The 56644-nt window shown below is 61.8% G+C and carries 52 protein-coding genes and 1 tRNA gene (1 of these 53 cut by a window edge); 24 read left to right on the forward strand and 29 right to left on the reverse strand.

What is annotated here, in order from left to right; genetic code table 11:
- The 10 genes from rsmB to LMG28727_RS18130 form a co-directional block, all read left to right on the forward strand.
- Positions 1-68 carry the end of a 16S rRNA (cytosine(967)-C(5))-methyltransferase RsmB gene (gene rsmB, locus LMG28727_RS18085; RefSeq protein ID WP_201643659.1) on the forward strand. Its footprint begins 1372 nt before the window's first position, so 68 of the gene's 1440 nt are visible here — the last part of the coding sequence; its start codon lies off the left edge, out of view; the stop codon is at positions 66-68.
- Complete coding sequence (locus LMG28727_RS18090) at positions 65-664, forward strand: DUF4390 domain-containing protein (RefSeq protein WP_201643660.1); 600 nt, start codon at positions 65-67, stop codon at positions 662-664. The genes rsmB and LMG28727_RS18090 overlap by 4 nt, the downstream gene beginning before the upstream one ends.
- Entirely contained in the window at positions 654-3074 is a 2421-nt protein-coding gene (locus LMG28727_RS18095; RefSeq protein ID WP_201643661.1) for a sensor histidine kinase, read from the forward strand. The genes LMG28727_RS18090 and LMG28727_RS18095 overlap by 11 nt, the downstream gene beginning before the upstream one ends.
- Entirely contained in the window at positions 3075-3764 is a 690-nt protein-coding gene (gene esaR / locus LMG28727_RS18100; RefSeq protein WP_201643662.1) for a response regulator transcription factor EsaR, read from the forward strand.
- A 96-nt stretch (positions 3765-3860) separates the two neighbouring features.
- Positions 3861-3936 (forward strand) — tRNA-Phe (locus LMG28727_RS18105).
- Positions 3937-4328: 392 nt separating this feature from the next.
- Complete coding sequence (queC, locus tag LMG28727_RS18110) at positions 4329-5063, forward strand: 7-cyano-7-deazaguanine synthase QueC (RefSeq protein WP_201643663.1); 735 nt, start codon at positions 4329-4331, stop codon at positions 5061-5063.
- 119 nt (positions 5064-5182) lie between these two features.
- Entirely contained in the window at positions 5183-5815 is a 633-nt protein-coding gene (gene queE, locus LMG28727_RS18115; protein WP_201643664.1) for a 7-carboxy-7-deazaguanine synthase, read from the forward strand.
- A 6-nt stretch (positions 5816-5821) separates the two neighbouring features.
- Positions 5822-6268 carry a 6-carboxytetrahydropterin synthase QueD gene (queD, locus tag LMG28727_RS18120; RefSeq protein WP_201643665.1) on the forward strand — a complete coding sequence of 149 codons (447 nt, stop codon included), beginning with the start codon at positions 5822-5824 and terminating at the stop codon, positions 6266-6268.
- Positions 6269-6479: 211 nt separating this feature from the next.
- On the forward strand, positions 6480-7262 hold the full coding sequence (locus tag LMG28727_RS18125; protein WP_201643666.1) for an HpcH/HpaI aldolase family protein: 783 nt from the start codon (positions 6480-6482) through the stop codon (positions 7260-7262).
- Positions 7259-7972: a tetratricopeptide repeat protein gene (locus tag LMG28727_RS18130; protein ID WP_201643667.1), complete on the forward strand. Its 714-nt coding sequence runs from the start codon at positions 7259-7261 to the stop codon at positions 7970-7972. Before LMG28727_RS18125 ends, LMG28727_RS18130 begins: the two co-directional genes overlap by 4 nt.
- A 78-nt stretch (positions 7973-8050) precedes the next feature.
- Here the strand turns inward: LMG28727_RS18130 and rodA are convergent, their stop codons facing one another.
- The 5 genes from rodA to LMG28727_RS18155 all read right to left on the reverse strand — a co-directional run bounded on the left by rodA (position 8051) and on the right by LMG28727_RS18155 (position 14495).
- Entirely contained in the window at positions 8051-9199 is a 1149-nt protein-coding gene (gene rodA / locus LMG28727_RS18135; protein WP_201643668.1) for a rod shape-determining protein RodA, read from the reverse strand.
- Between the two features lie 10 nt (positions 9200-9209).
- Entirely contained in the window at positions 9210-11522 is a 2313-nt protein-coding gene (mrdA, locus tag LMG28727_RS18140) for a penicillin-binding protein 2 (RefSeq protein ID WP_201643669.1), read from the reverse strand.
- 154 nt (positions 11523-11676) lie between these two features.
- Positions 11677-12189: a rod shape-determining protein MreD gene (gene mreD / locus LMG28727_RS18145; protein WP_201643670.1), complete on the reverse strand. Its 513-nt coding sequence runs from the start codon at positions 12187-12189 to the stop codon at positions 11677-11679.
- Positions 12186-13298: a rod shape-determining protein MreC gene (gene mreC / locus LMG28727_RS18150; RefSeq protein ID WP_201643671.1), complete on the reverse strand. Its 1113-nt coding sequence runs from the start codon at positions 13296-13298 to the stop codon at positions 12186-12188. Before mreC ends, mreD begins: the two co-directional genes overlap by 4 nt.
- Before the next feature lie 153 nt (positions 13299-13451).
- Positions 13452-14495 (reverse strand): rod shape-determining protein, encoded by a 1044-nt coding sequence (locus tag LMG28727_RS18155; RefSeq protein ID WP_004189550.1) that lies wholly within the window; start codon positions 14493-14495, stop codon positions 13452-13454.
- 379 nt (positions 14496-14874) lie between these two features.
- Here LMG28727_RS18155 and gatC point away from each other — a divergent pair, with 379 nt between their 5' ends.
- The 5 genes from gatC (at position 14875) to LMG28727_RS18180 (ending at position 20199) form a co-directional block, all read left to right on the forward strand.
- On the forward strand, positions 14875-15174 hold the full coding sequence (gene gatC, locus LMG28727_RS18160; RefSeq protein WP_074762686.1) for an Asp-tRNA(Asn)/Glu-tRNA(Gln) amidotransferase subunit GatC: 300 nt from the start codon (positions 14875-14877) through the stop codon (positions 15172-15174).
- A gap of 203 nt (positions 15175-15377) precedes the next feature.
- Positions 15378-16865, forward strand: coding sequence for an Asp-tRNA(Asn)/Glu-tRNA(Gln) amidotransferase subunit GatA (gene gatA, locus LMG28727_RS18165; RefSeq protein ID WP_201643672.1), 1488 nt, complete (start codon positions 15378-15380; stop codon positions 16863-16865).
- A 5-nt stretch (positions 16866-16870) separates the two neighbouring features.
- Positions 16871-18346 carry an Asp-tRNA(Asn)/Glu-tRNA(Gln) amidotransferase subunit GatB gene (gene gatB, locus LMG28727_RS18170; RefSeq protein ID WP_201643673.1) on the forward strand — a complete coding sequence of 492 codons (1476 nt, stop codon included), beginning with the start codon at positions 16871-16873 and terminating at the stop codon, positions 18344-18346.
- A 186-nt stretch (positions 18347-18532) separates the two neighbouring features.
- Positions 18533-19372, forward strand: a complete 840-nt coding sequence (locus LMG28727_RS18175) for a PPK2 family polyphosphate kinase (protein WP_201643674.1) — start codon at positions 18533-18535, stop codon at positions 19370-19372.
- Positions 19373-19419: 47 nt separating this feature from the next.
- Positions 19420-20199: an exodeoxyribonuclease III gene (locus tag LMG28727_RS18180; protein WP_201643675.1), complete on the forward strand. Its 780-nt coding sequence runs from the start codon at positions 19420-19422 to the stop codon at positions 20197-20199.
- Between the two features lie 27 nt (positions 20200-20226).
- On the opposite strand, the gene LMG28727_RS18185 is transcribed toward LMG28727_RS18180, so the two are convergent.
- The 7 genes from LMG28727_RS18185 to argB form a co-directional block, all read right to left on the reverse strand.
- Positions 20227-21480, reverse strand: a complete 1254-nt coding sequence (locus tag LMG28727_RS18185) for a M48 family metallopeptidase (RefSeq protein WP_201643747.1) — start codon at positions 21478-21480, stop codon at positions 20227-20229.
- A 14-nt stretch (positions 21481-21494) separates the two neighbouring features.
- Entirely contained in the window at positions 21495-22889 is a 1395-nt protein-coding gene (locus LMG28727_RS18190; protein WP_201643676.1) for an AmpG family muropeptide MFS transporter, read from the reverse strand.
- 14 nt (positions 22890-22903) lie between these two features.
- Complete coding sequence (metW, locus tag LMG28727_RS18195) at positions 22904-23512, reverse strand: methionine biosynthesis protein MetW (RefSeq protein WP_201643677.1); 609 nt, start codon at positions 23510-23512, stop codon at positions 22904-22906.
- Entirely contained in the window at positions 23509-24654 is a 1146-nt protein-coding gene (gene metX, locus LMG28727_RS18200) for a homoserine O-succinyltransferase MetX (RefSeq protein WP_201643678.1), read from the reverse strand. The genes metW and metX overlap by 4 nt, the downstream gene beginning before the upstream one ends.
- 296 nt (positions 24655-24950) lie before the next feature.
- Entirely contained in the window at positions 24951-25643 is a 693-nt protein-coding gene (slmA, locus tag LMG28727_RS18205) for a nucleoid occlusion factor SlmA (protein ID WP_201643679.1), read from the reverse strand.
- Positions 25610-26413: an HAD-IA family hydrolase gene (locus LMG28727_RS18210; RefSeq protein ID WP_201643680.1), complete on the reverse strand. Its 804-nt coding sequence runs from the start codon at positions 26411-26413 to the stop codon at positions 25610-25612. Before LMG28727_RS18210 ends, slmA begins: the two co-directional genes overlap by 34 nt.
- 259 nt (positions 26414-26672) lie before the next feature.
- Complete coding sequence (argB, locus tag LMG28727_RS18215; protein WP_007179687.1) at positions 26673-27572, reverse strand: acetylglutamate kinase; 900 nt, start codon at positions 27570-27572, stop codon at positions 26673-26675.
- Positions 27573-27836: 264 nt separating this feature from the next.
- Between argB and LMG28727_RS18220 the strand changes: the two genes are divergently transcribed.
- On the forward strand, positions 27837-28064 hold the full coding sequence (locus LMG28727_RS18220) for a cysteine-rich CWC family protein (protein ID WP_201643681.1): 228 nt from the start codon (positions 27837-27839) through the stop codon (positions 28062-28064).
- Between the two features lie 51 nt (positions 28065-28115).
- Here LMG28727_RS18220 and LMG28727_RS18225 read toward each other — a convergent pair whose 3' ends face one another.
- Complete coding sequence (locus tag LMG28727_RS18225; protein ID WP_201643682.1) at positions 28116-29753, reverse strand: tetratricopeptide repeat protein; 1638 nt, start codon at positions 29751-29753, stop codon at positions 28116-28118.
- A gap of 123 nt (positions 29754-29876) precedes the next feature.
- Here LMG28727_RS18225 and LMG28727_RS18230 point away from each other — a divergent pair, with 123 nt between their 5' ends.
- Positions 29877-31187 (forward strand): ATP-binding protein, encoded by a 1311-nt coding sequence (locus LMG28727_RS18230; protein ID WP_201643683.1) that lies wholly within the window; start codon positions 29877-29879, stop codon positions 31185-31187.
- On the forward strand, positions 31184-31726 hold the full coding sequence (locus LMG28727_RS18235; protein WP_201643684.1) for a response regulator transcription factor: 543 nt from the start codon (positions 31184-31186) through the stop codon (positions 31724-31726). The genes LMG28727_RS18230 and LMG28727_RS18235 overlap by 4 nt, the downstream gene beginning before the upstream one ends.
- A gap of 140 nt (positions 31727-31866) precedes the next feature.
- Here the strand turns inward: LMG28727_RS18235 and hslU are convergent, their stop codons facing one another.
- From hslU to LMG28727_RS18280, 9 genes are all read right to left on the reverse strand, one after another.
- The gene (hslU, locus tag LMG28727_RS18240; RefSeq protein WP_201643685.1) at positions 31867-33213 is read right to left on the reverse strand and encodes an ATP-dependent protease ATPase subunit HslU; all 1347 of its coding nucleotides are present in this window, start codon (positions 33211-33213) and stop codon (positions 31867-31869) included.
- 9 nt (positions 33214-33222) lie between these two features.
- The gene (gene hslV, locus LMG28727_RS18245) at positions 33223-33759 is read right to left on the reverse strand and encodes an ATP-dependent protease subunit HslV (RefSeq protein ID WP_201643686.1); all 537 of its coding nucleotides are present in this window, start codon (positions 33757-33759) and stop codon (positions 33223-33225) included.
- A 467-nt stretch (positions 33760-34226) separates the two neighbouring features.
- Positions 34227-34646, reverse strand: a complete 420-nt coding sequence (gene dksA, locus LMG28727_RS18250) for an RNA polymerase-binding protein DksA (protein WP_012431412.1) — start codon at positions 34644-34646, stop codon at positions 34227-34229.
- Positions 34647-35388: 742 nt separating this feature from the next.
- Positions 35389-36501 carry a CobW family GTP-binding protein gene (locus LMG28727_RS18255; protein ID WP_201643687.1) on the reverse strand — a complete coding sequence of 371 codons (1113 nt, stop codon included), beginning with the start codon at positions 36499-36501 and terminating at the stop codon, positions 35389-35391.
- Positions 36502-36693: 192 nt separating this feature from the next.
- Entirely contained in the window at positions 36694-37896 is a 1203-nt protein-coding gene (locus tag LMG28727_RS18260) for a class I SAM-dependent rRNA methyltransferase (protein WP_201643688.1), read from the reverse strand.
- A gap of 111 nt (positions 37897-38007) precedes the next feature.
- Entirely contained in the window at positions 38008-38931 is a 924-nt protein-coding gene (gene xerC / locus LMG28727_RS18265; RefSeq protein ID WP_201643689.1) for a tyrosine recombinase XerC, read from the reverse strand.
- A 38-nt stretch (positions 38932-38969) separates the two neighbouring features.
- A complete protein-coding gene (locus tag LMG28727_RS18270; protein WP_201643690.1) occupies positions 38970-39692 on the reverse strand; it encodes a DUF484 family protein in 723 nt (240 codons plus the stop codon).
- Positions 39693-39831: 139 nt separating this feature from the next.
- Positions 39832-40695 carry a diaminopimelate epimerase gene (gene dapF / locus LMG28727_RS18275; protein ID WP_201643691.1) on the reverse strand — a complete coding sequence of 288 codons (864 nt, stop codon included), beginning with the start codon at positions 40693-40695 and terminating at the stop codon, positions 39832-39834.
- 135 nt (positions 40696-40830) lie between these two features.
- The gene (locus LMG28727_RS18280; RefSeq protein ID WP_201643692.1) at positions 40831-41715 is read right to left on the reverse strand and encodes a lipid A biosynthesis lauroyl acyltransferase; all 885 of its coding nucleotides are present in this window, start codon (positions 41713-41715) and stop codon (positions 40831-40833) included.
- A 287-nt stretch (positions 41716-42002) separates the two neighbouring features.
- Between LMG28727_RS18280 and metK the strand changes: the two genes are divergently transcribed.
- The gene (gene metK / locus LMG28727_RS18285; RefSeq protein ID WP_201643693.1) at positions 42003-43193 is read left to right on the forward strand and encodes a methionine adenosyltransferase; all 1191 of its coding nucleotides are present in this window, start codon (positions 42003-42005) and stop codon (positions 43191-43193) included.
- Between the two features lie 271 nt (positions 43194-43464).
- Here metK and LMG28727_RS18290 read toward each other — a convergent pair whose 3' ends face one another.
- A complete protein-coding gene (locus LMG28727_RS18290; RefSeq protein ID WP_201643694.1) occupies positions 43465-43833 on the reverse strand; it encodes a hypothetical protein in 369 nt (122 codons plus the stop codon).
- Here LMG28727_RS18290 and LMG28727_RS18295 point away from each other — a divergent pair.
- Together LMG28727_RS18295 and LMG28727_RS18300 are read left to right on the forward strand one after the other, a co-directional pair.
- A complete protein-coding gene (locus LMG28727_RS18295; protein ID WP_201643695.1) occupies positions 43832-44203 on the forward strand; it encodes a hypothetical protein in 372 nt (123 codons plus the stop codon). The genes LMG28727_RS18290 and LMG28727_RS18295 overlap by 2 nt on opposite strands.
- Positions 44204-44305: 102 nt before the next feature.
- On the forward strand, positions 44306-45067 hold the full coding sequence (locus LMG28727_RS18300; RefSeq protein WP_201643696.1) for a phytanoyl-CoA dioxygenase family protein: 762 nt from the start codon (positions 44306-44308) through the stop codon (positions 45065-45067).
- Positions 45068-45157: 90 nt separating this feature from the next.
- On the opposite strand, the gene LMG28727_RS18305 is transcribed toward LMG28727_RS18300, so the two are convergent.
- Positions 45158-45364, reverse strand: coding sequence for a DUF3185 family protein (locus LMG28727_RS18305; protein ID WP_201643697.1), 207 nt, complete (start codon positions 45362-45364; stop codon positions 45158-45160).
- Positions 45365-45592: 228 nt separating this feature from the next.
- Between LMG28727_RS18305 and mgrA the strand changes: the two genes are divergently transcribed.
- The gene (gene mgrA / locus LMG28727_RS18310; RefSeq protein WP_201643698.1) at positions 45593-46636 is read left to right on the forward strand and encodes an L-glyceraldehyde 3-phosphate reductase; all 1044 of its coding nucleotides are present in this window, start codon (positions 45593-45595) and stop codon (positions 46634-46636) included.
- A gap of 68 nt (positions 46637-46704) precedes the next feature.
- On the opposite strand, the gene LMG28727_RS18315 is transcribed toward mgrA, so the two are convergent.
- The 5 genes from LMG28727_RS18315 to LMG28727_RS18335 form a co-directional block, all read right to left on the reverse strand.
- The gene (locus LMG28727_RS18315) at positions 46705-46890 is read right to left on the reverse strand and encodes a hypothetical protein (protein WP_201643699.1); all 186 of its coding nucleotides are present in this window, start codon (positions 46888-46890) and stop codon (positions 46705-46707) included.
- Positions 46891-47170: 280 nt separating this feature from the next.
- Positions 47171-48460 (reverse strand): MFS transporter, encoded by a 1290-nt coding sequence (locus LMG28727_RS18320; protein ID WP_201643700.1) that lies wholly within the window; start codon positions 48458-48460, stop codon positions 47171-47173.
- A gap of 316 nt (positions 48461-48776) precedes the next feature.
- Positions 48777-50330, reverse strand: a complete 1554-nt coding sequence (locus LMG28727_RS18325; protein WP_201643701.1) for an efflux transporter outer membrane subunit — start codon at positions 50328-50330, stop codon at positions 48777-48779.
- Positions 50327-51568 (reverse strand): efflux RND transporter periplasmic adaptor subunit, encoded by a 1242-nt coding sequence (locus tag LMG28727_RS18330; protein WP_201643702.1) that lies wholly within the window; start codon positions 51566-51568, stop codon positions 50327-50329. The genes LMG28727_RS18325 and LMG28727_RS18330 overlap by 4 nt, the downstream gene beginning before the upstream one ends.
- Positions 51569-51698: 130 nt before the next feature.
- Positions 51699-54881, reverse strand: coding sequence for an efflux RND transporter permease subunit (locus LMG28727_RS18335; RefSeq protein ID WP_201643703.1), 3183 nt, complete (start codon positions 54879-54881; stop codon positions 51699-51701).
- A gap of 394 nt (positions 54882-55275) precedes the next feature.
- Between LMG28727_RS18335 and LMG28727_RS18340 the strand changes: the two genes are divergently transcribed.
- Entirely contained in the window at positions 55276-55488 is a 213-nt protein-coding gene (locus LMG28727_RS18340) for a hypothetical protein (protein ID WP_132376376.1), read from the forward strand.
- 121 nt (positions 55489-55609) lie between these two features.
- Positions 55610-56638, forward strand: coding sequence for a serine/threonine protein kinase (locus LMG28727_RS18345; protein ID WP_201643704.1), 1029 nt, complete (start codon positions 55610-55612; stop codon positions 56636-56638).
- The last annotated feature ends 6 nt before the right edge of the window (positions 56639-56644 follow it).

A 56644-nucleotide genomic window follows, 5' to 3' on the forward strand; every position in this document is an offset into this window, starting at 1 on the left:
CTGAAGCCAGCACCGGTGCGAACTCAGACCACGACGGATTTTTCTACGCGCGCTTTCAGAAACGGTGACCATCAAACGCTTCTTCCCGCTTCGGCTCGCTGCCGTTCTCTGGATTGCGCTGGCCGTATGGCTAGCAGCACCGGGCGCGGCGCATGCCGACTCGATCGCGGTGCAGCGGGCGTCGTTGCAGGCTGACAGCACCGGCTGGAGTCTCGACGCGCGTTTCGACTTCGACCTGAACAGCAATCTCGAAGACGCGGTCAACAAAGGCATTCCGCTTTACTTCACGACCGACTTCGAACTGAGCCGGCCGCGCTGGTACTGGTTCGACGAGCAACCGGTGAGCGTGTCGCAAAGCATTCGCCTGTCGTTCCAGCCGTTGACGCGAGAGTATCGCGTGTCGAGTGTGTCGTCAGGCGGTTTGCAGCTTGGCTTCAGCACACTCAAAGACGCACTCGCGGTGATCAAGCATGTGACGTCATGGCATGTGATCGACCGCAATCAGGTGCAGCCCGGCGAGACCTACACCGCGTCGGTGCGCATGCAACTCGACATCGCGCTGATGCCCAAGCCGTTCCAGATCGACGCGGTGAACAATCGCGACTGGAACCTCGCTTCCGAATGGAAGCGCTTCACCTTCACGGCGACCGAACGTGCTAAATAAAGTGCGCTCATCCACTACCAGCGTCAGCAGCCTCGTTGTGCGGGTGCTGGTGTCGACGGTCGCGGTCACGGCGGTGTTGCTGCTCGTGCTGCTCGCTGCCGCCAGCGCCAATACCGAATTTTTCGACCGCTATTACCAGTGGCTCTATGCAGCCAACGTCGCGGTCGCGATGATCTTCCTGCTGGTCGTAGTGACGCTTGTCGTCATCATCATTGCGCGATTGCGCAAGGGCAAGTTCGGCACACGACTCCTGGCGAAGCTTGCGTTCTTCATGGCACTGGTCGGCGTGGTGCCGGGCGGCATCATCTATATCGTCTCGTATCAGTTCGTGTCGCGCAGTATCGAATCGTGGTTCGACGTGAACGTCGAAACCGCGCTGACGTCGGGCCTGAATCTCGGTCGCGGTATGCTCGACGCGTCGCTGTCCGATTTGCAAACCAAAGGCCGGCTGATGTCGGAACAGCTCGCGAGCGCGGACGCTGCGGGCACCACGCTCACGCTATTGCGCTTGCGCGATCAGTTTGGCGTGCAGGACGCGACCATCGTCGAGCCCACCCGCAGCATGTCGGGCGCGACGCCGGACATGCACGTGGTCGCGCAGGCCTCGGGCAATTACGCGACGCTCATCCCGAACGACCTGCCCACGCCGATGATGATCGATCAGGCGCGCGGTCGCGGCTATGCGGCGATTGAAGGAGAAGTGGACGGCGATCCCAACGCGCACGGCGGCAAGGGCGCGTTGCGTTTGCGGATCGTGCAGCGCATTCCCGACTCGAACGCCTCGCTATTGCAGCCCGCCGAACGCTTCCTGCAACTCACGCAGCCGGTGTCGCCGTCGCTCGCGCGCAATGCCGACGCGGTTCAGCGCGCGTATCGCGAGTATCAGGAGAAGGCGCTGGGCCGCACGGGTCTGCGCAAGATGTACATCGGCACGTTGACGCTCGCGCTGTTCCTGGCCACCTTCATCGCGATGATGCTGGCGCTCGCGCTCGGCAATCAGCTTGCCCGGCCGTTGTTCCTGCTTGCACAGGGCACCAAGGAAATTACCGAGGGCGACTACACGCCGAAACGCGAGATCAAATCGCGCGACGAACTGGGCTTTCTCACGCAGTCGTTCAACGCAATGACGCGGCAGTTGTCCGAAGCGCGTGCGGCGGTCGAGAACAATCGCATCGCGCTCGAGCACTCGAAGGCCTACCTCGAAAGTATTCTCGCGAATCTGACCGCGGGCGTGTTCGTGTTCGACCGGCAGTTCAGGCTCACCACCGCGAACCGCGGCGCCGAGCGGATTTTCCGTCAGCCGTTTCAGACGGTGCTGGGTTCGTCGCTCGATCAGATTGGCGTGTTGAGCGAATTCGGCGGCATGGTGCGTAAAGCGTTTGCCGATCGTGAAGCGGCGAGTGGCGACGGTCACGACGATCGTGGCCATTGGCAACAGCAGTTCTCGATCGGGGTGCCGGGAGAAACTGAACCGCTTACGTTGCTCGTGCGCGGCGCGCGCCTCGTGTCCGCCACCGACCGCGATGCGGAAGACATGCAGACCTCGGGCTATGTCGTGGTGTTCGACGATATCTCCGACGTGATCTCCGCGCAGCGTTCAATTGCATGGGGCGAAGTCGCGCGGCGGCTCGCGCACGAGATCAAGAATCCGCTCACGCCGATCCAGCTCTCCGCTGAACGCTTGCAGATGAAACTCGCCGACAAGCTCTCGCCCACCGACGCCGACTTCTTGAAGCGTGGCGCGACCACGATCGTGAACCAGGTCGCCGCGATGAAGCAGATGGTCGACAATTTCCGTGATTACGCGCGCACGCCTCCGGCTGTTCTCGCGCATCTGCAACTGAACGACCTGGTCAGCGAAGTGCTCACGTTGTACGGTATCGAAGAAGGCAAGGGCGCGATTCAGGTGGAGCTTGCAGCATTGCCGGCCATTCGTGGCGACGCGACGCAATTGCGTCAGGTGATTCACAACCTGCTGCAAAATGCGCAGGATGCAGTGGCCGAGGTCGGGCATCCGCGTGTATTGCTCGAGACCAGGACAGTAGAATACGGTGACCCCGACGCCGAAGGCAAAGTCCGCGTCGCGGTGCGTCTGACAGTGTCGGATAACGGACCAGGGTTCCCCGCGCGCATCCTCACGCGCGCGTTCGAACCTTACGTGACGACCAAGGCCAAAGGTACGGGCCTGGGACTTGCGATGGTCAAGAAAATCGTCGACGAGCATGGCGCGCGCATCGACGTTCGCAATCGCCTGAAGGCCGGCGACGTGATCGAAGGCGCGCAAATATCGATTCTCTTCCTTCAACTGGCAGACGATGCAGCGGCGCCTGGTTCATCGGGGCCGCGTCCGGCGCACGTCAGTGCGTCGCAGGGAAAGACAAAAGCAACAGTGCAGACAAGGGCAGCGTAAATGGCAACCATCCTGGTGGTAGATGATGAAATGGGCATCCGGGAATTGCTCTCGGAGATCCTGAGCGACGAAGGGCATGTCGTGGAGGCCGCTGAAAATGCGCAGGAAGCGCGCGACTTCCGTTTGCGTCAGGCACCGGACCTGGTGCTGCTCGACATCTGGATGCCCGACACCGACGGCGTGACCTTGCTCAAGGAGTGGGCCGCGCAGGGGCAATTGACCATGCCGGTGATCATGATGTCCGGGCACGCAACAATCGACACGGCGGTCGAAGCGACCAAGATCGGCGCACTCAATTTCCTCGAGAAGCCGATCGCGCTGCAGAAGCTGCTGAAGGCGGTCGAGCAGGGTCTCGCGCGCGGCAATGCGGCAACGGCTCCGGGTGGTGCGACAGCGAAGCCGGTGATGCCGGTGAGTTCGTCGGCGGTGGCATCGGCGGCTGCGTTGCCGATGTTGTCCACCGACGGCATGGGCAGTGGCGCGTTGGCTGCGCAAACCGCATCGATCTCGTTTGATATCCCGCTGCGCGATGCACGTGACGCGTTCGAGCGTGCGTACTTCGAATATCACCTCGCGCGTGAGAACGGCAGCATGACGCGCGTCGCGGAGAAGACCGGGCTTGAGCGGACTCACCTGTACCGCAAGCTCAAGCAACTCGGCGTCGATCTCGGCAAGAACAAGGGGGAGTAAAGCTCGCACGTCGCGTGCGACACCCTCGTCGAAAGATTTTTTTGGGAAGAGGGCTTGTCAGACCGCCGACCCCTTGTTATGATTTCGTTCTTCGTTGGCCCGGTAGCTCAGTTGGTAGAGCAGCGGATTGAAAATCCGCGTGTCGTTGGTTCGATTCCGACCCAGGCCACCAGGATTCAGCCCCAGGAAATCGCAAGATTCCTGGGGCTTTTCCTTTTCTGATCGGGTATTACGGGCAAGCCTTGCTTCGGCTTGTGAGCCCGGTGCGACAGGGGCATGCTCGGCGGTATTCGGCATCGCGTGATAAAATCGCGCCAGTTCAAGGACTTGCACGCGAGCGTGCCGCCTGATCGGCGATTGAGCGCGGCGCAGCATGCGCCGCCACCCGCCCCGAACCCTTCGCCCGACGATTAACGGTATAAGCGCCCAGCGACTCTGCATGCGGAAGGCGCGGCCTATACTGCTTTGGGCCGGCAGCAGTGCCGGCACGCGTCGCGCCGCGTTGCTTGCATGGCGCACCTCGCGCAGCGCGACGTGGCACTTCATCATTCACGGAGTTTCACGGTGATCCGCAACGACGCTAAACGTAGCGCTCTGGTGCTGTTTTCCGGCGGCCAGGATTCCGCCACGTGCCTCGCCTGGGCGCTCGAACGTTATGAGACGGTTGAAACGCTCGGCTTCGATTATGGCCAGCGGCATCGCGTCGAACTCGAATGTCGCGAAGGTTTTCGTCAGGCTGTGACACGCGCATTTCCGGCGTGGGCCGATCGCCTCGGTGAAGATCACATGATCGATCTGTCGGTGCTTGGTTCGATCAGCGATACGGCAATGACACGTGAGATCGAGATCCAGGCAACGGCCAATGGTTTGCCGAACACGTTCGTGCCGGGCCGCAATCTGATGTTCATGACCATCGCGGCCGCCATCGCTTTCCGGCGTGGTTTGCAGGTGCTGGTCGGCGGAATGTGCGAGACGGATTTTTCGGGCTATCCCGATTGCCGCGACGACACAATGAAGGCGTTGCAAGTCGCGCTGAATCTCGGCATGGACACACGCTTCCTGCTCGAAACGCCGCTCATGTGGCTCGACAAAGCCGATACATGGCGTCTCGCGCACGAGCTGGGCGGTGACGAACTGGTTGAATTGGTGCGCGTCGAGACGCATACGTGCTACGTCGGCGAACGCGCGGAATTGCATTCATGGGGCTTCGGCTGTGGCGAGTGTCCCGCGTGCCGTTTGCGCAAGCGCGGTTATGAAGCGTACCTGGCGGGTGAGAAGGTGACCGAGTCGCCGCTCTGACAGGTGGCGGGCTGAACCGCGCAGCACCGTGGCGGCACGACGGTGCAACGCGGCGCAACACGCTTCAACGACGTTTCGGCACAGGCAAAAATTTTCAGGAACACAAGGCAGAAAGCAGCATGACTTACGCGGTCAAGGAAATCTTCTACACGTTGCAGGGCGAGGGCGCGAATGCCGGGCGTCCGGCCGTATTCTGCCGCTTCGCCGGCTGCAATCTGTGGTCGGGTCGCGAAGAAGATCGTGCCGAGGCCGTATGCCGCTTCTGCGATACCGACTTTGTCGGCACCGACGGTGAGAACGGCGGCAAGTACCGCACCGCTGAAGATCTGGTCGCGATGATCGCGTCGCAATGGCCGGAAGGCGAGGGCGAGCGGTTCGTCGTTTGCACAGGCGGTGAGCCGATGCTTCAGATCGATCAGCCGCTGGTCGACGCGCTGCATGCCGCAGGCTTTGAAATCGCCATTGAAACGAACGGCTCGCTGCCAGTGCTCGACACGATCGACTGGATCTGCGTGAGCCCGAAGGCCGACGCGCCGCTCGTGGTCACCAAAGGCAATGAACTGAAGGTCGTGATTCCGCAGGACAACCAGCGTTTGTCCGAGTATGCGAAGCTCGACTTCGAGTATTTCCTCGTCCAGCCGATGGACGGCCCGTCGCGCGACATCAATACGAAGCTCGCGATCGACTGGTGCAAACGCCATCCGCAATGGCGCCTGTCGATGCAGACCCACAAGTATCTGAACATTCCCTGATTTGCCGTGCTGACGATTACCCGAAAACTCGAATTCGACGCGGGCCACCGCATCCCCGATCACCGCAGCCAGTGCCGTAATCTGCACGGCCATCGCTATGTGCTCGAAATCACGCTGCAAGGCGATCTGGTCGACACCGAAGGTGCGCCCGATCGCGGCATGGTGATGGACTTCGCCGACGTGAAGTCGCTCGCCAACGAGCATCTGGTCGACAAGTGGGATCACGCATTCCTTGTCTACGAAGGCGACGCGCAGGTGCGTGGCTTTCTGGAGACCATGGCCGGTCACAAAACGGTCGTGCTGGACCGCATTCCGACGGTGGAAAATCTTGCCGCTGTCGCATTCAATATTCTCGCGAGCGTGTACGACGCGCACTATGGCGTGAACATGCGTTTGCAGAAACTGCGTCTGTACGAGACGCCGAATTGCTGGGCCGACGTAGTCCGCGATTGAATTCTGGGTCGGCGCAACGACCCAACCCCCGCGTTATTGTCACGGTATGATCGCTTCGATAACCAACGGAGCGAGACATGCCGGTCACCGCATTGCATAGCAGCAGGCAGCCGGGCCATCAGCGCCCTCGTCGTTGCCTGGCCTGTCAGGTCAGCCAGTTTTCCCGCATCTCATCAGGCGCCGCGCCCGCTACTCATCAAGGAGCGCGCCGATGAGCACCTTCACCAATCCCCTCAAGCAACGTCTGACGGAAAAAGATCCGCTGTTCGGCCTGTGGCTGTCGCTCGGTAGCGACGCTGCGGCCGAAGCGCTCGCACATGCCGGTTTCGACTGGCTGCTGATCGACATGGAGCATGCGCCGAACGATAGCGTCGACGTTGCATCGCAATTGCGCGCGATCGCCGCCGCGCATCTGCCGAGCGAGCCCGTGGTGCGGGTGCCCGCCAGCGAAGGCTGGCTGGTCAAGCGCGTGCTGGATGCCGGCGCGCGCACGCTGATGTTCCCCAACATCGAATCCGCCGACGAAGCCGCCCAGGCAGTGCGTCTCACGCAATACCCAACCGCCGACGCCCGCGACGGTCAGCGCGGCGTCGCGGGCGTGGTGCGCGCATCGGGCTACGGCATGCGGCGCGACTACGTGCAGACGGCCAACGCGCAGATCGCGACGATCGTGCAGATCGAGTCGGCGCGCGGCTTGCAGGAGGTCGAGAAGATCGCGGCCACGCCGGGTGTCGATTGCCTGTTCGTCGGGCCAGCCGATCTCGCTGCGAGCCTCGGCCATCTCGGCGACTCGAAGCATGCCGACGTGCAGGCGGCGATGGCTCGCATTGTCAGCGCTGCGGATAAGGCCGGTATCGCCACCGGCATTTTTGCGATGGACGTCGCGAGTGCGAAGCAGCATCGCGACGCCGGTTTCCGTTTTATTGCTCTGGCCGCCGACGTCATGTGGATGTTGCGCGCAACCCGCCAGGCATTGCAGGAGGTGAGGTCATGAAGGGGAAGGTGCAGGGCGTCGCGGTGCGTCTGACGGTCGTGACAGCGTTGCTGGCCGGTGCAGCAGTGAATGTGTCGGTGTATGCGCAGGACCGGGTCGCGAAATCGAACGATCCGCAGACGCAAAGCGCGGTCGCCGACTACAACGCCGGCAATCTGGGCGCGGCGCTGACCGAGTTCCGCCAGGCCGCGGAGCGCGGCAGCCGGCTCGCCGAATTCAATTACGCGATGATGCTGCTCAACGGCGAAGGCACCGCCGCGAATGTCGAGGAAGGCAAGAAGTGGCTGCGCAAGGCCGCCGATGCCAACATGTCGCACGCTCAATATGTGTACGGCAAGATGTATGACGATGGTGAGTTCGTCGGTCGCGATCCGGCGGAGGCGCACCGTTGGTTTCTGAAAGCCGCGGAGCAGGGACATGTGCAGGCGGAATTGGCGCTGGCTAACCAGTTCCTCGACGGCCGCGGCACCGAACGCAACAACCAGCAGGCGTTCGTCTGGTACAAAAAGGCGGCGCAAGGCGGCGATATGACCGCGCAATACGTGACAGGCTCGTTCTACGAGCGTGGCGGCGATGGGGTGGACAAGAATCTGAACGTGGCGCGCGCGTATTACGCGGCTGCGGCGGCGCAGGGCGATCCGGCGGCGCGGTTGAAGTACCAACAACTCAGCGCGCAGTTGCGGGATCAGAAGGAAGTGAAGCCGCAGTAAATAAAAAGGGGCGCTCCTGATAAATGGAGCGCCCCTTTGAGCATTGAATGATCCGTCGATTTTTCGAGAGCCGCGGGGCTAACTCTGCATCAACCGCTTCTGGCGCGCGACGCTCATGATCAACCCGATGGCGACGCCTAGCGTAGTGAGCGCAGTGCCGCCGTAACTCATGAACGGCAACGGCACACCGACCACCGGCAAGATCCCGCTCACCATGCCGATGTTGACGAACGCGTAGGTGAAGAACGCCATGGTCAGCGATCCGGCCAATAATCGCCCGAACAACGTCGCGCCATTGGCTGCGATGTACAGGCCGCGCGCGATCAGCAGCATGTATAGCGTGAGCAGCACGACCCCGCCGGCCAGACCGAACTCCTCGGAGAACACCGCGAAAATAAAGTCAGTGTGCTTCTCCGGGATGAACTCCAGATGCGCCTGCGTGCCCTTCAACCAGCCCTTGCCAAGCGGACCACCCGAGCCGATTGCGATCACCGCCTGGATTGTGTGGAAGCCCTTGCCGAGCGGATCGGAAGTCGGATCGAGCAGCGTACAGATCCGGTGCTTCTGATAGTCGTGCATCAGCGGCCATTGCACTTCGGGCTGGCAGATCTTGTCCTGGAACGTCGCGATCGCGGCCACGGCGATCACGCACGCAACCAGCACCGGCACGATCAGCTTGAAACTCAAACCCGCGAAGTAAATCACGAAGAGGCCGGCCGCGAACACCAGCACGGCGGTGCCCAGATCGGGCTGCTTCGCGATCAACGCGACCGGCACGATGAGGATCACGAAGCCGACCAGGTAGTCGTACCAACGCATCACGCCTTCGCGGCGCTGGTAGTACCAGGCGAGCATCAGCGGTGTGGCGATCTTCAGGATTTCCGACGGCTGGATCACCACGCCGACATTGATCCAGCGCTTGGCGCCTTTTCGCGTCAGTCCAAATGCCGCGACCGCGATTAATAACGCGATCCCGAACGTATAAAGCGGGACCGCGAAGCGCATCAGCGTAGTGGGTGGAACATTGGCGAGCGCCCACATCAGCACGAACGTCAGCAGGATATTGCGCAACTGGTCTTCCACGCGGCCTGGCACGTCCAGACTCGCGCTGTACAGCGTGACAATGCCAACGCACAGCAGCAGAAACACCACCAGTGCGAGCGGACGGTCGAAGCCCGCGAACATCTTCTTGATGCGGTCGATCCAGGCGCGCTTGTCGAATTGCATGCCTTTCTCCTTACTCGTCGATGCCGCCGGAAACCGGCTGGCGTGGCGACGCGGTCTGAACGTCGTCATCCCGTGACGGCGCGGTCGCGGTCGGCGCGGGCTCGCTAGCCGGACGGGGTTTATGCGGTGCGCCGGATTGACGCGACGCGGATTTTTTTGCAGCGGCAGAGGTGGACGCAGCCACCGGTGCGGAAGCACTCTCGAGCGCACTGGATGCCGCCGACGGTGCCGAAGCCGCATTCGCCGACGAAGCCGCAGCAGCGGAGGCCGCAGCTGCCGCTGAAGCCGCGCCAGGGATCGGCAACGCGGTGAAACCTGCCGCAACCTTGACCGGCTGCGCTTCCTGCGGTGCCGGCGCATCGCCGACTTCAGGCGCGGACGCATCCTGAGTCGCCGATGCCGCTGCTGCAACAGCCGCCGCCTCGGCGCCTGGTTTGCGCTTGTCGACGAGGTAGTAGTCGAGCACCTTCCGCGCGATCGGGCCTGCCGATTCCGCGCCCCAGCCGCCGTTTTCGACGATCAGCGCGATGGCGATTTTCGGGTTATCCACAGGGGCGAAGGCAGTAAAGAGCGCATGGTCGCGCAAATGCTCGGCGATTGCGTGACCCTTGTAGTTCGCGCCTTGCAACGAGTAGACCTGCGCCGTCCCCGTCTTGCCGGCCGCCTGGTACTGCGCGCCGATAAACAGTTTGGACGCCGTGCCGTTCGTCACCACGCCTTCCATCGCGCGCTTGATGATGTCGATGTCCGACTGCCTGACGTCGATCTTGTCGCTGGGCGCACGCACGACTGCGCGGGTGTCTTTGGTGATCGGATTTTCGATATCGCGCACGAGGTGCGGCTTCATCACGACGCCGTTGTTGGCAAGCGTTGCCACAGCGTGCGCGAGCTGCAGAATCGTGAACGAGTTGTATCCCTGACCAATACCCAGGCTGATCGTTTCGCCTTCATACCAACGTTGCTGTTCAGGACGACGGTAGGCTTTGCGCTTCCAGTCCGTCGACGGCAGGATGCCCTTCGCCTCGCCGGCAATGTCGATGCCGGTAATCTGGCCGAAGCCCCATGGCTTCATGAAGTTGGCGATGTTGTTGACGCCGAGATCGTGCGCGAGCATGTAGAAATACGTGTCATTCGACACGACGATCGCGCGGTTCATATCGACCCAGCCTTGGCCCGAGCGTACGTCGTTGCGGAACGTGTGGCCGCCGAACGTATAGAAACCCGGATCCTGGAAGCCCCAACCCGGCGTGCGTTTATGCAGCGTCAGCGCGGCGAGCGCCATGAACGGCTTGTAGGTCGAACCCGGCGGATAGGTGCCGTGCAGCGGACGGTTTAGCAGCGGATGGTCGGGCGAGTTATTGAGGTCGTCCCAGGTCTGCTGATCGATGCCGTCGACGAACGAATTCGGATCGAAGCTCGGCGCCGACACGAACGCGAGCACGTCACCAGTCGAGGGTTCGATCGCGACCAGCGCGCCACGACGGCCCGCGAAGGCCTGCTCGGCAACCTGCTGCAAGCCGATATCGAGCGACAGCACGAGGTTGTTGCCCGGGGTTGCCTGCGTGCGCGACAACGTGCGTACCGGGCGGCCGCCAGCGGTCACTTCGACTTCCTCGAAACCGGTCTGGCCGTGCAGTTCCGTTTCGTAACTTTGCTCGACGCCGATCTTGCCGATGTAGTCGGTGCCCTTGTAGTTGTTTGCGTCCAGACGCGGATCGTAGTGGTCCGGGTCGCTGTCGTTCTGGTCGCTGGCGTCGTCGATACGATCCTGATCGCGCTGCGAAATCCGCCCGATGTAGCCGATCACGTGCGCCGCGGTCGGCCCAAGCGGATATTGGCGGAACAGTCGCGCGCGCACTTCGACGCCGGGGAAACGGAAGCGCTGCGCGGTGAAGCGCGCGACTTCGTCGTCGGTCAGGCGGGTGCGGATCGGCAGGCTTTCGAAGTTCTTCGAATCTTCCTGCAGCTTCTTGAAACGGCGGCGGTCGCGCGCGTCGATCGACACGACCGTGGCCAGATTGTCGATCACGTTTTCGAGCGAGTCATTCAGCTTCGACGGCGTGATTTCGAGCGTGTAGGCCGAATAGTTCTTGGCCAGCACCACCCCGTTACGGTCGGTGATGATGCCGCGGTTCGGCACGATCGGCGCGACGGAAATGCGGTTTTCGTCGGCCTGCAGCGAGTATTTGCTGTAGTGCCAGACCTGCAGGAACAGGAAACGGAAGCCGATCAGCCCGAAGCAGACGAACACGAACAGGCCCGCCGCCGCGACGCGCAGGCGGAATTTCGAGAGCTGTTGCTGGGTGTCCTTGAATTCGGTCATGCGATTCTGCAAAAGGCCGGACGACGGCCATCATGAGTGTGCGCCCAATCCGGCCGGAACCGGGAGGCATGAACTGCGAAGCGCGTCGGGCGGGCCGGCAAGGCGGGTTCCATTCGAGCGAACGAGTGGAACGGCCAGCGGGCCCGATGCGGGATCAAATTGGCCGTGTGTCGTCCGGATCGGCCGGGCGGCGTTGCGGCATCAACAACAGCACGCTGGTGATCGGCCACAGCGCGGCTTCGACGAATCCGTCGATCAGGTAACCCCAGCCTGGAAACGCCGCACCCGTCAGCAGACGGATCACGAACGGCACTAACTGTGCGACGACTAGAAGCGGCATGACCGCGAAGGTCTGCACGCCGAGCGACATCCACAATACGCGACGGTGGATCGTAATTGCGCCATACGACAACAACGTATACGCCAGCGCATGCTCGCCGAGCAGGCTGGCGTTGTGCACATCCATCAGCAAACCGAGGAAAAACGCGATCCCCATGCCGACTTTGCGCGGCTGATGCACGTTCCAGAACAGCAGCACGACGGCCACGAAATCCGGCACGCCGACGAGGCGTCCCCACGGCATCAGGTTCAGCAGGAACGCCGCGGCGAGGCTGAACGAAATGAAGTACGGATTGACCGGCTGCAGAATGTATTGCGGACGGTTCATGGGTTAGCCCCCGGCGTGGCTTGCGGCTTCGGGTTCTTCTGCGCAGCCGGTTTCTTTTCGGCGGCGGCGGCTTTTTTCTCCGCGGCGGCCGGCTTGGCCGGAGTCTTTTCGGTGGGCTTGGCCGGCGCGGGTTTTTCGCCTGGTGCTTTTTCACCGGGCTTCGCGGCGGATTTATCGGCCGCTGCGGTTTTGCTGTCCGCTGGTTTGCTGCCCTTCTTTTTTGCGTCTTTCGCGGTCGTGGCGGCGTCGGGTTCGTCGGCGGGACGGGGCGGCACGTTGTTGACGTAATGCAGCACCAGCAGCTCACGTGCGCCGCGCACTGGCGCGATGGGCAGACAGATCACACGCGCGAACGCGGTGTCGGCCTGCTTGTCGACGCGCACTACCCTGGCGACCGGCAGACCTGGCGGATACACGCCGTCGAGTCCGCTCGTGACGAGCTCATCGCCGGTTTGAACGTCTGCGCTGATCGGCACGAAGCGCAGATCGAGCGTATCGCCCTTCGGCGTACCGTAAATCACGCTGCGCAAACCGGTGCGCACGATTTGCACCGGCACGGCTTGATCTTTGTCCGTCAGCAGCGTCACTTCGGCTTGCAGCGGGAATACGCGTGTGACCTGACCGATTACGCCGTCTTCGTTGACGACCGGCGATCCGTTCTGGATGCCTTGCTGCGCACCCCGTCCGATCACCACCTTCTGCGTGAACGGATCGCGCGTGTCGTACTGGATTTCCGCGGGCAGCGATTCCGTGGTCGAGCGCTGCGACAATTGCAGCAGCGCGCGCAAATGGGCGTTTTCGGCGGCAAGCTCGGCGGCCGTATTGGCCTGCTGCGAAAGCTGTAGATCTTTGGTATGCAGCTTTTCGTTTTCGCTGCGCAGCGTGGCGCTGGTCACAGCCAGATCGGCGGCGCCCATAAAGATGTCGCGCGGCACGAGAGCTGCACGTTGCAACGGATAGAGACCCGCGCCGAGCACGCCGCGAACGATTTCGAGCGTTTGGAAACGTGCATCGGAGACTAGCAGCGCCACCGCCAGCACGACGAAAAAAATCAGTCGGGCGAGTGCGGATGGGCCTTGCTTGAACAGGGGCGGCGGACTGTATTCCATGGTCGGCGCCGGGGGCGTGAGCAGTGGGGTGAGACGGCGGCGCGCGAGGGACGCGCGTTCAGTGCACGGAGGCTGGTTGGCCCAGCCAATGGCAGGCCGGCCCACGTGGGGCCGTCTGCCAGATCCGCGCTACTGACATGGAGACGAGCTCGCTTACTCGTACGAGAAGATGCTACCCAGCTTGTCCATGCGTTCGAGCGCCATGCCCGAACCGCGTACGACGCAGGTCAGCGGGTCTTCGGCGACGAGCACCGGCAGGCCGGTTTCTTCGGCGAGCAGGCGGTCGAGATCGCGCAGCAGTGCGCCACCGCCGGTGAGCATCATGCCGCGTTCGGCGATGTCCGCGCCGAGTTCCGGCGGCGTTTGTTCCAGCGCGATCTTGACCGACGACACGATCTGATTCAGCGGATCGGTAAGGGCTTCAAGAATTTCGTTGCTGGAGATCGTGAAGCTGCGCGGAATACCTTCCGACAGATTGCGGCCCTTCACTTCCATTTCCTTGACTTCGGAACCCGGGAAGGCGGAGCCGATTTCCTTCTTGATGGCTTCGGCGGTTTGCTCGCCGATCAGCATGCCGTAGTTGCGGCGGATGTAGTTGACGATAGCTTCGTCGAACTTGTCGCCACCGACGCGCACCGAGCCCTTGTACACGATACCGCCGAGCGAGATCACGCCGACTTCGGTCGTGCCGCCGCCAATGTCCACAACCATCGAGCCAGTTGCTTCCGACACCGGCAAACCAGCGCCAATTGCAGCCGCCATCGGTTCTTCAATCAGATAGACCTGCGAAGCGCCTGCACCGTGGGCCGCTTCTTTGATGGCACGGCGTTCGACCTGGGTCGAACCGCACGGCACGCAGATGATGATGCGCGGCGACGGCGAGAACATACGCGATTCGTGAGCCGTCTTGATGAACTGCTTGATCATCTGTTCGGTGACGGTGAAGTCGGCGATCACGCCGTCTTTCATCGGGCGGATTGCCTCGATGTTGCCCGGCACCTTGCCAAGCATCTGCTTGGCTTCCTTACCGACTGCCTGGATAGTTTTCTTGCCGTTGGGACCGCCTTCCTGGCGGATCGAAACCACTGACGGCTCGTCGAGTACGATGCCTTTGCCACGCATGTAGATGAGCGTGTTGGCGGTGCCGAGGTCAATCGCCAGATCGTTGGAGAAGTAGCTGCGAAGAAAACCGAACATTCAAAATCCTGTCTCGCTGGGGGCCGGGCCTCGCAACGTATGCGTAGGGTGGCAGCGGAAAATTAACAGTTTCAACCGGGCGGACACTGCGCCACTGGCACTTGAAACTGCAGGGGAGTCTACCGGAGGCCGTTGCAAAGCCAAGTCGGAAAATTCCGAACTATCTTTGGGAATTGTTCAGAAAGGACTTGGTAAGTCGGTCCGGGTTTGGGTCGAACGCGTAATGATACCTTATAATTTTGGATGATTTAAAGGAAACGGATGGCACTTTTTGCCCCCGCTGACCCCTTTTTCCAAGTTGTTCCATTACGTCGTAACTTCCTGTCGCAGCGCGGTTTTTTTCGTGTTGCGGCGGTCCACCACAATTTCCGGTGACTGCATGGCTCTGACCCTGACCGATGTCAAACGCATCGCGCATCTCGCACGGCTCGAACTGGCCGACGCCGACGCTGAACACACGCGTGCCCAGCTCAACGATTTTTTCGGGCTCGTCGAGCAGATGCAGGCGGTCGATACCACTGGCATCGCCCCGCTTGCCCATCCGATCGAGCAGATCGAAGACGTCGCGCTGCGTCTGCGTAACGACGCCGTGACCGAAACGGTCGAACGCGAAGCCTTCCAGCGCCCGGCGCCGGCCGTACAAGACGGCCTGTACCTCGTGCCGAAGGTGATCGAGTAAGACCCGCGCATCGAGATCGGCGCGGCTCGCGAGTGAACCAGTGCCATGCTTTCGACGCAACGTCGTCTGAAAACGTGATGCCCTCCGTAAAGGACGCTCGCATGTCCGTCGTCTCCGGCTTCCTCGGCTCGGCTTGCCGGCGGGCAGCCGAACGCCTCCACGGCAGCGTCAACACGCTGTCGCGCTTTCCAGGATAAAACGCAATGCATGAAAAAAGTCTGACTGAACTGCGCGCCGCATTGGCGGCCAAGGAACTGTCCGCAGTCGAACTGGCGCAGCATTACCTCAAGCGGATCGACGCGGCGAATAGCCTGAACGCGTTCATCCAGGTCGATCCCGAACTGACGCTCGCGCAGGCCAAAGCCGCCGACGCGCTGCTGCACACGGGCCACGCGGGCCCGCTGGTCGGCCTGCCGATCGCGCACAAAGACGTGTTCGTGACCAAAGGCTGGCGCTCCACGGCCGGCTCGAAGATGTTGTCGAACTACGAAAGTCCGTTCGACGCCACCGTGGTCGCGCGTCTGCAGAACGCAGGCATGGTGTGCGTAGGCAAGACCAATATGGACGAGTTCGCGATGGGCTCGTCCAACGAGAATTCGTACTTCGGTCCCGTGCAGAATCCGTGGGACATCAAAGCGGTGCCGGGCGGTTCGTCGGGCGGCTCGGCGGCGGCTGTGGCCGCGCGTCTCGCGCCCGCTGCGACCGGCACGGACACTGGCGGCTCGATCCGGCAACCGGCGTCGTTCTCGGGCATCACCGGGATCAAGCCGACGTATGGCCGCGTGTCGCGTTACGGGATGATCGCGTTCGCGTCGTCGCTGGATCAGGGCGGCCCGATGGCACAAAGCGCCGCCGACTGCGCGACGCTGCTCAACGCAATGGCCGGCTTCGACGAACGCGATTCCACCAGCCTCGTGCGCGACGACGAAGACTACACGCGCTACATCGGTCAATCGTGGAAAGAAGGCGACGCTGGCAAGCCGCTCGCCGGTTTGCGCATTGGCCTGCCGAAAGAGTATTTCGGCGCCGGTCTCGCCGACGACGTCCGTGCGTCGATCGACACAGCCTTGAAGCAATACGAAGCGCTAGGCGCCACGCTGGTCGACGTCTCGCTGCCAAAAACCGAACTGTCGATTCCGGTCTATTACGTGATCGCCCCGGCCGAAGCCTCGTCGAACCTGTCGCGTTTCGATGGCGTGCGCTTCGGCCATCGCGCCGCTGAATATCGCGATCTGCTCGACATGTACAAGAAGTCGCGCGCCGAAGGGTTCGGCCCGGAAGTGAAGCGCCGCATCATGGTCGGCGCGTACGTGCTGTCGCACGGCTATTACGACGCGTACTACCTGCAGGCGCAGAAAATCCGCCGCATCATCGCGCAGGATTTCCAGGAAGCGTTCAAGCAGTGCGACGTGATCATGGGACCGGTCGCGCCGTCGGTGGCGTGGGACCTCGGCGCGAAGGGCGACGATCCGGTGCAGATGTATCTGGCCGACATCTACACGCTGTCGGTGAGCCTCGCTGGTTTGCCGGGCATGAGCGTACCGTGCGGTTTCGGCGCGGGCGCGAATGCGCAGCGTCCGGTGGGTCTGCAGATTATCGGCAACTATTTCAATGAAGCCCGGATGCTGCAGGTGGCCGACGCGTTCCAGCGCGCGACCGACTGGCACCGCCAAGCACCGGCAGGAGTGTGAGCACCATGGCAACACAATGGGAAGTCGTGATCGGTCTCGAGACCCACGCGCAACTGTCGACTCAATCGAAAATTTTCTCCGGTGCCGCCACGCAATTCGGCGCCGCGCCGAACACGCAGGCCTGTCCGGTCGATCTGGCGTTGCCGGGCACCTTGCCGGTGATGAACCGCGGCGCCGTTGAACGCGCGATCGAGTTCGGTCTCGCCATCGGCGCAACGGTCGCACCGCGCAGCATCTTCGCGCGCAAGAATTATTTCTACCCCGATCTGCCGAAGGGCTACCAGATCAGCCAGTACGAAATTCCGGTTGTGCAGGGCGGCCAGGTGACCATTCAGGTCCCGGCCAACGAAAAGGCGGGCAAGGAAGCGTACGAAAAGGTCGTCAACCTGACGCGCGCCCACCTCGAAGAAGACGCGGGCAAGTCGCTGCACGAAGACTTCGCGGGCATGACGGGCATCGACCTGAATCGCGCGGGCACGCCACTGCTCGAAATCGTCACCGAGCCGGAAATGCGCAGCGCGGCCGAAGCGGTCGCGTACGCGAAGACGCTGCATACGCTCGTCACGTGGCTCGGCATCTGCGACGGCAACATGCAGGAAGGCTCGTTCCGTTGCGACGCGAACGTGTCGGTGCGTCCGGTCGGTCAGGCTGAGTTCGGCACGCGTGCCGAGATCAAGAACCTGAACTCGTTCCGCTTCCTCGAAGAAGCGATCCAGTACGAAGTGCGTCGTCAGATCGAACTGATCGAAGACGGCGGCACGGTGGTGCAGGAAACGCGTCTGTACGATCCGGACAAGCGCGAAACGCGCTCGATGCGCAGCAAGGAAGACGCGCACGATTACCGCTATTTCCCCGATCCCGATCTGATGCCGCTCGTGATCGACGCGGCGTGGATCGAGCGCGTGAAGAGCGGGATGACCGAATTGCCGGTGGCGATTCAACAGCGTTTCGTGACGCAATACGGCCTGACGCCGTACGACGCGAACGTGCTGACGTCGAGCAAGGCAATGGCCGCGTACTACGAAGCGGTAGTCGTCAAGGTGGGTCCGGCGAACGCGAAGGTCGCGGCTAACTGGCTGATGGGCGAAGTGTCGTCTCAACTGAATCGCGAAGGACTGGACATCGCCGATAGCCCGGTGTCGTCCGCGCAACTCGCGTTGCTGTTGCAGCGCATTGCCGACGGCACGATCTCGAACAAGATTGCCAAGGAAATTTTCGTCGCGATCTGGGAAGAGAAGGCCGCCGACGAAGCCGCCGCTGACCGCATCATCGAAGCGAAGGGTCTCAAGCAGATTTCGGATACCGGCGCGCTCGAAGCGATCATCGACGAAGTGCTCGCCGCGAACCAGAAGTCGGTCGAGGAATTCCGCGCAGGCAAGGAAAAGGCGTTCAACGCGCTGATCGGCCAGGCGATGAAGGCGACCAAGGGCAAGGCCAATCCGGCGCAGGTGAATGAACTGCTGAAGAAGAAGCTGTCCTGAGCGTGACGGGAAGAAGTACGGTTCAGGCGCTTTGACCGTCAAGTCAAAGCGGCTGAACAACTGCAATACAGTAATACAGTAAGCAAGGCGGGCTGTTGCCGGAAACGAAAGTGGGGCAACGGCCCGTTTCATTTTGCGGGCCTATGTTTGCGCTCGCGCAAAAAACGCAGATCACGGAGTGTGTGGATGGCGAAGCAACCCGAACTCGACGATTTCCGCGTGCCGTATTTCGACGACGGCAAGAAAAACACCAAATTCTCGCTCGACGCTTTCGACCCCTCGGCGAAGCCATTTTCGACCGGCTCGAAAGATTCGGACCGCTCGCGTTTGTCTGAGATCGGTGCGCAACTCGATAATCTGCAAGAACGTCTGCATGCGCAGCGCAAGCGTCGCGTGTTGCTGGTGTTGCAGGGCATGGACACGAGCGGCAAGGACGGCACGATCCGCGCGGTGTTTCACGAAGTCGATCCGCTCGGTTTGCGCATCGTGCCGTTCAAGGCGCCGACGCCCGTCGAACTCGCGCATGACTTTCTGTGGCGCGTGCACTCGCAGGCGCCCGCCGCGGGCGAGCTGACCATCTTCAACCGTAGCCACTACGAAGATCTGCTGGTGCCGACCGTGGTCGGCGAACTCGACGCGAAAGCGTTCGAACAACGCTGTTGCCATATCCGCCAGTTCGAAGAAATGCTGGCATATAGCGGCACGACCATCATCAAGTGCATGCTGCACATTTCGAAAGACGAGCAGCGCTCGCGTTTGCAGTCGCGTATCGACGATCCGACCAAGCACTGGAAATTCGACGTGTCCGATCTCGACGCGCGCAAGCAGTGGGACAAATATCAGGCGGCGTATCGCGACGCGCTGGCCGCGACGTCGACGGATTACGCGCCGTGGTACGTGATTCCCGCCGACTCGAAAACGCATCGCAACGTGATGATCGCCGAGTTGCTGCTGCGCGAGCTCGAAGGAATGAAGCTCGAATATCCGCCTGCGAAAGAATCGCTGAAGGGCATCAAGGTCGAGTGACCGCGGCGCCCTTCGCTATAGAAACGAATCGAACATAAAGGAACGACATGTTGCGTGTGATTACCGCCAACCTGAACGGCATCCGCTCAGCGGCAAAGAAAGGCTTTTTTGACTGGTTCGGCGAACAGAAAGCGGACGTGCTGTGCGTGCAGGAAATCAAATGCTCGCAAGACGATATGACGCCGGAATTCATGGCGCCGCACGATTTCACCGGCTATTTCCAGCACGCGGTGAAGAAGGGCTATAGCGGCGCGGGCGTGTACACGCGTCACGAACCCGATGAAGTGATCATCGGTTTCGGCAGCGAGGAGTTCGATCCGGAAGGGCGTTATGTCGAACTGCGTTTCGGCAAGCTGTCGGTGATTTCGGTGTATGTGCCGTCGGGGTCGAGCGGCGAAGAGCGTCAGCAGGCCAAGTTCCGTTTCATGGACGAGTTCATGCCGCATCTGACCGAACTCGCGAAGGAACGCGAAGTGATCGTGTGCGGCGACGTGAACATCGTCCACAAGGAAATCGACATCAAGAACTGGAAGAGCAACCAGAAGAATTCGGGTTGCCTGCCGGAAGAGCGCGCGTGGCTCGACACGCTGTTCGACGACGTCGGTTATGTCGACGTATTCCGCACGCTCGACCAGCGGCCGGAGCAGTACACGTGGTGGAGCAATCGCGGTCAGGCGTACGCGAAGAACGTGGGGTGGCGGATCGATTATCAGATCGCGACGCCGGGAATCGCGAGCAAGGCGAAGCGCACCGACGTGTTCCGCGATATCAAGTTTAGCGACCACGCGCCGCTGACCGTCGACTACGACCACAAGGTCAAGAAGTAAGTAACTCGCGGCCCGCGTCGCCGGATTTCAGTCGCGGGCCGTCTTGCGGCGTGGGCGGCCCATGCCGGCGTAGTCCGGCAACGCGTCCACCGATTTTCCGATCGCCTTCGCGTACAGCGGCAGCATATCCGGCAAGCGCTTGATGATGTCCGCGCGCCGCGCCGGTGTGTACGGATGCACGTAGATGAAGCCCCGGTCGCGATCGCCGCGCGTGGCGTCGGCGAGCTTGTCCCACAGCGTGACGGCGGCGCGCGGATCGAAGCCGGCGCGCGAAGCGATGTCGCTGCCGATCACGTCGGCTTCCGTCTCGTCCGTATTCTCGTATTTCATTTCCAGCAATCGCGAGCCGATGCCTAACGGCGCGGCGCCGAGATCGGCGAGTCCGAACAGTTGCGGGATCGTGCCCGACGAATCGAGCTGGCTCGCCTGAAGCTGGCCGAGTCGCTCGCGCGCATGCTCGCGCAGCGCATGCGCGATTTCGTGGCCGATCAGCATGCCGAGTTCGTTATCGTTCAGATGCACGCGATCGAGCAGCCCGCTATAGACCACGATCTTGCCGCCCGGCAGACAGTACATGCGGATATCGGTGGAGCGCACAACCGCCACATCCCACTTCCAGGTTTTAGCGCGCTCGTTCCATTTCAGCGAGTAAGGGATCATCTTGTCGACGATCGAGCGGATCCGGACGACGTGTGCGTCGGTGTCGCCGTACAGGCTTTTCGCGTGCTCGGCGCCGTAGGTGATCTGGCTGAATTCCTCGGCGGCCTGAGCCTCGAGTACCGGCGATGGAATCAGGTTGCGAAACACCATGTAACCGCCGTAACGCAGCTGCGTGTTCGGGGTGGTGTACGGCGGCGGAGACGCGGGCGCGTTCGCTGCGGCGGCCGACGCCGACGCTGAGGTTGCCGCTGGCGTTCTGGCCGTGACTGGCGCTAGCGGAGCTTGCGAGGCGGACGTCGGTGTGGCGGCAGGCGTGCTGCCAGGCGTCGTCGTGCTGGCAGGGCTGGCGCTGCTGTTCACAGCCGACGTCGCGTTTTCAGCGCTTGCTGCAATCGCCGCCGACTTGGCGCTCGGCGCGGCTGCCGCGCCGGTCGTCGTCGCAGCAGCCGATGACGGCGCGCTCGCATTGGCGGGCGGCATGGCCGTCGCGTAAGCGTTCAACGGCATGGAGGTCGTCGCCACGCTTGCGCCGCCAAGCGCCCAACCCGCATATAGCGCCGCCCGGCTGACCTTGAGCCGCAGCCGGGTCGTTCGAGTCGCGCGCGAGTGCGCTGCCCGCATTGCGTTCAGCGCCTTCACGACTGGGTTCTCCACGGCGCGATACGCAACAGCAGCAGCATGCCTGGCACCGCCAGCGCGGTACACACGATGAAGTACTCGAACCAGCCGATCTGCGCGACCACGTAGCCGCTCGCCGCCGATGCCAAAGTGCGCGGCACCGAAGCAAGACTGGTGAAGAGCGCGAACTGGGTGGCCGTATAGCGCGGATCGGTGGTGCTGGCGATATAGGCGGTGAACGCCGCCATCGTCAGACCCGTCGCGAAGGTTTCTAAACCGTACACCAGCGCCAGCGCAACCGAGCGCGGTTCGAGTTGCACGGCCCAATCGACGCCGAACAACGCGAGCAGTCTGCTTGTCCCCTGACTGATCCACACCGCGATGTCGTAAATCACTGCGAGACCGGGCGACGCGGGGCCAAGATGCGCGAGCCACGCGAAGCCGAGGGTCGACACCATTTGCAGCACGCCGAAAATCCACAGCCCCTTGCCGATGCCGATTTTCATCAGCCAGATTCCGCCGACAATCCCGCCCGCGAGACTCGCGCCAAAAGCAGTGGTCTTGGCAATCACGCCGATCTGCGTGCGAGAGAAACCGATGTCGAGGAAAAACGACGTGGACAGCGTCGTCGCCATCGTATCGCCGAGCTTGTACAGGAAGATGAACCCGAGCACGAACAACGCGCCGCGCCAGCCATCACGCTGAATGAATTCGCGAAACGGCAGAACGATCGCGTCGCGCAGATTTTTGGGCGGCTTGCCGTGCACTTCAGGTTCGCTGACCACGAGCGTCATGATCATGCCCGGCAGCATGAACGCAGCCGTCACGATGAAGACGGTGGTCCACGGCAAATGGTCGGACAGAATCAGCGCGAGTGAACCAGGCACCAGCGCCGCGATCTTGTACGCGTTCACGTGCACCGCGTTGCCCAAGCCCTGCTGCGTATCGCTGAGCAACTCACGCCGATAGGCGTCGATCACGATGTCCTGGCTAGCACCAAAAAACGCAACCAGCGCGGTCAAAGCCGCGACCGTCCAGATCGAATCGCGCGGCGAAACGAAGCCTAATGCCGCAATCGCGCCCGCCACGAGAATCTGCGTGACCAGCATCCAGCCGCGCCGTCTGCCCGGACGCCAGCCAGGGAAGCGCGGCACGTACCGGTCCATCAGCGGGGCCCAGACGAATTTCCACGTGTACGGGAATTGAATCAGCGCAAAGAGGCCGATTTCCTTCAGATTGACGCCTTCGGAGCGTAGCCACGCCTGCACCAGATAGACGAGCGTGAACAGCGGCAATCCCGACGTAAAGCCGAGAAAGACGCAGATCAGCATGCGCGTATTCAAAAACGCGCGCCAGCCGGGATGTTCTTCGTGAGCGGTAAGTGCAGGCGCCTCTTGCGGCGGGTTCGACATGTGGTTTGCTTGCGTTAGCTTTTCTTGACGCGATAGACCGCAAGACTACCACGCCAGTTCACGCCCCATCGCACCACCTGACCATCGTGCAGCACGACCCGGTCGAGAATTTCGATGCCGACTTCGGGCGCAAGCGCTTCGAAATCTTCAATCGTCAGAACCCGTACGTTCGGCGTGTTGTGCCACTGGAAAGGCAGCGATTTCGACACCGGCATGCGGCCTCGCAACACCGAAAGCCGATGCGCCCAATAACCGAAATTCGGAAACGACACGATGCATTCCTTGCCCACCCGCACCGTCTCGCGCAGGATCGCGGCGGTCTGATGAATGGTTTGCAGCGTCTGCGACAGAACCGCGAAATCGAAGCTGCCGTCTTCGAATAGACGCAGCCCGTCTTCCAGATTCTGCTGGATCACGTTGACGCCGTTTTGCGTCGACGCCAGCACGCCCGCGTCGTTGATTTCGATGCCGTAGCCCTGCACGTCCAGTTCTTCGGTCAGCAGCGACAGCAGCGAGCCGTCGCCGCAGCCGAGATCCAGCACGGTGGCGCGCGGTTCGACCCAGCGGGCGATCGCGCGAAAGTCCGGGCGTAGCGCCAGGTAATCGAGTGCTCGCTGGTTCATGCGTTCACCTCGTTCGAAATACGTTCGTAGTAGGCGCGCATCAGGTTGTGATAGCGCGCGTCGTCGAGCAGGAAGGCGTCGTGGCCGTGCGGCGCGTCGATTTCCGCGTAGGTGACCGTGCGTTTGTGGTCGAGCAGCGCCTTCACCAGTTCGCGCGAACGGGCCGGCGCGAAACGCCAGTCGGTGGTGAAGCTGGCGATCAGGTATTTCGCCGTGGTGTGCGCGACCGCCTTGGTCAGGTCACCTTCGAAGTCTTTGGCCGGATCGAAATAATCGAGCGCGCGGGTGATCAGCAGATACGTGTTCGCATCGAAGTAGTCGGCGAACTTGTCGCCCTGGTAGCGCAGGTACGACTCCACTTCGAACTCGACGTCGAAGTTGAAGTTGTACTTGTCCAGCGCGCCTTCTGCACGACGCAACGAACGGCCGAATTTCTCTGCCATGTCGTCGTCGGACAGATAGGTGATGTGGCCGATCATTCGTGCGACGCGCAAGCCGCGCTTCGGCTTCACGTTATGCGCGTAGTAGTTGCCGCCGTGGAAGTCCGGGTCCGACAGGATCGCCGAGCGCGCGACCTCGTTGAACGCGATGTTCTGCGCCGACAGCTTTGGCGTGGACGCGACCACGATGCAATGCGCAACGCGCTCCGGATACATCATGCTCCACGCGAGCGCCTGCATGCCGCCGAGGCTGCCGCCCATCACCGCCGCGAAGCGCGTGATGCCGAACTCATCGGCGACGCGGGCCTGCGCGTTGACCCAGTCTTCGACCGTGACGACCGGAAAGGTCGCGCCATACGGGACGCCGGTTGCGGGATTGATACTCATCGGCCCGGTCGAACCGAAGCACGAGCCGAGGTTGTTCACGCCGATCACGAAGAACTTGTCGGTGTCGAGCGGCTTGCCGGGGCCGACCATGTTGTCCCACCAGCCGACGTCCTTCGGATTGTCTGTGTACACGCCCGCCACGTGATGCGACGCGTTGAGCGCGTGGCACACCAGCACGGCATTACTGCGTGCAGCGTTGAGCGTGCCGTAGGTTTCGACCATCAGGTCGTAACCGGCCAGCGAGCTGCCGTTCTGCAACTGCAGCGGCTCGGAAAAATGCATTTTTTGGGGAGCGACGATACCGATCGATTCCATTCATTCCGCCATTTAACAAAAACAGGGCGGCTAGATGGCGTCGGCGAGGCACGGAGAAAAGACTGTGTGCGCGGCTGACGACCTCTTTAGCCGCATTTATAGTGAATCGCGGGAGGTTTCCCACGATTCGCGCGCCCGCAATCGAGTCAGCAAATCGGCGCGTAATCAGGTATTCAGGGTGTTGCACAGAGCGGCGCCATGTATTTCGGGCACCGCAGTCAGGCGCAAAGTATAGCGGAAAATCTCACGCGACAGCGTCGTGGGCGCCATGGCTGGCACGCTGCATGCCGCGCGGACTACTGAAGAATCAGCAGCAGTTGTGCGTCGGCATGCTCGGCGGGCAGACGGACGAAACCGCTGCGCACATAGCGATGCCAGCGTCCGATGATGTAGCTCAGAAGCAGGCTCGCGCGGATCGCGGGATCGTAGCCGGCGGGGAGTGGAACGGCTGAATTGTCGACGCCGCTTGCTGCTTCGTTGGCTTCCATCTGCGCAAGCCGCAAGCACTGCTTTAGCGATGCCTCGACCCGTTCCAGCATCTGATTGACGCGCTCGGTGAGCCGCTCATGTTCGCCGACCAGCGCCTCGCAAGTCAGCACGCGCGTCATGCCGGGATTCTTGGCGGGGAAATTCAATAGCATCAACGCGATGGCGCGGGCTTGCAGCACGCCACTACTTTCTTTACCCGCGATCTGGTTGATCAGACCGAACAGCGTTTGCTCGATGAATTCGATCAGCCCTTCGAACATCTGCGCCTTGCTGGCGAAATGACGGTACAGCGCGGCTTCTGACACGCCGAGCCGCGCGGCGAGCGCCGCCGTGGTGATCTTTTCGGTTTTCGGCACTTCCAGCATTGCGGCGAGCGTTTGCAGAATATGCACCCGACGCTCGCCCGGCTTCATACGCGGCGCACGCGGAGCTGCCGATACCGCGTGCGGTGTGGGTTCGTGTTCGGTTAAGGCTTCGTCAGGTTTGTCGATCGGCTGCATGGCTGTCGTCCCGGCTGCTGTCCCTTCCATCGAACCGAGCGGGTGCCCAGTCGAAGCGATTTTAACGAACGAATGGTCCGGTCGACATAGTGCGGACGGCCGGTGCCCGGCAGGCGCGTCGGAATGCCGTCCGCATGCGGTTTGCGTGGCAGATGGCCGGTGATCCACACGGTACGGATGCCCAGACGCCGGTAGTTTTTCAGGTGCGAGCGCGTGTCTTCGACGAGGATCACGTCTTTCAGCGACACGTGCGCGTCGCGCATGGTCTTGCGCAACATGGCGTGATCGGGCTTGGCTCGCCAGAAGTGGCGGTCGCGCATGTGCTCGATGGCGATCACCTGTTCAAACAGGCGTTCGATCCGCAGTTCGGCGAGCACCGCGCGCGCGTACTTTTCCGGCGCATTGGTCAGCACGATCTTACGACCCGGCAGCGCGGCGACGAGGCGCGCGACACCCCGTTCGTGGCGGATCATCGCGCCGAGATCGGGGAAGGTGTGCACGACTTTCAGGAAGTCTTCGCCGTCGAGCGGATGGTGACGCGTCAGACCGAGCAGCGCCGCGCCATAGCGCTGCGTGTAACCGCTGCGCAGGCGGTTGGCTTCGTCGATATCGACTTGCAGCGTGTCGATGATGTACTGCGTCATTCCCTTATTGATGGCCGGGAAGATTGCGTGCGAAGCGCGGTGCAGCGTGTTGTCGAGGTCGAACAGCCAGACCGGACTGCCACCGGCGATATGCGGACGGCGGCGGCGGGAAGTCGGAGTGCGCATGATGGAGAACGTGGTTCAGACGTGAGCAGTCGCTTCGCGCAGCGAACGTGACAGGTTCGGTGAGCGGGCGGCGATGAAAGAGGGGGAAGTGCGCCGATACGCGGCGAGAGCGCAGGGCGGCGATTGCGCGGGCTGAATGTCGAGTACATAGCGCACAGGAAGCACTGGGTGCACCTGGCGTAAGACGTAGCAGCGCAACCGCATGGCACACACGACACGCCTTTGCGACGTGCCCCGTGTGCCAGGTTTGATGCAGGAATCAATGCGAGCGGATCATCGTGCCGAACGGCTGTTCGGTGAGAATTTCCAGCAGCACCGAGTGCTCGATACGGCCGTCGATGATGTGCACCGAGCGCACGCCGCTCTTGGCGGCATCTAGTGCCGACGAGATTTTCGGCAGCATGCCGCCGGAGATCGTGCCGTCGGCGAACAGACCGTCGATTTCGCGTGCCGACAGATCGGTCAGCAGATTGCCTTCCTTGTCCATCACGCCGGGGATGTTGGTCATCATCACGAGCTTTTCGGCGTTCAGCACGACCGCCAGCTTGCCCGCGACCAGATCCGCGTTGATGTTGTACGACAGACCGTCTTCACCGAAACCGATTGGCGAGATGACCGGGATGAACGCGTCGTCTTGCAGCGCCTTCACGACCGCCGGGTTGATCGCCTCGACTTCGCCGACCTGGCCGATGTCGACGTACTGGCCCGGGTTGTCGCGATCCGGCATCAGCATCTTGCGCGCGTGGATCAGGCCGCCGTCCTTGCCGGTCAGGCCGACTGCGTGGCCGCCGAAGTGGTTGATCAGCGTGACGATGTCCTGCTGCACTTCGCCGCCGAGCACCCATTCGACGACTTCCATCGTCTCTTCGTCGGTGACGCGCATGCCCTGGATGAACGTGCCCTGTTTGCCGATCTTCTTCAGCGCCTGGTCGATTTGCGGACCGCCGCCGTGCACGATGACCGGATTGATACCGACCAGCTTCAGCAGGATCACGTCGCGCGCGAAGCCTTGCTTCAGGCGCTCTTCGGTCATGGCGTTGCCGCCGTATTTGATGACCACGGTCTTACCGTGATACTGGCGAATGTAGGGCAGCGCCTCGGCCAGAATTTCAGCCTTAAGGGTGGGCGCGATCTGCGAAAGGTCGGGAAGCTCGGACATGGCGGCAGGCTCAGGCACGGAACAGTTAAAACAGGGCGAATTGTACAGGACTGGCGCGCTGCAACAGGGTTTTCGATACGTGCGCCGGCACCGGACGGCAGCGGCTTTGCGCACTGCGCAATCGCGGCCCGCAGCGCTGGCCGACCCGACACAAGCCTACCGCGCTGACATGACGCTTGTGAATTAGCCGAACGGACGACTCACGCGGGCTCGCCAGTCGTGGCATCATTTCCTGACCGATGCCTTGGCCGTAGCTGGCGTGTCATGAAACCGTCCCCTTCCCTTTCTGAAAGCAGTGCGCGCTGCCCGCGTTGCGGTAATTCGTTCGACTGTGGCATGGGTGCGCAGCCGTTCGACTGCTGGTGCCGCGAGATGCCGTCATTGCCGGCTGACAGGCTCGATCCGGCTAGCCGATGCCTGTGTCCGGAGTGCCTGGCTGCGGAGATGGCGCGGGTGGCGGCTCAGCCTGGACCGCGTGGCGACGGTTCGTGATTGTTCGCCGGGGATATCGGCCTCACAGCCGCGCTGATCGGGTAAAAGCGCCTACGCTGGGCAATGCTTGCCAGCAAGCGTGGCCAGGTCGCGGGTGACCGCTTCCAGTACCGGTTCCCACTGGCCGAACTGCGGCTGTCGGTAAAGCGTGGCGCTCGGGTACCACGGGCTGTCGGCGCTATCGAGCAGCCAGACCCAGTGCGGATTGACGTCGAGCAGCACCCACGTGCGCTGGCCAAGCGCACCGCTTAAGTGCGCTACAGACGTACAAACTGTGATCACGAGATCGAGTGCGTCGATAAATGCGGCGGTGTCGTCGAAGGTTGCAAGCTCGGCGGTGTAGTCGGCCATGGGCAGACCGGCCGCTCGCGCCGCGGCGACGTCGGCGGTCGCGCCCGGCTGCAATGAGTAGAACGCCACGTTTTGCAGGCCGCCGAAATGCGCGGCATAGCGCTCCAGTTCGACACGGCGGAACGGATTGCGTTGATGTCCCAGGCTGCCGGTCCATGTCAGACCGACTTTGAGTCTCGACTCTCCTGCGAACCGTTTTCTCCATAACTCACCAGCCGTGGGGTCCGCGAAGAGATACGGTGACCTGGCCGGAATAGTGTCCTCGCGCGTGTCGAAGATCCACGGCAGGCTGAGCAACGGAATTTCGAAATCGAACGGCGGCAGCGACTCGACGCCGCCGCCTGCCGAGTAATCGTCGACATGACTGGCGAGGCTGCGTGGCAGCAGAGCGCCCAACTGCGGAAACGAATTCCAGACGAGACGCCCGCCTTCGTCATGAACGCGCTTTGCCAGCATCGGAATATAGCGGCAGAACTGCAACACGTCGCCCATACCCTGTTCACCCCATACCAGCAGCGTTTTTCCCGCGAGCGGTTCGCCGCGCCAGACTGGCCCGGGCATGGCCGGACGATGACCGCCCAGTTCCATTGATCCATCCCAACGCGCTTCGTGCAGCGGCCAGCCTCGAGCGTAGTGGCCGCGCATGAGTTCCAGCATGGCGAGGTTGGAGTGCATGCTGGGGTCCTGCGGGGCTAACCGGTGGGCCGTTGTAGCAGCTTGCACTGCTTCGTCCCAGCGTTGCGCTTCACGGAGTGTCAGAGCATAGTTGTTGTGGGCTAACGCGTTATCTGGCGCGCTTTGGACGGCACGGGCACCGGCTTCGATGGATCGCGGCAGATCCTGTTTCGTGCGATAGGCGTTCGCGAGATTGATCCAGCTTTCAACCTCGCTGGGCGCGTCGCGCACGGCGTCTTGCAATAGTGTTAGCTGCTCGTCTGTGTCTGCGCCGGTGAGCAGGAGCGCGCAGGCGAGATTGTTGCGCAGCAGTCTCATGGCCGGATCGATGGCGAGCGCGCGACGATAAGGGGCGATCGCCTCGCCATGCCGGTTTGCCATCTGCAACGCGTAGCCGTGGCGGAATTGCGCAACGGCGCGATTCGAGTCGAGTTGCGCAATAATGGCGGCGAGTTCGACTGCTTCTCCGTGACGCTGTTGCTGGAATAGCCCGGTTATCAGCAATTCGAGCGACGCGTCATCGAGTGGATGCAGTCTGGCCGCGGCTTCTAGGCAACTGGCTGCCGTTTGAGCGTCTCCGCTCTCGCGGGCCGCGGCGGCGCGGCGTAGAGAAGTGACGAAGGCTGATGAGGCGTGCGCCTCGGTCTTGGAGGTGGGTGGCATGGGGCGCGCGGTGGATGAAGCAGTGAAGAAGGACCGGCCTGTGCGGTGCTGTCGCTATCCGTATGTTAGAGGCAGTTGGACTGCGAGAGAAATGAGACTGGTCCGAACCGGTAGACTGAATTGATGCATCGAATAACCAACACCGGCAGAGTCAACCTGGGTCATCTGTTCTGGCTGCGCAGCCTTGCCATCATCGGCCAGTTGATGACGATCGCCGCTGTGCAGATTTTCATCGGCGTGCATCTGCCATTGCCGGCCATGCTGCTCGTGATCTCTCTCGAAGTGCTGTTCAATGCGCTCACGTGGTGGCGCGTTTCGCAGCAACGGCCAGAGTCCAATATGGAGTTATTCGGCCAGATCTGGGTCGATCTGGGCGCGTTGTCCGCGCTGTTGTTTCTCTCCGGCGGCACCACCAATCCGTTCGTTTCGCTTTATCTTCCGTCGCTTGCCATTGCTGCCGCCGTGTTGCCCTGGCATCTGATGGCATGGCTCGCAGCGTTCGCGGTGGCCTGCTATGCCGTGCTCGGTTTCGAATCCGTGCCGCTGAATCTCGACAATCCGGCCAACCTTTTCGACTACTATCGCGCCGGCATGTGGGTCAACTTCATGGTCAGTGTCGGACTGATTGCATGGTTCGTCGCGCGCATGTCGCGGGCTCTGCGGCTACGTGACGCAGCGCTCGGAGACGCGCAGCAGCGCTTGCTCCACGACGAACGTGCGGTCGCGCTGGGCGTACAGGCCGCGACCGTCGCACACGAAATCGGTACGCCTCTGTCTACAATCGCGATGTTGTCCGAAGAGCTTCGCGACGCCGCGCGCTCCGACGAGGGACTCGCGCCCTACAGCGCCGACCTCGAACTGCTCGAACAGCAGATGACGTTATGCACGTCGGCGCTTGCGCGTTTGCGCAGCCGCGCGTCGACCACGACGAACCGGCAACTGGTCGGCGAGTGGCTCGAATCGTTTGGCGAACAATGGCGCCTGCGGCATCCGCATGTGAAGTTTGAACAGATCGGCCTACCGCCCGATGATGTCAGCCTTGACGACACCGTGGCCGTCAGCCAGATTCTGACGATTCTGCTCGATAACGCCGCGCGCGCCAGCCGCGATCACGTGACATTGTCGTGCGCGCTAGCGCCGCATGGCGACCAGATCGTGTTCGAAGTCTGCGATGCGGGTCCGGGCATTCCGGCCACGTTGCGTGGCTCGCTCGGCGCGATGCCGGTGGACAGTACGCAGGGCGGCCACGGCGTGGGCCTTTACCTGGCATTTTCGGCGGCCAAGCGTCTGCGAGGATCGATCGAATTGACGGATGTCAGTACGATCAAGCCACGCGGCACGCGCGCAGTCCTGAAGGTTCCACTCGCCGGGCACCAATTTACGGGCGCGGGCCGTCAAGGCGCTGCGCCATCCAACACGGAGAAACAGGCATGAGCGAAAAGAATTTTCTGGTGATCGACGACGATGAGGTGTTCTCCGGCATCCTCGCTCGCGGTCTGACGCGGCGCGGTTATACGGTGAGCGAAGCGCACAACGCCGATGAGGCGATCAAGCTGGCGAACCAGCAGAAGTTCACCCAGATCACAGTCGATCTGCATCTCGGCAATGACTCCGGCTTGACGCTCGTCGCGCCGTTGCGCGATTTGCAGCCGGATGCGCGCATGCTTGTGCTAACCGGCTACGCAAGCATCGCGACTGCAGTCCAGGCAGTGAAAGATGGCGCGGACAATTACCTCGCGAAGCCTGCGAACGTCGAAACGATTTTGTCGGCGCTGCAAAGCGAAGCAAGTGCGTTGCAGGCAGAAGAGGCGATCGAGCATCCGGCGCCGCTGTCGGTTGCGCGCCTGGAGTGGGAGCACATTCAGCGCGTGCTGGCCGAGCACGGCGGCAATATTTCGGCAACGGCACGAGCGTTGAACATGCATCGCCGGACCTTGCAGCGCAAGCTGGCGAAGCGACCGGTCAAGCAGTAAGTCGTTTTGCTGCTGTGTCTGCCGTAAAAAAACGGGCTGCCTGTTTATAGGGCAGCCCGTTCTTTATGCGTCGAAAATTTGATCTGCGTCAGGTGTGCGCGAATACGCGGTCTGCCTGACGCAGCGTCACAGCGTCACTATCACAGCACGTAACGCGACAGATCCTCGTCTTCAGCCACTTCATTCAACGCGCGATCCACGTAAGCCGCGTCGATCTGCAACTTGTGGCCCGAATGATTGCCGGCCGAGAACGACACTTCTTCCAGCAGCTTTTCGATCACCGTATAAAGGCGCCGTGCGCCAATGTTCTCGGTCTTCTCGTTCACCGAATAGGCGATCTCTGCCAGCCGGCGAATGCCGTCGTCGGCGAATTCGAGGTGCACGTCTTCGGTTGCGAGCAATGCCTGATATTGCTTGACGAGGCTCGCGTCGGTGGACACGAGGATCGATTCGAAGTCGTTCACCGACAACGAGTCGAGTTCGACACGAATCGGAAACCGTCCCTGCAATTCCGGAATCAGATCGCTCGGCTTGGCCAGATGGAACGCGCCGCTCGCGATGAACAGAATGTGATCGGTCTTCACCATCCCGTACTTGGTGTTGATCGTCGTGCCTTCGACCAGCGGCAGCAGATCGCGCTGCACGCCCTGCCGCGATACTTCACCGCCGCTGCCTTCGTTACGTGACGCGATCTTGTCGATCTCGTCGAGGAACACGATGCCGTTCTGCTCGACGTTCTGGACGGCTTTGGTTTTCACCTCTTCGTCGTTCAGCATCTTGCCCGCTTCTTCGTCGGTGAGGAGCTTCAGCGCTTCCTTCACCTTCATTTTGCGGTGCATTTTCTTGCCGCCGCCGATGTTCGCGAACATCGAACGGATCTGCTCGGTCATGTCCTCCATGCCGGGAGGGCCCATGATGTCCATGCTGGCTTGCGGCTGTTCGACGTCGAGCTCGATTTCCTTGTCGTCGAGCAGGCCTTCGCGCAGACGCTTGCGGAAGGTCTGGCGCGTGCTGCCGCTTTCGTCGGCGGTGTCGGTGGCGCTTGAGCTTGCGCCAAAGCCGACCGGGCGCGCGCTCGGCAGCAGGATGTCGAGGATGCGGTCTTCGGCCAGATCGCCTGCCTTGGTCCGCACTTTGCGCATTTCGGTTTCGCGGGTCTGCTTGACCGAAATTTCGATCAGGTCACGCACGATGCTGTCCACATCGCGGCCCACGTAGCCCACTTCGGTGAATTTGGTCGCTTCGATCTTGATGAACGGCGCGTCCGCGAGCTTGGCCAGGCGCCGGGCGATTTCGGTTTTGCCGACGCCGGTCGGTCCGATCATCAGAATGTTTTTCGGCGTGATTTCCTGGCGCAGCGGGTCGTCGACCTGCTGACGGCGCCAGCGATTGCGCAGCGCGACGGCCACGGCCTTCTTCGCGCGGCCTTGGCCGATAATGTGTTTGTCGAGTTCAGAGACGATCTCTGCAGGGGTCATTGTGCTCATCGTGGGTCCTTACTCGATCGTCTCAATGACGCGGTTGTGGTTCGTGTAAATACACATGTCGCCGGCAATCGCCAGCGACTTCTCCACGATTTCGCGGGGTGACATTTCCGTGTTCTGGGCCAGCGCGATCGCGGCGGCTTGCGCATACGAGCCGCCCGAGCCGATTGCGCAGATGCCGCCTTCGGGGTCGAGCACATCGCCGTTGCCGGTGATGACGAGGGTGGTGGTGGCGTCGGCGGTAATCAGCATCGCTTCAAGGCGACGCAGCATGCGATCGGTGCGCCAGTCTTTCGCGAGTTCAACGGCGGCACGCGTGAGGTTGCCCTGATGTTTTTCCAGCTTCGCTTCGAAGCGGTCGAGCAGCGAGAAGGCGTCGGCCGTGCCGCCGGCGAAGCCGACCAGCACCTTGCCGTTATAGATGCGCCGGACCTTCTTCGCCCCGCCTTTCATGACGATGTTGCCCAGCGTCACCTGACCGTCACCACCGAGCGCGACCTTGTCGCCGCGGCGCACGGAGACGATCGTCGTGCCGTGAAATTGCTCCATATGCGTTCCTCTTTGCAAAACGGGTAGGACGCGGCAGCGCGGTGCGCTACCGCATGAATCCTGAAAGCGGACGGCGCGCGACGTTGAAAGCCAGGCAGTCAGGTCGGCGCGCTCGTGCAGCGCATGTCCGATTCATTTTAGGGCGTACGCGGTCATATCAAGAGCCGGCAAAAGGCATAAGACAAAAAACAGGTGATTGAGAGCGGAGGCGTGAAGCCGTTTGGGAATCGGAGCGGATCGGAACGTGCGGCAACGCCGCGTTCGAAAGAGCCCGCTGGGACAGGAAAGGAGCGCTGCGCTGCGAACAGGAGTGAGTACCCGCTTACTGGGCAATCGCATCGCGTGAAGCTGCGTTACCGACGGCGCATAGCATTCGCCGCATAAAAGAAAAAAGGCGCACGGATGACCGTGCGCCTCTCGACGAAGCAGCGTGTGAGGGCGCGGAACCGAGGCCGCGCCGGCGGCGTTCAGTCGCCGAACAGCTTCTGGCGCAGTTCGCGGCGTTCCTGCGCTTCGAGCGACAGGGTGGCCGTGGGCCGTGCGAGCAGCCGCGGAATGCCGATCGGCTCGCCGGTTTCTTCGCACCAGCCGTAGTCGCCGGAATCGATTCGCGCGATGGATTGCTGCACTTTCTTCAGCAGCTTGCGTTCGCGGTCGCGCGTGCGCAGTTCGAGCGCATGCTCTTCCTCGATCGTTGCACGGTCGGCCGGGTCCGGCACGATTACCGTTTCGCGGAGATTTTCGGTCGTCTGGCCGGCATTGCGGAGAATGTCCGCCTGCAGTTGTTCGAGCTTGTTCTTGAAGAAGGCGAGCTGATCCTCATTCATGTAATCCTTGTCGCTCATCTTCAGGATTTCGGCTTCGGTCAAGAGTCGTTTCGTCGTCATCTGGCTTACTTCTTCAATGTGAGGCAAAACTCTTACATAGTGCCCGCACTTTCGTATTGCCCGCAAAGGCACCTTGAGGACGCGAAAGCGTAGGCGGGCACGGACGGTGGTCTGTCGTGACGCCGAAGCGCCTGGCGCCCACACGCCGGGCGTCGCAACGCCAATGCGGGGCCGAACTCCTCTGGAAACCGATTCTCAAATGCTCCTGAGGTATTGCTTGCCGGCAGCTACCTTGTCAGGCTGTGCCAGCCGGCATTGTCGGCGTGATTTCCGGACAAGATTTTCCGGCGCCGCTTCAGGCCCGAGCGGCTTACGCGCTGACCGGGCAATTCGTTGTCATTCTCCAGTGGGCACGTATTGTAACTGAATCACAATCCGGCACCGCATCTGGTGAAAATCCCCTTGCGGCGCGCTGATATCCCGAAAATATAACGCGCGCAGGGCCAAAAAGCGATGGTCGTGCACGCTTTAATGCAACAGGGTTTTCACGCGCTTTTCACACATAGGGCTTTTCAGACACCTTTCGGTCGTCGCCATACGCATTTGGCAGACGATTAACACCGTCCGCAATTGATGAATTATTCAATGCGGATGCCGAGCGCATCAGCATATTGCGTGCCGCGCACTGGGCGCGGCACGGCGGGCTTTTTTGACGTGAAGGCGATTAAGGCGGTTCGGCAGCGCAAAAGTTGCAAAATCTGACGCACCGAACGCCTTAACGCAATGACTGACGCGAACGCGTTCAGGCGAGACAGGCGTCCAGACCGTCGGTAATCAGGTCTTGCGGCAGTTCGATGCCGATAAACACCATCTTGTTGGTCTTTTTCTCGATCGGCTGCCATTTTGCGGCCAGATCGCTGCCCATCATCTGATGCACGCCCTGGAACACGACCTTGCGATCCACGCCCTTCATATAGAGCACGCCCTTGTAGCGCAGCAGGCGTTCGCCGTAAATCTGCAGAATGCCGCCGAGGAAGTCTTCGAGCTTGTTCGGATCGAACGGGCGGTCGTTGCGGTACACGAACGACTTGATCTTGTCGTCGTGATGCGCGTGGTGGTGATGCCCGTGATCGTGGCCTTCGTGGTCGCACTTACCGTGGTCGTGATCGCAATTTTCGTGATCGTGGTCCGCGTGGTCCGCGTGATCGGCATGCGTGTGGCCATGCTCGTCGTGCGCGTGAGCGTGGCTGTGCGCGTGCTCGTCTTCGGTCAGGAAGTCCGGGTCGATTTCGAGCTTCGAATTCAGGTTGAAGCCGCGCAGATCGAAAATTTCCTTGATGTCTGCTTCGCCGAAATTGACGGTCTTGATCGCGGCCCGCGGGTTCATGTGCAGTAGACGGTGGCGCAGATCGTCCAGATGCTTTTCATCGACCAGATCGGCCTTGGTGATGAACAGACGGTCGGCGAAACCGACTTGGCGCTGCACCACTTCGTGCTCGTCCAGTTGATGGTTCGCGTGCTTGGCATCGACCAGCGTGATGATTGCGTCGAGCAGGAATTCGCTGGCGATCTGGTCGTCCATGAAGAAGGTTTGCGCGACCGGGCCGGGATTCGCGAGCCCGGTCGTTTCGATCACGACGCGGTCGAAATCGACCTTGCCGGAGACCTTCTGCGCCGCCAGATCGCCCAGCACGCGCGACAGGTCGCCACGAATCGTGCAGCAGATGCAGCCGTTGCTCATCTGGATGATCTGTTCGCTCGTGTCCTGTACGAGGATTTCGTTGTCGATGTTCTCTTCGCCGAACTCGTTCTCGATCACGGCGATCTTCATGCCGTGCTTTTCATTCAGGATGCGCTTGAGCAGGGTCGTTTTGCCGCTGCCGAGAAAGCCGGTCAGGATGGTGACTGGGATCATGTTGGTCGCCTGTGTGTACGTGAAACGGTGCGTAATCGAATGCGTAAGCGGGGGTATAAACCGGGCGCGGCAGCCTTGCGGCGCGCAGCCCTGTCTAGCCGGTTATTGAAACATATCTGCCGGGCCTGTGCTGGCGAGCCGCTCTCCGCGGCGCCGTCAGTCGCCTGAAATAGCCATACGAACTATGGGCGATCAGGCAATTTGCAACAGCAGGCCCTTCAGGTATTCGCCTTCCGGGAACGCCGTGAGCAGCGGATGATCCACCCCCGCGCCGAGGCGCTTCAGGATGCGGGCATCGACGCGGGCGTCGGCGGCCGCGCTGGAGACGATCTTCTGGAACAGTTCGGAGTCGATCGCGCCCGAGCACGAGTAGGTGAACAGCAACCCCCCTGGACGCAGCAACTTCAGGCCGGTCAGGTTGATGTCCTTGTACGCACGCGACGCGCGGTCAACGTGTTCCTTCGACGGCGCGAATTTCGGCGGATCGAGCACGATCAGGTCGAAACGCTCGCCTTCGTCGTACAGGCGGCGCAGCGTCTTGAACGCGTCGGCGTCGAGCCAGGCGGCGCGTTCGGCGTCGAAACCGTTGGCCGCGACGTTCTGCTGGGCCAAAGCCAACGCTTCACCGGACGAATCGACCGACACCACCCGTTTGGCGCCGCCCTTCAACGCTGCCAGCGAGAACCCGCCGGTGTAGCAGAAGCAGTTCAGCACCTCGCGGTCCTGCGCGAGCTGCTGCACCAGCAGCCGGTTGTCGCGCTGATCGACATAGAAGCCAGTCTTGTGGCCATTGAGCACGTCGACGTGATAACGCACGCCGTTTTCGCTTGCGATCAAGGTTTCCGACGGTGGTTCGCCCGCCAGCACGCCGGTGATCTGCTCGAGCCCTTCCTTCTGCCGAATCGATACGTCCGAGCGTTCGTAGACGTTCGGGCAACCGGTCGCGCCGACCAGCGCCGCGACGATCGCTTCCTTCCATGCTTCGACGCCCGTCGCCATGAACTGGCAGACCAGCTGGCTGCGCTGACCTTCGTCTTCAGCGACGTAGTGGTCGACGATCAGGCCGGGCAGGCCGTCCGCTTCGCCGAAGATCAGTCGCACGGCGCCGGTGTCGTGCACCATCGTCTGACGATGCGCGAGCGCGCGTTGCACACGGCGCTTGAAGAACGCGTGGTCGATCGGCTCGCTTTCGTCGAAGCTCCACACACGGGCGCGGATTTGCGAATGCGGGCTATAGGCGGCGCGCGCGAGAAAACGCCCGTCGTGCGCACGCACCAGCACGGTCGCGCCGGGCGCGGGATTGCCGTCGACGCGGTCGATCGCGTTGGCATAAACCCACGGGTGGCGGCGCAGCAGCGACTTTTCTTTCGACGGTTTGAGCGTAACGGTATTCATCAGGATGTCAGCAGGGCAATGAGCGGTAAGCCGGGTGATGGCGCGGCCGAATGGCACAACGCACACGGCAGGTGAAGCGAAAAAGGAACTACAAAGCCGCAAAAAGCGGCGTCAGTCGCGTTTTTTGGCGCGCGGATGCGCCTGATCGTAGACATGGGCGAGATGCTGGAAATCGAGCCCGGTATAAACCTGCGTAGCGGTAATGCTCGCGTGACCGAGCAATTCCTGAACGGCGCGCAGATCGCCGCTCGATTGCAACACGTGCGTGGCGAACGAATGCCGCAGCACGTGCGGATGCACGTTGGCCGGAATGCCGGCCACCAGCGCCGCGCGCTTCACGCGATCCCGCACGACATTCGGCGACAACCGGTTGCCACGCGCCGACAGAAAGAGCGGATGCGGATCGTGCTTTACCATCTGATCGCGCACCGCGAGCCATGCCCGCAACGCTTCGAGCGCCTTGCGACCGACCGGCACGATACGACGCCGGTTGCCTTTGCCGAGCACTTCGACTTCGGCGGAATCCAGCTTGAGCCAACCGGCGGAGCGGTAGCCGTCGGCATCGACGAAACGCACGTCGAGGCCGACCAGTTCCGCCAGGCGCAGGCCCGACGAGTAGAACAGTTCGAGGATCGCGTTATCGCGCAAACCTTCCGCCGAGTCGGGACGCGGGCTGTCCATCAGGCGCGCGGTGTCGTCGACGGAAAGGGCTTTGGGCAGCGTTTTGGCCTGCTTCGGCGCACGCACGGCTGCGACCGGGTTGGCTGGCAGATCGACGCGGCCCGCGAGCCAGTGATAAAACGCACGCCACGCCGACAGCCGGTGACTGATCGAGCGAGCGCTCAGGCCGCCCGCATGGGCTCGCGATACGGCGCCGCGAATGTCTACGGCGTTGAGGCTTTCCAGCGGCCGGTCTTTGGCCAGCAGCCTGAGTTCGTCGAGTTCGTGGGCATAGCCGCGTAGCGTATGCGCCGAGAGCCGCCGCTCATGTTCGAGATTCGACAGATAGGCGGCGATCGGATCGGCGGCGGTCACGGTGGGCTTTGGGCGGCTGACGCGGGATGATCGCAGGATCAGCGCGGCAGCAGGCGGCTCAGCGCAGCGCTGGCCAGAGCGCCGATCTGCGTCAGGAAGTCGGTGGCCATGCCGTCGTGAAAGCGGCGGGCATCCGCCGAACCCATCACTAGAAGCCCGAACGTGGGCGCTTCTTCCTTGCCCTCGGGATCGCGCAGCGCGAGCAACGCGATCGATTCGGTGGCGTGCGGCTGATCGGCCGCGCCGTTGCCGGAGCCGTTTTCATCGGCCACCGCGCTCACTGCCGGCACCAGCCACTGCGCGGCCTCGAAGCCGGTGTTCGCGCCACAGTAAGGCGAGGTCAGGCTATTGGCGAAAATCCGCACTTCTTCGCCGACATGGCGGGCGAAATCGGCCTGTGTGTAAGGCTCAGCGACATCCCACACCCGCAACGCGGCTTGCGGCACGTCGAAAATTTCGCGCAAGCCATTGGCGATGGTGCGCGGCAACGCATACGGATCGCGCTCGCCCAGCACGCGAATCGTCCAGCGGTTGAATTTCGACGCGATGCTGTCGTTCTCGTGACCGTAACGCAGCAACTCGGCCAGACGCCGTTCGAGATGCTTGTTCTTGTCGCGCAGCATTTCCATCTGCCGCTCCTGCAGCGACACCGCGGCTTTGCCGTGCGGGTTCGCGAGCCGGATAGTCGCGAGCATTTCCGCGTGGTCGGCGAAGAATTCGGGGGTGGCGAGCAGGTAGTCGGCGACTTCGCGATCGTTCATGGTTTCGGCTAAAGGACTACGGGACGCCGCCTGAGGCGGCGCATCGGTCAATCAGTTCAGACGGCCGTTCATCGTTAATGAGGCGCTACTCGCGCCGATAATCGGCCGGCCAATCGTTCAACTCGCTGGGTCTGGCCGATCAGTCGGCCAGTTCGATCTCGCCCGAGAAGACGGTTGCGGCGGGGCCGGCCATCAGCAGCGGGTCGTTTTGCTTCGCGTTGTCCCACGTGATGGTGAGCTTGCCGCCGTGCGTGTGGACCAGCACCGGCGCGTCCAGCAAGCCACGACGGATGCCGGCTGCAACGGCCGCGCAGGCGCCCGTGCCGCACGCGAGCGTTTCGCCCGCGCCGCGTTCGTAGACGCGCAGCTTGATCTCGCTACGGCCGACGATCTGCATAAAGCCGGCATTCACGCGCTGCGGAAAGCGCGCATGCCGCTCGATCACCGGACCGTCGACCAGCACGGGGAACGCTTCGACGTCGTCGACGATCTGCACTGCGTGCGGATTGCCCATCGACACCACCGAAATCCAGCGCGTCGTGCCGTTCACGTCGAGCGGCCAGAGCGTGTCGGCGCCTTCACGGCGGCCTGCGATTCCTTTGGTGGCGAACGGCACGCGTTCCGGGTCGAACACCGGCGTGCCCATGTCGACCAGCACTTCGCCGTTTTCCTGCATGGTCAGCGTGATGGTGCCGTTCTGCACCTGCACGCGTACCGTGCGTTGATCGGTGAGACCGCTGTCGCGTACGAACTTGACGAAGCAGCGCGCGCCATTGCCGCAATGCTCGACTTCGCCGCCGTCGCAATTGAAGATGCGATATCGGAAATCGACGCCTTCGATGGTGGGCTTTTCGACCAGCAGCAACTGGTCGGCGCCGACGCCGAAATGCCGGTCCGCGAGCGCGCGCACCTGCGCCGGCGTCAGGTTGACCGGTTGGGTGTAGCCGTCGAGCACGACGAAGTCGTTGCCCGCACCGTGCATTTTGGTGAATTTCAATTTCATCACGCTATTGTAAGTGACGCGCCCTTAGCTGAGCCGAACGCCGCGTTATTTCCGCGTTCGGGCGCTTTTTTCGTGGACTGCATGGGCCAGTGGAGGCGGCACGCCCGGGTCGGCGACCGGGCCGACCGCGCTGGCTCAATAAACGCTCGGATCGCCCGGCGGACGGGTCTTGAAGCGCTTGTGCACCCAGTAATACTGCTCGGGCATCGAAGGAATCTGTTCTTCGAGAAATTCGTTCATGCGCCGCGCGTCTGCGTCGTCGTCGCCGCTCGGGTAGTTGTCCCACGGCTTGAACACCTTCAGCCGATAACCCTTGTAGTTCGGCAGCACCTCGCCGATAAACGGCACGACCTGCGCGCGTCCGACCTTCGCGAGACGCCCCACGGCGGTCAACGTGCAGGTCGGCACGCCGAAAAACGGCACAAAGGTCGAATTGCGCGCGCCGTAATCCATGTCCGCGCCGAGCATCACCGGTTTGCGTTCGCGCAGCCAGCGCAGCACGATGCGCGCGCTGTCGGCACGGCTCGCCATATCGGCGCCGAAACGCGCACGTGCTGTTTTGGCGACTTCGTCAAGTTCATGGTTTGACATCGGCTGATAAAGCGAGCCGCACTGGCGCTTGAGCGCGTAGTTCAGGAAGATCGACCCGGCCTCGATGCCAACAAAGTGAAAGCCAAGAAGGAGCGTCGGCGGCATATCCGGATCCGTCAGATCGATCTCACTGTCGACCTGGATCAGCTTTTCGAGTTTCTTCGCGGAGCCGAACCACTGCACGCTGCGTTCGAGATAGCTGCGGATCGCGTGGCGAAAATGCTTCTGCGCGACGTCCTCACGACGCTCGTCGCTCCACTCGGGGAAGCACAGCTTCAGATTCACGTGGACGATGCGCTTGCGCCGGCTCGGGATCTGATAAAGCAGCCAGCCGAGTCCGTCGCCGAGGCGGGCGACGACACCATAGGGCAACAACGCAAAAAGTTTAAGCAGCCCGATCGCGAGTTTGGCGCCATAACGGCTCAGCATGCGACCTCCGCAAACGAGGCGCTACGCGTGACGGGTTTCAGGAAAGCGGAAAAGTTGTCGTAATACCGCACTCGTGGACACTCTGTGACAATCAAAGGAAGTCGCTATAATAAGGGCTTCGCCGAGTTAATAGACAACTTGCGGGGCGAAGCTGGCGGGTGCGATCCACGTGTTAATCGTGTGAAAAGCGCTGGTCGGTCAGGTAATCCGCTAAAGCGTCGCCGCTTCAGACTCCCGAAGCTGGCTACGTGAAACTCAACCGTAACCACACAACAGGAGTCTGCAACGTGGCAAACGACTATCTCTTCACTTCCGAATCCGTCTCCGAAGGCCATCCCGACAAAGTCGCGGACCAGATCTCGGACGCCATCCTCGACGCCATCCTCGCACAGGACAAATACTCACGCGTTGCAGCGGAAACGTTGTGCAACACGGGTCTCGTCGTGCTGGCCGGTGAAATCACCACGACCGCGAACGTCGATTACATCCAGGTCGCGCGCAATACGATCAAGCGCATTGGCTACGACAACACCGACTACGGCATCGACTACCGCGGCTGCGCGGTGCTCGTCGCTTACGACAAGCAGTCGCCGGACATCGCCCAGGGCGTGGACCGCGCGCACGACAACAACCTCGATCAAGGTGCTGGCGACCAGGGCCTGATGTTCGGTTACGCGTGTGAAGAAACGCCGGAACTGATGCCGCTGCCGATCCACCTGTCGCACCGTCTGGTCGAGCGCCAGGCTAATCTGCGCCGTGACGGCCGCCTGCCGTGGCTGCGTCCGGATGCAAAGTCGCAGGTCACCGTGCGTTACGTCGACGGCAAGCCGCACGCAATCGACACCGTCGTGCTGTCCACGCAGCATTCGCCGGACATCGATCTGAACACGCTGCGCGAAGCCGTGATCGAAGAAGTGATCAAGCCGACGCTGCCGGCTGACCTGATCAAGGGCGACATCAAGTTCCTGGTGAACCCGACCGGCCGTTTCGTGATTGGCGGTCCGCAAGGCGATTGCGGTCTGACGGGCCGCAAGATCATCGTCGATACATACGGCGGCGCGGCTCCGCACGGCGGCGGCGCGTTCTCGGGCAAGGATCCGTCGAAGGTCGACCGTTCGGCTGCTTACGCTGGCCGTTATGTCGCGAAGAATATCGTTGCAGCCGGTCTGGCTTCGCGCTGCCTGATTCAGGTGTCGTACGCCATCGGCGTTGCACAACCGACTTCGGTGATGGTCAACACGTTCGGTACGGGCCGCGTGTCGGATGCAACGATCACGCGTCTGGTGCAGGAGCATTTCGACCTGCGTCCGAAGGGCATCATCCAGATGCTCGACCTACTGCGTCCGATCTACGAGAAGAGCGCAGCGTATGGCCACTTCGGTCGCGAAGAGCCGGAATTCACGTGGGAAGCGACGGACAAGGCATTGGCGCTCGCTGAAGCCGCTGGCACGGAGCCGGTTGCGGCGCTGGCAGAGTAAGCGCTAGTCGCACGCGATTCATCAGCAAAACAGCAAAAAACCCCGCACGGCGTGAGCCGCGCGGGGTTTTTTATTTCCTGTTACGCCGGACTGCATAGCAGCGAAATGAACGGACGGCTTTCGTCGAAAGCCGCGCAAGACGTGCGCGCTCCTTAGCTAGCGCGCCCGGATCGCGAGCGCTACAGCGAATACTTGCATGGTGCCGTTCGCCATTCAAGCCATGGCGCCCACACCACTAGAACACTTTGAAAAAAACGCCCCAACGGCTAGCTCAACGGCTCGAAAACGCGAACGCAAACCAGCCAGTGCTGCCATTCGTCGACATCCGACGCGGCTTGCGGCTCGTGTTCTGCGGCGCGGCGAGCGCCACGCGTTTCGTCAGCGACAGATGCAGCGGCGTCGGTTTGCGCAGCAGCGTGCGCAGCGAAAAGCGCCGCGAACTGCCCTGCAAACGCAGTGCGGAGAAGAAGGTGTGGAACCAGGTGCGAATGCCGTCGACGGCTTTCGCATCGCGCCATTGTTCGCCCAACGCGCGGGTGCGGGTGGCGTGGTGACGCAACGCGCGCATCACATGGCGGCGCGCAGGACGCGCCGCTTTCAGCGCGGCGCGGGTGAGACGGGTGCTCAGAAGAGTATGCATGGCTTCACAAGGGGGCAATGTGTCGCGCGACGGGAAGTGCGCCAATAGCAGCACCAAATGTGCCAATAAGGGCGTCGCGATCAACGGCACGGATGCCCGGTATTCGACGGATAAAAGCGCGGAGGCCGGCGGCATGGGCCTTGGCGGCCTGCGCACGGTGCAAAAACGCGGGAGCGACGATCAACATGCGTGCAGGCTACACGTGATTCGTGACGTCAGAAAGTCGGTTTTTACCCTGCGAATACGGGTTTTTACGGGGTCGATCGCTGAGCATGTCGACGCGAACCTGCCCTTTGCGACCGATTATCGTGCACGCTCGCCCGTTCAACGTGCCTTGCAATCAACCTGCACGCCTGAAAGTAGTGCGTAAGGCAGTCAGGCCGCAGAGGCTCGTAGCACGGTGAAACTGCGCGCAGCGCCATCGCGCCCGTTTTACAATCGAGCATCAGTTAGTGGACAGTAACGGAACACCATGTCACTTCATTCGAAGAAAGAGCAGATTCACACGTTGCGGGAGCAGGGTTTTGTCGTCGTGCCCGGTCTGGTGTCGCCCGAGCGCTGCGAAGAACTGAAGCAGATTGCGCAGCAGCAACTGGTCGAAGCAGCGGCGCCGATCGAGTTCGAAGCGGATCTGCAATACCCCGGCGCGCCGTCGTCGAAGCATGCACCGGGTGGGCACACCGTGCGACGGTTGCTCGATGCGTATGGACGTCATCCGGCTTTCGCGCAGTGGGCGACCGCGCCGGAAATTCGCGGCTGGATGGAGTTGTATTTCGGTGAAGAGCCGCGGTTGTCGCGCGCGCATCACAATTGCATGATGACCAAACATCCCGCGTACGGCAGCCTGACGGGGTGGCATCGCGATGTGCGTTACTGGTCGTTCGAACGCGATGATCTGGTGTCGGTGTGGCTCGCGGTTGGCTCTGAAACCGTCGATAACGGCGCATTGTGGCTCGTACCGAAATCGCACAGCGAGCCATTCACGTCGGAGCGTTTCGACGAGGCCAAATTTTTCCGTTCGGATCTGGAAGAAAATCAGACGTGGATTCGCAGCGCTGTGTCGCCCGAACTCAAAGCCGGCGACGTGGTGTTCTTCCACTGCAATACGCTGCATTCAGCAGGAAAGAATCTCAGCGATCAGGTGAAGTTTTCGCTCGTGTACACCTATCACGGTGCGAGCAATGTGCCGTTGCCGGGAACCCGGTCGGCCGCGAAGCCTGAAGTGGCGTTTTAAAGTGTCGGCTTTCTGATTCCGGCGGCGGCGCCGGATTGTGTTTAATTAGCATTCGAACAGACATCGGGCGCCGCGCAGATCACGAATCTATTACCGCTTGCGCCCGGACAGTGCCATGCCGGTGATTCCCGCGAGTGTCGCCACCACGCCACCCACGATCAGCATGATCGCCTTGTTGCTCGGCGAACCGGTGAAAAAGCGCGCGACGTCGCTGCTAACCGAATTGAACGCCTGCCCGCCGAAATACAACAACACGATACCGCCGACAATCAGCGCGAGCGAAATCGCTTTGGTCATCTGATGCTCTCCGTTGGCTTTGATCGGCGAAAGTGTAGGGGAGCGACCAGCGCCCGTCCATCCCGCATACTGGGTGCATGCACGTCTCGCGTCGATTGGCTAACATAGCGGTCTGGCTGCAGATTCGCCGGCCTAAAACAGATAACAGATAGCAGCACGCCTCCCGCAGCACGCGATTGCCTCACGCCCGCAATGACCGGGCGATTTCCACCAACAAGGACACAAGCAATGGCTTACGAAGCAGCTTCAGAACGCTATTCGGACATGCAGTACCGCGTCTGCGGCAAATCGGGTCTCAAACTGCCGGCGCTCTCGCTGGGTCTGTGGCACAACTTCGGCGACACCACGCCGATCTCCACGCAGCGTGACATTCTGCGCACGGCCTTCGATCTCGGCATCACGCACTTCGACCTCGCGAACAATTACGGCCCCCCATACGGCAGCGCGGAAACGAATTTCGGCCGCCTGTTCAAGGACGACTTCAAGCCCTATCGCGATGAACTGCTGATCTCGTCGAAAGCAGGTTGGGATATGTGGCCGGGTCCGTACGGCCAGGGCGGCGGTTCGCGCAAGTACGTGCTCGCGAGTCTCGATCAAAGCCTGCAACGCATGGGCCTCGATTACGTCGACATTTTTTATTCGCATCGTTTCGATGCCGACACGCCGCTCGAAGAAACCGCCGGCGCATTGGCGACTGCGGTTCAGCAGGGTAAGGCGCTGTATATCGGCATCTCGTCGTACTCGGCCGCCAAGACGCTCGAAATGACGAAGTTGCTCGCCGAATACAAGGTGCCGATGCTGATTCATCAACCGGCGTACAACATGCTCAACCGCTGGATCGAGCATGAGTTGCTCGATACGCTGGAGCAGGTCGGCGCGGGTTCGATCGCGTTCACGCCGCTCGCACAAGGGCTGCTGACCGGCAAGTATCTGAACGGCGTACCGGACGATGCGCGGGTCAACAAGCCGGGTGGCGGTTCGTTGAAGCAGGAGCATCTGAGCCCGCAAAATATCGAGCACGTGCGCAAGCTGAACGACATCGCCCAGCGTCGCGGGCAAAGCCTCGCGCAGATGGCGCTCGCCTGGGCCTTGCGCGATTCACGCGTAACGTCGGTGCTGATCGGCGCGAGCCGTGCGGAGCAGGTGCGCGAGAACGTCGGCGCGCTGAAGAACCTTGCGTTCTCGAAAGATGAACTCGCGGAAATCGATCGCTATGCGACCGAAGGCGGGATTAATTTGTGGGAAAAGCCGTCCACGGATCAGGCGATCTGATCCGCACCACGTTCACCCCGTCAGTAGAAAAGCCGCCCGTGAGGCGGCTTTTTTTTCGCTACAGCGCGCTATACCAGCGCCGGCAATCCTTCGACCAGCGCGACCGCGCACATCACGCCGATCAGAGCGCCCACGACGCGCAGCGCGTTGTGCCGCATTTCCGTCTTGCAGGGAAGCGCGCCGACAAATAACGCGCCGGCCAGCGCCATCGGAATCACCAGGATGAAATCGCTGATCGTGAAGTAGGTCGTCATGGTCGTCTCCTTATGTATTACCGGCGAAGGCGATTGCTCCATTGATGGAGTCATGCAACGCCAACGCTTGATTTGAGTATAGGAGACGGTTCAACCACTATAACGACGCCGGTCGGCGCTTCAGCAACTATTCGCAAGCTGCTGAACCCAACCACATCAAGGCTTGCAACGATTGGCGCAACGCAGCAAAATGCGGCGAAAAAATGAAGCGTTTGCTTACACTGGCCTTACTTTTTGATCGCATTTCATGCGAAACAGATTACAGGGCTGGCTCATGCGATTACTTGGTGATCGGTTCACGGGCGCGCAACCGTGTCGCCGCAAAGAGGCCGATGATCAGCAGGGTTCCGACAAGCCCCGCGACGCCGTTCCAGCCGTGATTGGCCCACACGTGACCACCGTACGAACCGATCAGGCTCGATCCGATGTAATACGCGAGCAGATACAGTGCGGCCGCCTGGCCTTTCGCGTCTTTCGCGAGGCGGCCCACCCAGCCGCTCGCCACCGAGTGCCCCGCGAAAAAGCCGAACGTCACGCAGGCGATGCCAGTTGCAATCGCGGCCAGCGGATGCAGCATCGTGAGCGCGAGACCGAGCAGCATCAGCAGCAGGCTGGCGGTCAGCACGCGCGCGCGGCCGAACGTGTCGGCCATGCGTCCTGACCATGGCGACGCCACTACGCCCGTTAGATACACAACGAAGATTGTGCCGATTTCCGTCTGGCTCAGTTGATACGGCGGCGCGAGCAGCCGGTAGCCAATGTAGTTGTACAGCGTGACGAAGCTGCCCATCAGCACGAAGCCTTGCAGGAACAGCAGCGGCAAGCCGGGTCGCGTGAACTGCTTGAGCAGCGCGGTGCGATGATGTGCAAAGCCGAGGCCCCGGCGCGGTACGAAATGGCGCGAGGGCGGTAGCAGCGCGCGAAATGCGAGCATCGACAGAAGGCCGAGCACGCCGATCGTGCCGATCGCGACGCGCCACGAGAACAGATCCGCGACGACACCCGTGATCACGCGTCCCGCCATTCCGCCGATTGCCGTGCCGCCGACATACAGACCCATCGCGAGGCCAAGGCCTTCGGGGTGGACTTCTTCGGCGAGGTAGGCCATCGCGACGGCGGGCACACCGCCGAGCGCAAGACCTTGGAGCGTGCGAAGCAGCAGCAGTTGATGCCATTGCGGCGCGATCGACACGCCAATCGTCAACAACGCGGATACCGTCAGCGACAACGTCATCAGCTTGTGACGGCTCCATCCTTCCGAAACAAAGCCGGCGACAAAGATGGCGAACGCGAGCGCGGCCGTGGTGAACGACAGCGACAGGCTGGATTGCGCGGGCGTCACGTTGAACGTCGCGGAGAACGCGGGCAGCAGTGGCTGCACGCAATAGAGCAGCGAGAAGGTGGCGTAACCGGCGAACAGCAGCGCGATGCTGGCGCGCCAATAGGCCCGCGAACCGCGTTCAAGGTAGGGGATATCAAGGGCGTCGGGCAAAGCGGAAGCGGTGAACGAGGCAGAAGAAGAAGGAACAGCCGATGAAGCAGTCCGGTGGGATTCCGGCGAGGGGGTCACAAAAAAATCTCCTGGGAGGAAGCAAAGTCTTCAAAGGAGTTAACGATACGCTGAAAAGAGGGATCGGGGTCGTGGGGCGGGCAGGCGTGCTGCGCAGATTCGGGCGGTGAAGCAGGGGGCAGAGGGTGTGACGCAGACTGACGGGAGGCGAATCGCGACCGCAGTATTTTCCACATATGCAGCAAGGTTTTGATGGACTGATTAAACGCCGGATGCCCGTCGGCGCGCGAGACCGGACGATCGCCGAACGAACCGGCAAGCCACGCGAGCGCGCCGGGCAACTCAGTGCGTTTCGCTCCGCTGTAAAAGCACTCGCCTAGCCATGCGCCGTCGCATCGCTTGCGCTCTGCGGCGCGGCCGGGTGCACGATCTGCTCATCGGTCGGCAGATCGGAGACCTGCCAACCTCCGCCCAACGCCTTGACCAGCGCCACACTCGCGGCCATCCGACGACGCGCGATCGACACCGCATTGCGCTCGTTCGTCAGCGCGGTCGTTTGCGCGACGACGACGTCGAGATAGGTGATCGCGCCGTTCTTATAGCGGTCCGACACGACCGCCAGCGACCGTTGCGCGGCGCTCACCGCATCGTCCTGCGCACTGGCTTCCTGTTCGAGCACCCGCAGCGCGGCGAGGTTGTCCTCGACTTCGCCGAACGCGGCAAGCACCGTTTGCCGGTACTGCGCGACGCTTTCGTCATAGTGCGCGCGAGCCTGTTCTCGAACGGATTCGCGTCCGCCGAAATCCAGCAGCGTGCCCGCGAGCGCCGGTCCGAGCGACCACAAACGGCTCGGCGCGAGCAGCCACTGACTGTAGTTAGTCGCTTCGAGCCCACCTGTCACGGACAACACGAGGCTCGGGAAAAACGCCGCTGTCGCCACGCCGATCTGCGCGTTCATATTGGCCACCTGCCGTTCCGCCGACGCGATGTCTGGCCGTCGTTCGAGCAACGTGGACGGCACGCCCGCTGCCGCCACCACCGGAACCGCAGTGAGCGGCGCAACTGGCAGCGAAAAAGTGGAGGGCGCCTGGCCGATCAGGATCGCGATCGCGTGTTCGAGTTGCGCGCGTTGCACGCCGAGATCGAGTGCCTGCGCCTGGGTAGTTTTCAACTGTGTTTGCGCTTGCGCGACATCGGCGTCGGTGGCGATGCCGCCCGCGTAGCGATGCTGCGTCAGATCGAGCGCTTCGCCGTAGGCCTTGATCGTGTCGTCGAGAAGTTGGCGCTCCTGATCGAGGCCGCGGAGCTCGAAGTAGTCGGTGGCGAGTTCGGCCTGCATCGACAGGAGCATGGCTTGGGCGTCGGCCGCGCTGGCCTGCGCCTGGGCTTTCGCGCCCTCGACGCTGCGCGACACGCGGCCCCACAGGTCGGGTTCCCACGACGCGTCGGCTTGCACCAGGTAGTCGTTCAGCGTGAGACCGGCGCTCGATTTGTGCAGCACGTTCGACGAAGAGCGCGCGCGCGAATAGGCGCCGTTCGCGCTGACAATCGGGAAGAAGCTCGACCGGTATTGCGCAACGGTCGCGCGCGCGGCGCGAAAGCGCGCGTCGGCAGCCTGCACGTTCTGGTTCGCGGTGGCGACCTGCTGTTCGAGCGAATCGAGCGATGGGTCGGCGTAGAGGGTCCACCAGGCACCACGCGTGACGGTGTCGGCGGGCTGTGCGGGTTTCCAGCCGCTGCCTTCGAGTTCCTTGTACGTCGCAACGGTCGGGATGGGCGGCTTCACATAGTCAGGGCCGACGGTGCAAGCGGTTAGCGTGGCGGCCAGCGTCAACGCAAGTGCTAACTTTGCTGGGCGCGCAGACGCACGTTGGCCCACCACACGCTTCGATGACGACGCGAACTCGCCGCGCGATTCCAGCGCTTTCATGATGACGTCCCCGTTTTCCCTTCAGCGCCCGCTGCCCCAGACGCACCCTTCGCGTCACCCGTCTTACGCGGCACGATCCGCACTGCCGCGCCATCGACGATCGAATCCTGCGGATTCAGAATCACCTGTTCGCCGCCTTGCAAGCCCGACGCGACTGCCACGCGCGTACCGAAATCGGTCCCTAGCGACACGGGCAACAACTTCACCTTGTGATCGGCGTCCACGGTCGCGACCTTCACGCCGTCCGGGCGAAACAGAAATGCGTTGCCCGGCAACGTGAACGGCGCCGCGCCCGAGCCCAACGCGAAATGCACCTGCGCATACGCACCCGGCAGCAGATCGCCGTTGCGATTATCGACATCGACTTCGACCAGCATCGTCCGTTGCTGCGGATCGACCGCGCCGGCCGTGCGTGCCACCGTGCCGGGATAATGCTTCGACGGCGTTTCCGTCAGCGTCAAAAATGCGCTCTGCTGCGCGCGGACCTGTTGCGCGTAGGCTTGCGGCACGTTCACATACACCCGCAGCCGATCCGCCTGCGCCACATGAAACAGTTCCTTCGTTGGACCACCCGCGCTGCCCGCGTCGATCAGCGCGCCGACATCGATATTGCGCGCGGTCACCGTACCGTCGAACGGCGCATAGACCTTCTGGAACGATTGCGTCTTTTCGAGCCGCGCGACGTTGAAACGCGCGGCATCGAGCGACGCTTTTTTCGCGAGCATATCGCCGACCTTCTCGTCGGTTTCCTGCTTCGACACCGATTTGCTTTTCAGCATGTCGGTCCATCGATCAGCGGTGCTTTTTGCGAGTGCGTAATTGGCTTCGGCATTCGCAAAATCGGCACGGGCGGCGCGCAACTGATCGTCCACTTCGGGCGTATCGATTTCTGCGAGCAACTGGCCGCTTTTCACATGCGCGCCGATATCGGCGTACCACTTCTTCAGGTAACCGCTGGTGCGCGCGTAAATCGGCGTATCGAGAAAAGCCTGCACATTGCCGGGCAAAACAAGGTCGACTCCCGCCGACGATTTCTGCGGCCGCACCACTTCAACACTTAACTGGCTCGCATGCTCGGCATCGCGTTCGAGCGCGGCGTGCGCATCGTGACGCGACCAGATGCCTTGCGCCGCGAGCGCAAGGACGACGACGGCCACCGCAACGGTCATCGCGCGCGAGCGCCGCGTTTTCGCGGGGTCGCGCGGGTGGTCGGATCCGTCTGGACGTTGTGCTTCCATCAAACTTCCCCTGTGAAAAAACGTGGGCAGTCGATGCTGCCTCTTGTGCTGCCCGTCATGGCAACGGTGGTGGCGAATGCGGGTGCGCATGGCAATGCAAGCGCCATTGCGGACAGTCCGGTCATGTGCGTCATGGCTTCTGCACCACATGTTCGGCCGCACGCTGACGTCGCGCCGCAAGCCGCTTGTAGATCATCGAGAACACGACCGGCACGAAGATCAGCGTCGCCAGCGTACCCACCGTCAAGCCGCCGATCACCGCACGCCCCAGCGGCGCGTTCTGTTCGCCGCCTTCACCGAGCCCAATTGCCATCGGCACCATGCCGATCACCATCGCGAGCGCGGTCATCAGCACCGGACGAAAACGCGTGAAGCCCGCTTCGATTGCCGCGCGCGTGGCATCGCCATGTTCGAGCAACTGTTCGCGCGCAAAGCTGATCACCAGAATCGCGTTGGCCGTTGCGATGCCGATACACATGATCGCGCCCGTCAGCGCCGGAATCGACAGCGTGGTGTGCGTGAGAAACAACATCCACACAATGCCCGCCAGGGCGCCTGGCAACGCGGTGATGATGATGAACGGATCGAGCCACGACTGGAAGTTCACGACGATCAGCAGGTACACGAGCAGGATCGCGAACACCAGACCGGCGAACAGACCCGAGAACGAATCGTTCATGGTCTGCACCTGGCCGCGCACTTCGATCGTCGATGCTTTAGGAAGCTCGGCGCGAGAGTCGTCGATGATCTTGCGGATATCGTCGGAGACTCCGCCAAGATCGCGACCGTCCGCGGTGCCGTAAATGTCGATGGTCGTCTGCGCGTTGTAGTGGTTGATCGTCGCGTTGCCGGCTTCGCGCTTCATGGTCGCGAGCGAGCCGAGAATGTTGCTGCGGCCATTGGCGTTCAACGGAATGTTCGCCAGCGATTGCAGCGAATCGATCGTGTATTGCGGTGCTTCCGTGATCACGTTGTAGCTGACGCCGTTGCGCGGATTGAGCCAGAACGTCGGTGTGGTTTGCTGGCTGCCGGACAGCGTAATCAGCAGGTTGCTCGCGATGTCGTGTTGCGAGAAACCCGCCTGCTGTGCGCGGGTACGGTCCACGTCGATGAAAATACGCGGCAGGTCGGCAGGCTGCTGGATGCGTGCATCGGCAAGACCCGGCACGGTCCGCAGCCGGTTCAGCAATTTCGCGGCGAACACGCGATTTGCCGCGACGTCACGGCCAACAATCTGAATATCGATCGGCGACGGCATGCCGAAGTTCAGCGTCTGACTGACGATATCCGCCGGCAGAAACGCGAACTGCACGCCGGGGAATTCGTCGGTGAGGGTGCGTCGCAGCGTGCGCACGTAGTCGGCGCTCGGATGATGATCGGGATTGAGCGTGATGAGCACGTCTGCATCCGACGTGCCGATCGTGCCCGTGCTGCCGTACGAGAGATTGATACCCGACACCGGCAAACCGATATTGTCGATGATCGAATGCAGTTCGCCGACAGGGATCAACTGACGAATCCGCGTATCGACGCGATCGGTCACGACCGCGGTTTCTTCGACCCGCATGCCGGTTTTCGCGCGCAGATGCAGTGCGATGGTGCCCGCATCGACGGCAGGGAAAAAGTCGCGGCCGATAAACGGAAGCAGCAGCATCGAGGCGCCACAACCAGCCAGAAACAGCGTGACGAATAAACCGGGCCGTGCGACGCGTGCTTCGAGGAACACGCGATAACGATCGCGCAAACGCGAGAAGCCGCGCTCGAATCCATAGTGAACGCGCATGAACGGATTGCGCGTTTGCACCGGCGAGTGATGCGCGGTCGTCGCCGTATGGTGATGGCGCAGCAGGTATTTCGCCAGCGTCGGCACGAGCGTGCGCGAGAAAAAATACGACGCGAGCATCGCGAACACCACCGCTTCGGCGAGCGGAATGAACAGATAGTGCGCGACACCCGTGAGCATGAACATCGGCACGAACACGATACAGATGGACAATGTGGACACCAGCGTCGGAATCGCAATCTGTTGCGCACCGTCGAGAATCGCCTGTTCGAGCGTCTTGCCCTGCTCGAGCTGATGGCTGATGTTTTCGATCGCTACCGTCGCATCGTCCACCAGAATGCCGACCGCGAGCGCGAGCCCGCCGAGCGTCATGATGTTGATGGTTTCGCCGAGCAGCGAGAGGGCGATGACCGAGGTGATCATCGACAGAGGAATCGACACGGCGATGATCAACGTCGCGCGCCAGTTGCCGAGGAACAGCAGAATCATCAGACCGGTCAGGCATGCGGCGATCAACGCCTCGCGCAACACGCCCTGCACCGACGCGCGCACGAATAGCGACTGATCGGCAACCGGGTCGATATTCAGCGACGCAGGCACGAGATTGCGCAGCGCCGGCATCATCGTCTTGATGCGGTCGACGATTTCCAGCGTGGACGTGTTGCCGCTTTTGTTGACGGTCAGCAGCGCTGCACGCTGTCCGTTCACGCGCACGATATTGGTTTGCGGTTGAAAGCCGTCGCGAACATGCGCGACGTCGCGAATATAAATGGTGCCGTTCGCGGTCGATTTGATCGGAATATTGTTCAGACCGGCGAGCGAATCCGGGCTGCCGTTCATTTCCACAGAGTATTCGGTCGAGCCGATTTTCGCGGTGCCCGACGGCAGAATCAGATTCTGCGCGGTGACGGCGTTGACTACATCGAGTGGCGACAGATTGCGCTCCTGCAATTTGCGCGAATCGATATCGACCATGATTTGCCGCTGCTTGCCGCCATACGGTAGCGGCACCGACGCACCGGGCACGGTGGCGAGTTGCGTCTTCAGGAAGTTATTGCCGAAGTCGAACAGCTCCTGCTCGGTCAGCGACGCCGACGACAACGCGAGCCGCAAGATCGGCACCGTCGACGCGTTATAGCGCAGGATATTGGGTGGGGTAATGCCGGGCGGCAGCGAACGCAATTGCGTTTGCGACAGCGCGGTGACCTGGGCCAGCGCTTCGTCGATATTCGCGTGCGGCTGGAAAAAGATCTTGATGACCGCAATGCCGTTCAGCGAAGTCGATTCCGTATGTTCAATATCGTTGACCGTGGTCGCCAGGCCGCGCTCGTAATTGAGCACGATGCGCTTTTCCATTTCGTCGGCGGGCAGGCCGTTGTACGACCAGATCACCGAGAGCACCGGAATATCGATGTTCGGGAAAATGTCGGTTGGCGTACGCAGAATGGTCAGCGGCCCGACGATCAGCAGCAGCAGGGCGAGGACGACAAAGGTATAGGGGCGCCGCAGCGCGAGTCGGACAATCCACATGACTAGCGCGAGCGATAAAGGCCAATAGAAGCGGGCTCACCTACCCCGCAAACGTTGCAAACAGGTTGGACGTTGTGCACGTTTTTGAAATCTCCCCCCGGGTGGGTTTATGATGGTCTCGTTACGACGCGTGAAGCCGAGATGATCGGTTGGGCGGGCCGTAATTGGAATAGGGCGAAACGACGGGTGATGCGTTTTTTGCCTGGATTTTTAATCTTTTCGTTTGCACTTTCCAAAGCCCCTTAAAACGGGAACAATGACTTTCAACCTCTCACGCGTATCACGCGCAGCAGATTGGGTGCGTAAGCAACGTTATCGGCGGAGCGACGCTTTTATCATCACCTTGACCGGCGTGAAATCATAAAGCCGGCTACGGGAGAAACGGGGAAATATCATGCAAATCGGTTCCATTGTCCGATCGGTGCACATCGCCGTGCCGCAAGGCGCGCGCGGAATTGTCATGCGCATTCTGGGCGACATGGCCATGGTGGCGTGGTACGCCGGCGAGCCCGGCGCTTCGCCGCACCTGAATACTGAACCCTTTTTTCTCGAAGATCTGATTGATACGGGCGAGCAGGTGCGTCCGTCCAGCGCGCAGATACATTGATCACACGTGCGACGTTAAGCATGTTGTAAGTCACGCGCACGTCGCTGCGTTATTCGTGTGTTCAACCGCAACGTGAGCCGTTGCTCTCGTCTTTGACGGCGGCGCGGCGCACAATGCGGGCATGAACGACGACCTTCCCGATCTCCAGGACGACGCGAACAGCGCCGTGCCTTTCGCCCGGCTCAAGCCGGAAATCGTGCTCGATGCGCTCGACAGCGCGCTCAGCACGGTCGGCGTGCGCACCGATGGCCGCATGCTGCCGCTCAACAGCTACGAGAACCGCGTGTATCAGGTGGGCGTCGAAGACGGTCCGCCGGTCGTCGCGAAGTTCTATCGTCCCGAGCGTTGGAGCGATGCCGCGATTCTGGAAGAACACGCTTTCGTCGCCGATCTCGCCGCGCGTGAGATTCCGGTGGTGCCTGCACGCGTACTGGAGGGTCGTACGCTGCATACGTTCGACGGTTTCCGCTTCTCGATCTTCGAGCGCCGTGGTGGTCGCGCGCCAGACCTCGACCGTAGCGATACGCTCGAATGGCTGGGGCGATTCATCGGCCGGATTCATGCGGTCGGGCAGACGCAGAATTACACCGAGCGTCCGACGCTCGACATCCATACTTTCGGATACGAGCCGCGCGATTTCCTGCTTGCGCAGCGTTTCGTCCCCGACGACGTGCGCACCGCATGGCAAACCGTGGTGAACCTCGCGCTCGAAGGCGTGGAGCGCGCGTTCGAACGTGCCGGCGACATTCGCATGCTGCGAATGCATGGCGACTGTCATCCGAGCAATGTGTTGTGGACCGATGCCGGTCCGCATTTCGTCGACTTCGACGATAGCCGCATGGGTCCGGCCGTGCAGGATTTGTGGCTATTGCTGCCGGGCGAGCGTGCCGAGGCTTCGCGCGCGTTGGCCGATCTGCTTGCCGGTTACGAAGACTTCTGCGAATTCGAGCCGCGCGAACTCTACCTGGTCGAAGCATTGCGAACGCTGCGGCTGATTCACTATCAGGCCTGGCTTGCACGTCGTTGGGACGACCCCGCGTTTCCGGCGGCGTTTCCGTGGTTCAACACGCAGCGCTATTGGGAAGACCGCATCCTCGAAATGCGCGAGCAGATCGGCGCGATGCAGGAAGGGCCGCTCTGGCCGGTTTGAGTGTCG

Origin of the sequence: Paraburkholderia metrosideri (assembly GCF_904848625.1) — a bacterium.
GTDB classification, from domain to species: Bacteria; Pseudomonadota; Gammaproteobacteria; order Burkholderiales; family Burkholderiaceae; genus Paraburkholderia; species Paraburkholderia metrosideri.

What these genes read in the sequence shown, in the direction of transcription:
- hslV (WP_201643686.1), bottom strand. Translation starts at nt 33,759, where the DNA reads ATGGAGCAATTTCACGGCACGACGATCGTCTCCGTGCGCCGCGGCGAC.
- LMG28727_RS18255 (WP_201643687.1), bottom strand. Translation starts at nt 36,501, where the DNA reads ATGATCCCAGTCACCATCCTGACCGGCTTTCTCGGCAGCGGCAAAACG.
- hslU (WP_201643685.1), bottom strand. Translation starts at nt 33,213, where the DNA reads ATGAGCACAATGACCCCTGCAGAGATCGTCTCTGAACTCGACAAACAC.
- LMG28727_RS18260 (WP_201643688.1), bottom strand. Translation starts at nt 37,896, where the DNA reads ATGAATACCGTTACGCTCAAACCGTCGAAAGAAAAGTCGCTGCTGCGC.
- mrdA (WP_201643669.1), bottom strand. Translation starts at nt 11,522, where the DNA reads ATGACCGAATTCAAGGACACCCAGCAACAGCTCTCGAAATTCCGCCTG.
- LMG28727_RS18280 (WP_201643692.1), bottom strand. Translation starts at nt 41,715, where the DNA reads ATGCTGAGCCGTTATGGCGCCAAACTCGCGATCGGGCTGCTTAAACTT.
- LMG28727_RS18335 (WP_201643703.1), bottom strand. Translation starts at nt 54,881, where the DNA reads ATGTGGATTGTCCGACTCGCGCTGCGGCGCCCCTATACCTTTGTCGTC.
- LMG28727_RS18330 (WP_201643702.1), bottom strand. Translation starts at nt 51,568, where the DNA reads ATGGAAGCACAACGTCCAGACGGATCCGACCACCCGCGCGACCCCGCG.
- metW (WP_201643677.1), bottom strand. Translation starts at nt 23,512, where the DNA reads ATGAACCAGCGAGCACTCGATTACCTGGCGCTACGCCCGGACTTTCGC.
- LMG28727_RS18125 (WP_201643666.1), top strand. Translation starts at nt 6,480, where the DNA reads ATGAGCACCTTCACCAATCCCCTCAAGCAACGTCTGACGGAAAAAGAT.
- LMG28727_RS18235 (WP_201643684.1), top strand. Translation starts at nt 31,184, where the DNA reads ATGAGCGAAAAGAATTTTCTGGTGATCGACGACGATGAGGTGTTCTCC.
- LMG28727_RS18325 (WP_201643701.1), bottom strand. Translation starts at nt 50,330, where the DNA reads ATGAAAGCGCTGGAATCGCGCGGCGAGTTCGCGTCGTCATCGAAGCGT.
- LMG28727_RS18315 (WP_201643699.1), bottom strand. Translation starts at nt 46,890, where the DNA reads ATGACGACCTACTTCACGATCAGCGATTTCATCCTGGTGATTCCGATG.
- LMG28727_RS18230 (WP_201643683.1), top strand. Translation starts at nt 29,877, where the DNA reads ATGCATCGAATAACCAACACCGGCAGAGTCAACCTGGGTCATCTGTTC.
- mreC (WP_201643671.1), bottom strand. Translation starts at nt 13,298, where the DNA reads ATGGAATACAGTCCGCCGCCCCTGTTCAAGCAAGGCCCATCCGCACTC.
- queE (WP_201643664.1), top strand. Translation starts at nt 5,183, where the DNA reads ATGACTTACGCGGTCAAGGAAATCTTCTACACGTTGCAGGGCGAGGGC.
- LMG28727_RS18340 (WP_132376376.1), top strand. Translation starts at nt 55,276, where the DNA reads ATGCAAATCGGTTCCATTGTCCGATCGGTGCACATCGCCGTGCCGCAA.
- argB (WP_007179687.1), bottom strand. Translation starts at nt 27,572, where the DNA reads ATGTCCGAGCTTCCCGACCTTTCGCAGATCGCGCCCACCCTTAAGGCT.
- metX (WP_201643678.1), bottom strand. Translation starts at nt 24,654, where the DNA reads ATGGAATCGATCGGTATCGTCGCTCCCCAAAAAATGCATTTTTCCGAG.
- LMG28727_RS18175 (WP_201643674.1), top strand. Translation starts at nt 18,533, where the DNA reads ATGGCGAAGCAACCCGAACTCGACGATTTCCGCGTGCCGTATTTCGAC.
- LMG28727_RS18225 (WP_201643682.1), bottom strand. Translation starts at nt 29,753, where the DNA reads ATGCCACCCACCTCCAAGACCGAGGCGCACGCCTCATCAGCCTTCGTC.
- gatC (WP_074762686.1), top strand. Translation starts at nt 14,875, where the DNA reads ATGGCTCTGACCCTGACCGATGTCAAACGCATCGCGCATCTCGCACGG.
- LMG28727_RS18155 (WP_004189550.1), bottom strand. Translation starts at nt 14,495, where the DNA reads ATGTTCGGTTTTCTTCGCAGCTACTTCTCCAACGATCTGGCGATTGAC.
- LMG28727_RS18345 (WP_201643704.1), top strand. Translation starts at nt 55,610, where the DNA reads ATGAACGACGACCTTCCCGATCTCCAGGACGACGCGAACAGCGCCGTG.
- LMG28727_RS18190 (WP_201643676.1), bottom strand. Translation starts at nt 22,889, where the DNA reads ATGTCGAACCCGCCGCAAGAGGCGCCTGCACTTACCGCTCACGAAGAA.
- gatA (WP_201643672.1), top strand. Translation starts at nt 15,378, where the DNA reads ATGCATGAAAAAAGTCTGACTGAACTGCGCGCCGCATTGGCGGCCAAG.
- rodA (WP_201643668.1), bottom strand. Translation starts at nt 9,199, where the DNA reads ATGCAATTCGACAAGCGCGCCTGGATCGACCGCATCAAGAAGATGTTC.
- esaR (WP_201643662.1), top strand. Translation starts at nt 3,075, where the DNA reads ATGGCAACCATCCTGGTGGTAGATGATGAAATGGGCATCCGGGAATTG.
- LMG28727_RS18305 (WP_201643697.1), bottom strand. Translation starts at nt 45,364, where the DNA reads ATGACCAAAGCGATTTCGCTCGCGCTGATTGTCGGCGGTATCGTGTTG.
- dapF (WP_201643691.1), bottom strand. Translation starts at nt 40,695, where the DNA reads ATGAAATTGAAATTCACCAAAATGCACGGTGCGGGCAACGACTTCGTC.
- LMG28727_RS18295 (WP_201643695.1), top strand. Translation starts at nt 43,832, where the DNA reads ATGGCTTCACAAGGGGGCAATGTGTCGCGCGACGGGAAGTGCGCCAAT.
- LMG28727_RS18180 (WP_201643675.1), top strand. Translation starts at nt 19,420, where the DNA reads ATGTTGCGTGTGATTACCGCCAACCTGAACGGCATCCGCTCAGCGGCA.
- LMG28727_RS18210 (WP_201643680.1), bottom strand. Translation starts at nt 26,413, where the DNA reads ATGCGCACTCCGACTTCCCGCCGCCGCCGTCCGCATATCGCCGGTGGC.
- LMG28727_RS18290 (WP_201643694.1), bottom strand. Translation starts at nt 43,833, where the DNA reads ATGCATACTCTTCTGAGCACCCGTCTCACCCGCGCCGCGCTGAAAGCG.
- LMG28727_RS18270 (WP_201643690.1), bottom strand. Translation starts at nt 39,692, where the DNA reads ATGAACGATCGCGAAGTCGCCGACTACCTGCTCGCCACCCCCGAATTC.
- mgrA (WP_201643698.1), top strand. Translation starts at nt 45,593, where the DNA reads ATGGCTTACGAAGCAGCTTCAGAACGCTATTCGGACATGCAGTACCGC.
- dksA (WP_012431412.1), bottom strand. Translation starts at nt 34,646, where the DNA reads ATGACGACGAAACGACTCTTGACCGAAGCCGAAATCCTGAAGATGAGC.
- LMG28727_RS18220 (WP_201643681.1), top strand. Translation starts at nt 27,837, where the DNA reads ATGAAACCGTCCCCTTCCCTTTCTGAAAGCAGTGCGCGCTGCCCGCGT.
- LMG28727_RS18130 (WP_201643667.1), top strand. Translation starts at nt 7,259, where the DNA reads ATGAAGGGGAAGGTGCAGGGCGTCGCGGTGCGTCTGACGGTCGTGACA.
- LMG28727_RS18185 (WP_201643747.1), bottom strand. Translation starts at nt 21,480, where the DNA reads ATGCGGGCAGCGCACTCGCGCGCGACTCGAACGACCCGGCTGCGGCTC.
- LMG28727_RS18300 (WP_201643696.1), top strand. Translation starts at nt 44,306, where the DNA reads ATGTCACTTCATTCGAAGAAAGAGCAGATTCACACGTTGCGGGAGCAG.
- mreD (WP_201643670.1), bottom strand. Translation starts at nt 12,189, where the DNA reads ATGAACCGTCCGCAATACATTCTGCAGCCGGTCAATCCGTACTTCATT.
- gatB (WP_201643673.1), top strand. Translation starts at nt 16,871, where the DNA reads ATGGCAACACAATGGGAAGTCGTGATCGGTCTCGAGACCCACGCGCAA.
- slmA (WP_201643679.1), bottom strand. Translation starts at nt 25,643, where the DNA reads ATGCAGCCGATCGACAAACCTGACGAAGCCTTAACCGAACACGAACCC.